Origin of the sequence: Photobacterium gaetbulicola (genome assembly GCF_003025515.1) — a bacterium.
Lineage (GTDB): Bacteria > Pseudomonadota > Gammaproteobacteria > Enterobacterales > Vibrionaceae > Photobacterium > Photobacterium gaetbulicola.
The window spans coordinates 115,344-173,014 of record NZ_PYME01000009.1; the positions used below are offsets into that span (position 1 = coordinate 115,344).

Below are 57,671 nucleotides of genomic sequence, written 5' to 3' on the forward strand. Positions count from 1 at the left end.
GCTGGGTCCGCTGGGCTAACCTGGCGTTCATGCTTTACGTTCTACTTGTTGCTGTCTCTGTCGTGAGCAGCGGCTTCAAACTATCTGTTGGTGAACAAGCTAAAACGCTGTTTGAGTTTGCCTCGCATCCGATTGCTGGCTTGATGATCGGCTTGGTAGCAACATCGCTTATCCAGTCGTCAAGTACAGTAACCTCTATCATTGTCGGCTTGGTAGCTGGTGGCCTGCCGGTTGAGACGGCGATTCCGATGGTCATGGGTGCTAACATGGGGACAACTCTGACCAATACCCTCGTTAGCCTGGGTCATGCCCGTTGTAAAGACGAGTTCCGCCGCGCTTTTGCCAGTGCCACGATTCATGACTTCTTTAACCTGCTAGCGGTTGCAATCTTCCTTCCGCTGGAAATGATGTTCGGTCTGCTGGATAAAATCTCCACCTGGCTGGTATCGCCGATGATGGGCACAGCCAACATGGACATGGGTGGCATGAACTTCATGAAGGTACTGACAGGCCCGGGCGTAAACCTGATCAAGGGCCCACTGGCCGGCTTTGGCACCATGGGTGGCGTGTTCATGATCTTGATTGGTATCGGCCTGATTTTTGTCTCTATCACTGCCATGGGCAAGCTAATGCGTAGCCTGATGGTAGGCCGTGCTCGTGAAATCCTAAAAAGCGCGATTGGCCGCGGTCCAATCCACGGTATCGCTTCAGGTACAGTCGTCACAGTTCTGGTTCAGTCATCATCGACCACAACCAGCCTGATGGTACCGCTGGTAGGTACCGGTGTACTGAAAGTACGTGATGTTTACCCGTTCACGCTAGGCGCTAACATCGGTACCTGTATCACGGCTCTGCTGGCTGCAACCGCAGTATCGGGGGAGTACGCAGTGTTTGCTCTACAAATCGCACTGGTACACCTTGCGTTCAACCTGCTGGCAACAGTCCTAATCTACGGTGTACCGTTCCTACGTGAACTGCCACTGAAAGGGGCCTTCTACCTAGGCGAAATCGGTACTAAGAGCAAAGCCGCAGTTGCTGGTTACATCGCCCTGGTATTCGTGGTAATCCCTGGCTCAATCCTAGCGCTGACCGCATAAGCTAAAAGCCAAAACACTGATCAAAACCCCGCTCCGGCGGGGTTTTTTGTTGGTTGAAAAAGTGGTGCTGTGGTGCTGTGGTGCTGTGGTGCTGTGGTGCTGTGGTGCTGTGGTGCTGTGGTGCTGTGGTGCTGTGGTGCTGTGGTGCTGTGGTGCTGTGCAGGCTTGCTCAGAAGGCTATTTTAGTCAAGCAATCTATCTTCATTTTTGATCGTCAAACGCCCTCCTAATTCGAATAATCTATGTGCAAATCCATAGAGCTATCGAACCACAGTACCGCTACTCTTTACCGCTCTAAGCCCCAAAAAAGCCCCTAAAAGAGGCTTTTAGGGGCAAAAATATGTTTCTGCGGCAATATTTTGTTACCCGCAGCAAGGTTTCTATACAGAAAAAGGGTACTTAATTGGGCCGTGATGCTGGTAGCCCACCACCTCGAAATCATCCATAGTGACCCAGGTTTCCAGATCTTCCAGCGATTTGATCTCTGGGTTGATCTTCAGTTGCGGTGACGGAAACGGCTCGCGCTTGAGTTGGACATCACGCATCAGTTCAAGCTGATCTTCGTAGATGTGGGCATTAACAATCTTGTGGTAAGCCTGACCCGGCTTATGGCCGGTAATCTGGGCCACCAATGCCAGTAGAGCAAAGACCTGGATCTGGTTGAAGTTCAGTCCCAGCGGGACATCACAAGAGCGCTGGTAACTCGTCAAGTGCAGGGTGTCACCGACCAGAGAGAACGTATGGGTATGCATGCACGGACGTAGACAGCCCATATCAAACTCACCAGGGTTGTAAAAAGTCAGGATCTCACCGCGGTCATCAATACCCTTGCTCAGGTTATCGATGATCTTACGCAGTTGGTCTATCGTGCTGCCATCGGGCTTCTGCCAGCTACGCCCCTGTACCCCATAAACGCGGCCCATATCATCCTCGCCCTTGCGGTGCGGGTTGGCTAGCCATGCTGCATTGTCATTGGCGTTCATGTCCCAGGTCTTAGTGCCCAGGGCACGGAAGTCAGCCGCATTGTCATAACCACGGATATAGCCCAGCATTTCGGCAATCGCCGCTTTCCAGAAGCTCTTGCGGGTGGTGATCAGCGGAAACTGGTTGTTGGCAACATCATAGTTCAAGTCGGCATTGATCACGGTCAGGCAACGCTTGCCTGTTCGCTCGTTCTCAACCCACACTCCTTCGTCCACAATGCGCTGGCAAAGCGCGAGGTATTGTTTCATGGTTCCGCTGGCCCTAATTCAAAAATAAAGTGGGCCAATTCTACACGAATTCTTGGTCGGGTATAAAAAAAAGGGCAGCCCCAAGGCTGCCCTGTCATCATCTGGCGAAATTAAGCCGCCTTACCTTTCGGTTGGCACTTGTAGGCCCACAGTATCATCAGAGCACCACCAATGACCATTGGCAATGACAAAATCTGCCCCATACTGATCCAACCGGCAAACAGGCCAAGGTGCGCATCCGGCTCGCGGAAGTACTCAGCAATAAAGCGGAACACCCCGTAGCCAAACAAGAACAGCCCCGATACCGCCCCAGCCGGGCGCGGCTTGCGAATAAAGAGATTAAGAATAATCAGCAGTAAGAAGCCTTCCATGAAGAACTGATATAACTGCGAAGGATGGCGAGGCAAATCCCCACCTGTTGGGAAGATCATGGCCCAAGGCACGTCGGTGACACGCCCCCATAGCTCCCCGTTAATAAAGTTGCCCAAACGCCCTACCGCCAAGCCAAAAGGCACTAGCGGGGCAACAAAGTCGGCGACATTGAAAAAGGTACGGTTATGCTTACGCGCATACCAGAACAAGGCCGCAATCACCCCGAGTAACCCGCCGTGGAACGACATCCCGCCGGTCCAGACCTTGAACAAGTACAGCGGATTATCCAAAAACAGCGGGAAGTTATAGAACAGCACGTAGCCAATACGCCCCCCCAGTACCACGCCGAGGAAGCCAGCAAACAACAAGTCACTGACCTGCTCGCGAGTCCAACCACTGCCCGGCTTGTCCGCCCGGCGGTTGGCCAACCACATGGCAAATACAAACCCCAATAAATACATCATGCCATACCAGCGGATGGCTAACGGCCCGATCTCAATCAACACCGGATCAATATTCGGAAACGTTAAATAACCTTGGCTCATCAATCTTATCTCTATACTTCACAGGCAGTAGGCCTATGATGACTACCCCATAAACATTTTGATACTGATAAACAGTAAAAAAACAGCAAATATTTTCTTTAGCACCGGTGTTGGCAAGTGGCTTACCCACGCGGCACCATAGCGTGTTGTCTGCATTGAGACCAGGACTATCCCGAGTAACGCCGGCAAATAGACATAACCCAAGCTCATCGGTGGCAAAGTCTGCTCACCAACTCCCGCCAGCACAAACCCGCTCATTCCCGCAATCGCAATCAGCGCCCCGGAGAAAGAAGCACAGCCTATTGCCCGTCGCATTTCTACCCCATGCCAATTGAGAAACGGCACAGTCAGCGAACCGCCGCCAATCCCGGCTAGACTGGACACCACGCCAATCATCCCACCCGAGCAAAAAGTTCCCACGCCTCCGGGCAAATCACGCTGGCTGCTAAATCGCATCGACAGCAGCATTTGGGTTGCCAGCAATAACACAATAATGGCAAAAATTTTCGGTAGCAGCGAGGTTGGTACCAGCTCGGCAACAAAACTGCCGCCCAGTCCCCCCAATACCACTCCCGGCGCCAAGCTACGGACAATAGCTAAATCGACATTACCGAGCCGGAAATGGTTGCGTGCCGACGATCCCGATGTCAGCACAATACTGGCAAGGGACGTACCCAAGGCAATATGCATCACCAAGTTAGCTTCGACCCCGGCTTGCGGCAACAGCCAGACCAGCGCTGGCACCACCAGCAACCCGCCACCGATCCCAAGCAAGCCGGCTAAAATACCGACAATGGCACCCAACACCAAACAGCAGGCAAATACCCACAGCTCATTGCCATACAAAACCAACATGTCGGCCATACTACTCACACCAACCCGCTAAGACCACGAAGCTACTTACCCGCACGAATAAATCCGCCCAAGCCGTGGCCGTCAACAAATTCGATCGTATTACGCCTGACCTCATCGGCATAGGTGGCCGACAGGGCGTAATCGGCCAACTGCTTCATGTCATCGACCGAAACGTGGCGCAGCATGTATTTTATCTTGGCAACATTGCGGGTATTCATACTGAGCGACCGGTACCCCATGCCGACCAGCAACAAAGCGCCAATCGGATCACCGGCCAGCTCGCCACACACACTGACCGGTAATTGCAGCTGCTGGCTGACATCAATAATATGCTTGAGCGCATGGATCACCGACGGGTGCAACGCATCATAGACACCGGCAACCCGCGAATTGTTCCGGTCAACCGCCAACAAATACTGGGTCAGGTCGTTGCTTCCGACAGAAATATAATCCACCCGCCCTTTCAGTACCGGTAGCTGGTAGAGAATGGATGGGACTTCGATCATGATCCCAATCCGAGGCCGACGTAATACCCTCCCCTGCTCGGCCGCAGTTTTCGCGACTTCGGTATAGGCTCGCTCAATCAGCGTCAGCGACTCGTCCAGCTCAGCAATGCCGGAGATCATCGGCAGCAGGATATCCATGTTGTCGTGGCCGATACTGGCTTTGAGCATCGCCCGCACCTGGATCAGGAAGATTTCAGGATGATCCAAGGTAAAGCGGATCCCTCGCCAGCCCAAAAACGGGTTATCCTCCTCAATCGCCAAATAGGGCAGCGGTTTATCACCACCGATGTCCAGGGTGCGCATAACCACCGGCTTGCCACTATAGGTTTCGAGGATCGACTGGTATTGCTGGGTCTGCTCTTCTTCCGACGGGAAACTGCGCTGCAACAAGAACGGTACCTCGGTCCGATACAAGCCAACCCCGTCTACACCGCGGTTGACGGCAATACTGGTATCGGCGCTAAGGCCGGCATTGAGAAAAATGTGGATCCGCTCACCATCCAGTGTCGCCGCCGGTTTATCCAACCCGGTTTCAACCACTGCTGCCAATTCCTGCTCTTCCTTCTGCAGGCGCAAGTATTCAGCCAGCACATGCCGGTTCGGGTTGACCAGCAGGTCGCCACGGTAGCCATCGACAATGACCAGGCTGTTGTGGATTTTCTCCGGCACAAAATCGACCCCCATCACCGCGGGGATCCCCAGAGCTCTGGAAAGAATCGCGGCATGGGAGTTGGCCGCACCTTCCTGGGATACGACGGCAGCCAGCTTATCGCGCGGCACGCTGGCCAGCATGGCGGCGGTCAGCTCGCGGGTCAACAGAACAACCGGCTCCTCCCAAGACAGTTCGGAAACCTCTTCATTGGCCAGAAAGAACAGCAACCGCTGGCCTAGCTCACGAATATCCTGCGCCCGCTCCTTGAGGTAGGCGTCCTCCATATTGGCGAAGCGGGCAGAGTAGGTTTCCACCACTTGGCGGATCGCCCACTCGGCCAAATCACCACCGGCAATTTTGTGGAACAGATCCTTTCTCAGCATGGGATCATTGAGCAGGTGGCTGAACAGGTCAAATATGGCCAGCGTTTCCTTGTGCAGCTCACTGTCGAAGCGCTTGCGCAGGCGGCGAAACTCAGCGCTTGCCATTTCGATAGCAATGGTCAAACGCTCTTGTTCCGCTTCGCGATCCAGGCAGGAGGCCGGGGCCACGTGTTCCAGCCGAGGCTGGTTGTCATCCCACCAGGCGCGAGCAACTGCCACCCCGGTGGAGGCTGCAGAGCCTACCAAGTGAAGGCCGTTGTGCTGATCCGGCCACATTCCCTGCGCCTTGGCATGGGCAAGCAACACGGCCAGCTGCGCGGCCAACGTCACCATGAAGGATTCTTCACTCTCGTCGAACTCGCGCTGCTCACGCTGCTGGATCACCAGTACACCAAGGACTTGGCGCTGATGAATAATCGGCGTACCAAAAAAGGAGCTGAAAGACTCTTCCCCGATCCCGGGGAGATGTTTGAAATGGGGATGATGCCGGGCATCGGCAACGTTAATTGGTTCCGCCCTGTCGGCCACCAAGCCAACCAACCCTTGGCCAAAAGGCAAGCCAACATAACGATGGGGCTTTCTCAACCCCTTGGTCGCCATCAAAGTAAAACGCTGGCGCTGCTGATCCGCAATGTAGACCGAACAACACTCGGTCTTCATGGCCTTGCAGGTGCTGATCACCAGTTGTTCGAGGGCATCAAGCAGACTCGGGGCCGCCGCCACCTTCTCAACAATTTCTCTTAGTTGCGTCAGCATAATCCGCCCCGCTCCCTACCAACTGACTTAGCCGCGCTTGCCCCGGCGCTTTTTTCGTTCTTTGCGCTCTTTAAAAGGCATGGCTATGGCAGCAAATTCTTTTAATGCTCTGCGATATACATCTCGCTTGAAAGACACAACCTGCCGCACGGGATACCAATAGCTGACCCAGCGCCAACCATCAAACTCCGGCGTACTGCCACGTTGCATATTCACCTTAGACTCATCGCATTCTAGACTGAGCAGAAACCACTTCTGCTTTTGCCCGATACAAACCGGCTTGGAATCCCAGCGAACCAGCCGCTTGGGTAATTTGTAACGTAGCCAATGGCGGCTAGACGCCACAATCCGTACATCCTTCTTGGTTAGCCCTACTTCCTCGTATAATTCCCGATACATGGCTTGCTCAGGGGTCTCCCCCTCATCAATCCCACCTTGCGGAAACTGCCAGGAATGTTGTCCATATCGTCGAGCCCAGAATACTTGGCCATGGCTATTACAGATCACAATACCCACATTTGGGCGGTACCCATCGCCATCAATCACTGGACGACCTCAATTAAATCTCTATTAATAGTGATTTTTTCACAGACAACCCTATGGGTAAACAAACATTGTTATTTATCCGTCTATTTTCCTAGCTGAGCCTCACAATATGGATAACTTTTCGCTGCTGGATACTTTATAAACATCACAATGAGACATAGACCACATTTATACACGATTTCTGTGGATAGAATTGTGAAGAAGCCGTCAATCCCGTGGGTTAGTGTATCAAACGCAACAACAAAAGGACGGGTCACCACTGCATAAAAACCCAATAAAAACCTTACTAAACATACACTAAAGCATAAAAATCGAGTTACAGCGCCACTTTATAACAAGATCATCCCTGCCACATTTTTAGATCGGTCAAAGATCAACCACCCAGCATTTTATCCACATCAAAAAGCACCAACCACTCAAAAAACCACCATCCAACTGGTCAAATTACCAACCAACCCCTGTATAAATGCACAGATGAGGTATAATAAAGTTTTTTGCCACCCAACCCTGTGGATAACTGGGGAATAGGATCCTCCACCGCGGCTATGGTAGGATCGCCTGCCATACAGAAGGTAAACACCATGCAACCGACCCCGAAGACTGAACAGGAACTTTTGATGCGTGCCAACGCACTGGCCGGGATGACCCTCGGTGAACTGGCGCAAATAGCCAATATCACTGTCCCGCCAGATCTGCGACGTGACAAAGGCTGGGTGGGTCAACTGCTGGAATGGCACCTCGGTGCCAGTGCTGGCAGCAAGCCGGTACCAGACTTCGCGGACCTCGGCATTGAGCTCAAGACCATTCCGGTCGGGTATCACGGCAGGCCATTGGAAACCACCTTCGTTTGTGTGGCTCCGCTGATAGGGCTGCACGGCCTGTGCTGGGAAAACAGTCATATTCGCCACAAGCTGGCCCGGGTGCTGTGGATCCCGGTAGAGGGTGAGCGCGATATTCCCTTGGCCGAACGCCATGTCGGCTCTCCGCTGCTGTGGAGCCCTTCGGCAGAAGAGGAGCAGCAACTAAGGCAAGACTGGGAAGAGCTGATGGATATGATCGTGCTCGGCCAGGTCGAGCAGATCACTGCCCGCCACGGCGAAGTGCTGCAACTGCGTCCGAAAGCCGCCAACAGCAAAGCGCTGACAGAAGCCTACGGTGCCAACGGCCAGCCGATAAAGACCCTGCCGCGAGGCTTTTACCTCAAGACCCACTTCACCGCCGGCTTGCTGGAAAAGTACTTTATTCTGTAAAGCGGCTTACAAGGCGATGGTCATATCTTCCCGGCATTGGCTGAGCTGGCCGTCAGGCGAGAACTCATCATAGGGATCAATCACCCGGAGCGTCACACTGGTGATCCCCAGCGGGCGTAATAACTCCCCTGCCTGTTCGATCGACTGGAACTTAACCATCTCCCCGCTATCGGTCTTGAGCGGCTCGAGGTGGTGCTTGTACTCCACCTCAAGCAGATAATCGGAACATCCAGCATAGCTGGTCAGGATGCATGCCGGAATCGACCCGGTGCCCGCTTTGGTCCAGTGCTTCAATTGTGACAGTTTCATGCCCCCTCCCCAACCTTACCCGACAAAGGTTAACTATTGGCCACAAAGCCGAACCCGGCAAGGTCAAGTGCGAGACAGCTCAATGTGTTGTGGGTCTTCTCACAGTATAGAACTCGCGTTATAGTCGAAGAGAGAACATCTGATGAGTCCAAGGAGGGCTAATGAAATACCACAAGATCCCCCACTCGAGTCTTGAGGTCAGCAAAATCTGCCTCGGGACCATGACCTTCGGTGAACAGAATAACGAGCAAGACGCGCACAGCCAGCTTGACTTGGCTTTTGAACGCGGGATCAACTTCATCGATACTGCCGAGATGTATCCTGTCCCACCAAATAGAGAAACCCAGGGGCTGACAGAAACTTTTATTGGCAACTGGTTGAAAAACAAAGGGGTGAGGGATAAGGTGGTTCTCGCCACTAAAGTCGCTGGCCCGCGTAACCTCCCCTACATCCGGCCGGAGATGGCCCTCGACCGACGCAATATCCACGATGCGGTTGAAGCCAGCCTCAACCGGCTGCAAACCGACTATATCGATCTCTACCAGTTACACTGGCCGCAGCGTGAAACCAACTGCTTCGGCCAACTCAACTACCAATACCAAGAAGATCACTCCGGTGTGACCCTGACCGACTCGCTCGACGCATTAGCCGAACTGGTCCGGGCCGGAAAAATCCGCTATATCGGCTTGTCCAACGAAACCCCATGGGGCGTGATGTCTTTTTTGCGCTTGGCCGAAAAGCACGACCTGCCAAGGGTTGTGACCATCCAGAACCCGTACAACCTACTCAACCGCAGCTTTGAAGTCGGCCTGTCCGAAATCAGCCACCATGAAGGCGTCGAGCTTCTGGCCTACTCACCGCTGGCATTTGGTACCCTGAGCGGCAAGTACCTCAATGGTGCACGCCCGCAAGGCGCTCGCTGTTCCCTGTTCGAGCGCTTCTCGCGTTACTTCAAACCACAAGGGATTGCCGCGACCGAGGCCTATGTCAACCTTGCCCATGAGCACGGATTAGATCCGGCCCAGATGGCACTGGCTTTCGTCAACCAGCGCCCCTTCGTCGCCAGCAATATCATTGGCGCGACGACACTTGAGCAGCTCAATGCCAATATCGATAGTCTGGATATTGAACTGAACACCGAGGTGATGGAGGCGCTGCAAGAGATCGGCATTCAGTATTCCAACCCTTGCCCATAACTCCCTCAAGCCCCTGCGGCAACTCGCAGGCAAAAAAAAGCCCCCGTAATACGGGGGCCGAAAAACATTAGCTCAACCAACTTAGGTAGACACCTTTGTTGATGCCCGGCTACTTTACCTAAGCCTCGCCAAAGGCTCTAGAGCGTATTCGTCGCAAAGCGTTGGTAAATGTTACAAGCCGTGACGGGCTACGGCGGTTGCTAACAGTTCGTCATACTTTCCCCCCGCCAACGCATCGCGGGGGAGGCATCACGTCACAAGTCTTGATTTATATTCCCGCCTCAGGTGTCGTACCTTACGAACCGCTGAAGGGCTCAGTTGATCTTGAGAAATACGGAACTCGTTATCAACCCCGATATCTTTGAGCATATGTGCTGAAAGGGGATAGGGCATGTGTACCTGAATACGGCGGTGTTCCCTTCGCCACTGAGCGTCCTCGCGTTTAACATCAAGCTGAACAAGAAAGACTGCAAGGCGTAAATAGACTGATTGGCGCATAATCGTGCTCTCCATATAAATGATAGATAGTAGGAGGGACACAGATCCTGCCGTTTAGGCTGACAACATAAGTCAATAACTTAACTAGCCGCGACAGAAATCCGCGGCCCATTGACACAGCGGATTGCCGTTAATGATTAGGTTTGATGCTGGTATCACCGCAAGAACAGGTGTGCGACATCATGACAGTAATTGGCATATCAGTTCCTCCGGCAATAAGTTATAAAGATGTGAAATATGGGGTTATTGTAACAAGCGCCGAATACAAAACAACCACTTAGGCAGTAAATGATGACAAAAACAACAATACTCTAACTCTGCCGATGAAAGGCCGACTTTGATGAATTATTCACCAGCATCCGGGCCGATTCCAGTCTATGACACCTTACCTATCCTGCCGAAGGTGTTTGGGTGGGGGGACCAGATCATGCTTGTTAAGTAGGCGGTACATCGTTGCCCTTGAAATACCGAGCTCTCTGGCCGCGGCGGAAATCTGTCCTTTGTTGTTTTCGAGTACCGCCAAGATTGCTCCACGCTCAGAATCAGAGCGGATTTCCTTGAGGCTTTGCTTGTCATCCATCGTTCTCGGCAGATCAAGATGCTCCACGTCGAGTATCTTGTCATCACTCAACAGAATCGCCCGCTTGATATGGCCTATCATCTCCCGAACATTGCCTGGCCACGAATAGTTCATCAGCAACTGGCCCGCTTCCGGTGATAGCTTTTTGACCGGGCTGTTATACTGCCGGGCAAATTTAAGCATGAAAAATTCGGCCAGCAACACGATATCTTCCCCCCGCTCGCGCAGCGTGGGTACCGTGATCCCAAACGCACTGAGCCGATAATACAACTCCTCGCAGAGCAAACCTGACGCCAGCAGTTCATCCTGGGTATAGCGAGTAGACACCATCAAACGGATATCGGCGCTCACTCTCCTACCGGTTTCAGTCGTCAAGCTTTCATCACGCAGGAAACGGACCAAATCCTGTTGCCGGGCTAGGTCAAGGTGGGTGATTTCATCGAGGAACAATACCCCGCCATCCGCCGCTTGCAGACTGCACTTAGGCTGGTTCTCCGCCCCCACATCCACCATCCAGCTTTCGGTCAGCGACTCGCAATTGACACAGACAAAAGCCTCTCTACCACGCGTCGACGCTTGGTGGATAGCCCGGGCAACCAATTCCTTACCCGTCCCTATTTCCCCCTGGACCAAGACTGGGAGCTCCGTCATGGCGATCCGCTTTACATGGTGGCGAAGACTTTTCATTGCAGCCTGCTCACCCTGCAAGCCCGACTGACCGAACACACCAAGTTGCGGCCAGACCCGCCGCTCAAGCTGCAGCATCCCGCGTTGGTGGCCAATCGTATCGAGCAGTTGGGACTCCGGGACGGGATCGGTAAAGTAGTCAATGCAGAAGTTGAGGATAAATTGGCATATCACATCATGGTCCAACTGACGCTCGTGGACCAGCGCCAGCCATCGGACTTGTTTATTACGGTTCACCAAGCCAGCCACCCCTTGTAGGCTGAACTCGTCCCGGGTGAGATCGACCACGCCGATGCAGGGACCCACCTCCAGCAACAGTGATTCGGCGGCACGGAGATCGTAACAGCGATGGCAAGCCCAACCCGCTTGCTCCAGCATTTTTATCCACGCTGGTGCACCGCCCCCCAAGATCACCAAAGTCCCCAATACAGTGCTGCTTCCATTTGCTCTTTTCATCCGCGATACCTCTCGGCCAGTGCATCCATGCAGACGAGGGACTTATACAGACATCGGCTCACCCATGCCCAAACCACGTTATCCCCAACCCACGAACACGATCCAATCAATGCGCAATTAATTTAATAATAAAATTGTAGCTAAATCTGGCGATTGGAAGAAATATTGGACGCAAATAAAAAAAAGCGCCCGGAGGCGCTTTCAATTTTCAACATGTCCAGCTATGTTTCTTAGCTCACAGTGACACGCTCGGACTGCGGTTCGGCATCAGCTTCAACGCTGCCTATTTCATTTTCTGATTTAGCCACAATAGTATTGACTGCAGTATCACCAACCACGTTCGAGCTGGTACAGAACATATCATTGATACGATCAACCGCTGCAACAATCGCAAGCCCTTCTGGCGGCAGACCCAGCTGGTGCAACAATACACCAACCATCACCACACCACCGCCCGGTACCCCACCGGCACCGATAGACAGCAACAGGATGGTCAGGCCGAGGGTAAAGATATCCGCGCTGTTGATTGGCTGGCCAAACGCATTGGCAACAAACAGGGTAGCTAAAGCAATATAGATAGACACACCGGACATATTCATGGTCGCACCAAGAGGCACACCGAAGCCTGCCACAGACTTAGACACACCAATCTTGTCAGTCAGGGTCCGCATGGTCACCGGAATCGTGGCGTTCGAGCTCGCGGTTGATAGCGAGAACAGGATCTGCTCGCGGGTATGGCGCAGGAAAGCACTCGGCTTAATGCCAGTAGTCAGGCCTACCATCATTGGATAGAAGAAGAAAATCCAGAACACCAGCATCGAGACAACCAAGGCAACATAACCGGCTACCGACATCAGGGTATTGGCATCCAAGGTGGCACCCAGTTGGATCATCAGTGCAAATACACCGAATGGTGCCAGGCTCATGACCAGCCCGACCAACTTCATCATGATTTCGTTGGCCATTTTGAACGTCTTGATTGCAGGGCCGCCACGGGTGTCAAGCGCCTGAATGGCCAGGCCAGTCAGGATCGCCATGAAGATGATCTGCAGCATGTCGCCATTGGCAAACGCCTGTACCGGATTGCTCGGTACGATGTTGACGATCAGGGAAAAGATATCCGGCGTTTCGGTCGTGGTCAGCTGCACAGCCTCAGTCACCGTACCGGCCAAGTTAGCCCCCGCACCCGGCTGGATAATCATGCCAATAGTCAGGGCTGCGGTGATCGCGATGATAGTATTAATAATGTAGAGGGCAAAGGTTTTACCACCAAGGCGACCAAATGCGGTAATGTCTTTCAGTTCAACGATGCCGCAAACTATCGACACATACACCAACGGCACGACCAACAATTTGATCAGCGAAACAAACATGCCGCCAGCCCCTTCAGCCAGGCCGAGCACATAAGTATCCATCAAGGTCACGCCGTTGAACAGGTACTGTATTGCCGTACCGATAATCAGGCCGGCAAACAGGCCTGCAAAAATCTTTCCTGATAGCGATTTCTTCATCGTCCATCTCCAGTCTGTTGTGCTTGTAAAAACTCTGTTTACTTGTTGTTCCCGCTGTCCATCGCGAGATTGAGCGTCATTTTACACAGCAACATCAAACTTAAAAGAACAATTTTTACAATTTAGCTACAGTTGAAATACAATGTTAATTACCGCCATTTCACGAAAAATACAAAATAAAACACCAAAACCCATACAAAACGGCAACTTATTTGCACCATCATTAGCAGAAAGTATGGCGGCATATTGGCCGATCTACAGTCTTGTCAATTACGGAAAACGTGTGCTCTGTCACATGCAAAAATTCACTATATGAACATTTTTCCACCGCCTTTATTATCGAAAACCATCAAAAATGGCTTTCCTGAGCCCACTCAGAAAAGCCATTTGGATACTGTTACGGATAGTTTGCCCACCCTAATATAACCGGTTAATCATTCAAGAAGAGAAAGACTGGCAAGTCTCGTCGGTCACAATATTGGAGACAAAACCACCACCACCGGAGAACCAATAACGCACCCCAAGCCCCTGATGAATCTCATGGCCCAATTGCTGGCAGATAAACGGAAACTCTTCCTGTTCAAATTCCTTCTGCCCTAAATTCCATGACCATCTTGGGTTCGGCAGGCGGTATATTATGGTGAGCAAAGAAGTGTCTGAGTCAAAGTGGTAGGTCTGCACGCCACCTCGAAAAGGTGTACTGGGCAGGGTATTGAGCTGATTCAACTCCTGCTTGTAGACATCGGGGAGGCTTCCCTGATAATGACTCTCCGGCGGTACCAACTGAAGCGATGTACACCCCACCAATACACTGCCAGTCATAACCAATGTAGCAATGCGAAATTTCATTACAATCCCTTGTATTTATTAGCTTTTCAATAGTGATTATAAAATGGCCGACCATCCTGTTTTGCAGCTCACTACACAAAAATGCCGCCCCGTCGTTCTCTGCTCAAAAAAAAAGCCACCCGAAGGTGGCTTAGTAGTGCAGTTCACGTCGCTTACGCGTTGTTGTTCTGCGGGCGCATTGCCGGGAACAGAAGTACGTCACGGATCGTGTGAGTATTGGTGAACAGCATCGCCAGGCGGTCGATACCGATACCCTGACCCGCTGTCGGTGGAAGACCGTGCTCCAGTGCGGTAATATAATCCGCATCGTAGAACATCGCCTCGTCGTCACCCGCATCTTTGGCTTCAACCTGAGCCTTGAAGCGCGCATCCTGATCTTCAGCATCGTTTAGCTCGGAGAAGCCGTTTGCGACTTCGCGACCGCCGATGAAGAACTCGAAACGGTCGGTGAAGAACGGGTTGTCGTCGCTACGGCGAGCCAATGGCGAGATATCTGCCGGGTAACCAGTGATGAAGGTTGGCTGGATCAGTTTAGGCTCAGCCGTTTCACCAAAGATCTCCTCAAGCAGCTGGCCGCATGTCCAGAAATCTTCCACTTCAACGTGAACAGACTTGGCAATCGCAACCATAAGCTCACGGTTCTGCAGATCTTCTTCTGTCAGCGCCTGAATTTGCTCGTGATCAGGGTTGTAGTGCTTGATCGCCTCGAACATGCTCATGCGTGCATACTTGCCACCAAACTCAACCATCTCGTCACCGTAAGGCATAGACGTTGAGCCCAGTACGTCCATCGCCACCGTGCTCAGCATCTCTTCGGTCAGATCCATCAGATCTTTGTAGTCCGCGTAAGCCTGGTAGAATTCCATCATGGTGAATTCAGGGTTGTGACGTGGCGATAGGCCTTCGTTACGGAAGTTACGGTTGATTTCGAACACACGATCGAAACCACCAACGACCAAACGCTTCAGGTATAGCTCAGGCGCAACACGCAGGTACATATCAATGTCCAGCGCGTTGTGGCGGGTAATGAACGGACGTGCCGTCGCACCACCAGGGATCACGTGCATCATTGGCGTTTCCACTTCAAGGTAGCCTTTCGACATCATGAAGTTGCGGATAGAAGCCACCAGCTTAGAGCGGATGATGAACGTCTTGCGCGACTCATCGTTGACGATCAGATCAACATAACGCTGGCGGTAGCGCATTTCCTGGTCTGTCAGACCGTGGAATTTCTCCGGCAGAGGACGCAGTGCCTTGGTTAGCAGCACGTACTCTTCCATGTTGACGTAAAGATCGCCTTTGCCTGACTTGTGCAGGGCACCTTTCACACCGATGATGTCACCGATGTCCAAGCCAGCGTATTTCTCTTTCAGCTCTTTCTGAACCGCCTTGTCAGCATAAGCCTGAATACGGCCAGATACATCCTGGATAGCAAGGAAAGGACCACGCTTAGCCATGATACGGCCAGCAATCGCCACAACGTTGCCCGCTTCTTCCAGTTCTTCTTTGCTCAGTTCGCCGTATTTAGCCTGCAGATCTGCCGCTAGGCTATCGCGACGGAAATCATTTGGGTGGCCGTTTGCCTTGCACTGCTCGCGGATTTTATCCAATTTCGCGCGACGTTCAGCAATCAGCTTATTCTCATCTTGTAATTGATCAGTCATGGGTTAACCCTTAAATGTTTTAACCGGAGTCGGTTACAGACCTGATTTCAGGCTGGCTTCAATAAAACGGTCTAAATCGCCGTCAAGTACGGCCTGGGTGTTACGGTTTTCCACCCCGGTACGCAAATCTTTGATTCGGGAGTCATCCAGCACGTAGGAGCGGATCTGACTGCCCCAGCCAATGTCTGACTTGGCATCTTCATTGGCCTGCTTCTCAGCATTTTGCTTCTGCATCTCAAGCTCGAACAGTTTTGCTTTCAACTGTTTCATGGCCTGATCTTTATTCTTGTGCTGAGAGCGGTCGTTCTGACACTGCACCACGGTGTTGGTCGGCACGTGGGTAATACGTACCGCCGATTCGGTGGTGTTAACGTGCTGACCACCGGCACCCGAGGCACGGTACACGTCAATACGCAGATCAGACGGGTTGATCTCGATATCGATATTGTCGTCCACTTCCGGGTAGATAAACGCAGAAGCAAACGACGTATGGCGACGGCCGCCAGAGTCAAACGGCGACTTACGCACCAGGCGGTGAACCCCGGTCTCAGTCCGCAGCCAGCCGTATGCGTATTCACCGCTGATACGGACTGTCGCCGACTTCAGGCCCGCCACATCGCCTTCAGACACTTCGATCACTTCGGTCTTGAAGCCTTTCGCTTCAGCCCAGCGAAGGTACATGCGGAGCATCATTGATGTCCAGTCCTGTGCCTCGGTACCACCCGAACCTGCCTGCAGGTCGATGTAGCAATCCGAACTATCGTGATCGCCAGAGAACATGCGACGGAACTCAAGCTTGGCCAGTTTGCTCTCTAGCTCGGCGAGTTCTGGTTCAATCTCGTCAAATGTCTCTTGGTCTTCTTCTTCTACCGCCAGCTCAAGCAGACCCTCGACGTCTTCTACGCCTTGATCCAGCTGGTCGATAGTGTCAACAACCGCTTCCAGGGATGCACGCTCTTTGCCCAGCGCCTGTGCACGCTCTGGCTCGTTCCATACATCTGGTTGCTCTAACTCTGCATTAACCTCTTCTAGACGCTCTTTCTTGGCATCATAGTCAAAGGTACCCCCTAAGGACATCAGTACGCGCTGATACATCCTCAAGTCGGTTTTTAATAGGATTAATCTCGAACATTGCCACTCTTCATTGCCGAAATGGACATAACCGGAGGATTCTATCGAATTGTAGATAGAATATACAGGGAAAAGGGAAGGGAATCGGTGAATTTATTTTATTAAGCTGATCACAAAAACACCCCCTACCGCTTACCCGCGTTATTGGACTCACCGCCCTGCCATGGGCACACTGGCAGGGCGCTAACGCCAGCCAGCCATCACCCAAGCGGCTGGAGAAACCCCGTCAAAGGGCAGCAATATGCTCCACCAGCAACTGGGCGCTGCGGTTGCCTCGGAACTCGTTAACATCCAGGCGGTAAGCCAATTCAACCTGCTGGACCGACGCATCGGGCCAGCGGCGGACATCGACATTGAACGCAATGGCATCAATCACGCTGCCGCCAGCCAATGGCTCAAGCATCATCTTGAGGTGCTTGCTGCCTACCAGCTTCTGATGCAGCAGACGGAAACGGCCATCAAACATCGGCTCGGGGAACTGTTGCCCCCACGGGCCACCGGCCCGCAGCACTTCTGCGGTCTGCAAGTTCAGCTCCTGCGGCGTCAGCTCGCCGTCGCTGAGCAGCACCCCGCGCAAGGCATCCTCGTCCAGTTCGGCACGCACCGCCTGGTCAAACGCCAGGCTAAAGGCCTCGAGCTTCGCCTCCGGGATAGTCAGCCCCGCCGCCATGGCGTGGCCACCGAACTTGAGGATCATACCCGGATTCTGGGTATCAATTCCGTCGAGTACATCACGCATATGCAGGCCCGGGATTGAACGGCATGACCCCTTGAGCTCGCCATTGCCGGCATCGGCAAAGGCGATCACCGGGCGGTGATACTGCTCTTTGATCCGCGAGGCGAGAATGCCAATAACGCCCTGATGCCAGTCACGCTGGAACAGCGCCAAGCCGTATGGCATATCCTGTTGGTTGAACTTTAGGCGCTCGCAGATCGCCACCGCCTCTTCTTTCATCCCCTGCTCAATTTCCTTGCGTGTCTGGTTGAGGGCATCCAACTCGGTCGCCATTCGGCGTGCCGCCTGGATATTGTCACACAGCAATAGCTCGACCCCGAATGACATGTCATCCAAGCGCCCCGCCGCATTGATCCTCGGTCCGAGGGCAAACCCCAAGTCAGTGGCGACCAGCCGGGCCGGATCACGGTTGGCTACTTCAATCAAGGCGCGGATCCCCGGCCGGCACTTGCCCGCCCGGATACGCTGCAAGCCCTGATGGACCAAAATCCGGTTGTTGCCATCGAGTGCCACCACATCAGCCACGGTACCCAATGCCACCAAATCGAGCAGCTCCGCCAAATTAGGCACAGGTAGCCCCTGTTCGGCAAACCAGTTTTCCTCACGTAGCGCCGCCCGAACGGCCAGCATCAGATAGAAGGCCACCCCCACACCACAAAGGGCCTTGGAGGGAAAATCACACTCATGCAAATTCGGGTTGACGATCGCATCCGCCTCCGGCAGCGTATCCCCCGGCAGGTGGTGATCGGTGACCAGCACCTGGATCCCCCGCTCTTTCGCCGACGCGACGCCCGCGATCGAAGACACCCCGTTATCCACCGTCATGATCAACTCGGCACCGCGCGCGGCGGCCTGCTCGACCACTTCCGGGCTCAAGCCATAACCATCGTCGAAGCGGTTGGGCACCAGGTAGTCAACATTGCGGCTGCCCAGCATCCGCAGGGCCAGTACCGACAGTGCCGAGCTGGTCGCCCCATCGGCATCAAAATCACCCACCACGATGATCCGGCGCTGCTCGGCCAGCGCCTGCTTGAGCAGGGCCACTGCCGGGGCAATACCATACAGCTGGTTATAACCCAGCAAACCGCGCACCCCGCGCTCCAATTGGGCTTCGCTGGTGATACCGCGGGCAGCATATATCCGCTGCAACAGCGGGGGAGTAACATCGGTAAACTGGCTGGTATCGGCTTCTGGACGGCGTTTAATTTCAATCATCGGAACTATCTATCGGCAGGGGGAGGTTAAGGTTACTTGGGTATACCACGCATCAAGCCATTATAGGCTCTGGGCATAAGTGGGCAACAGAAATTCGATACCCAAAAAAAAGCCCCGACCAAGGCCAGGGCTCTTTAGCGATTTAGCTGCGGTTATCCAGCATCTTGCGCAGCATCGGTGCCGGCTGGTAGCCAGGCAGCATGGTACCATCTTCCAAAATCATCGCCGGGGTACCGGAAACGCCCATCGCGACACCCAGTTGGTAATGTTTCTTCACCAATTCAGTTCGCTGCTCGACACCTTCCGGGTTGAAACTGCCTTCTTTGGCCTGATCCATCGCCTTGGCCGGATCTTTGGCTCCCCAGATAGCACTCATTTCGCTGAAGTTGCGCGAGCGCTCACCGCCTCGCGGGAAAGCCAGGTAACGAATCGTAATACCGGCATCGTTGTAAGCCTGCATCTCGTTATGGAGCTTACGACAGTAACCACAGCTGGTATCAGTAAACACAGTCACCACGTATTTTTCGTCCTTGGCCGGATAGACGATCATTTCGTCCTCCATGCCCTGCAGCTTGGCCTTGTTCATTTTGGCCATCTTCTGCTCAGTCAGGTTAACCGGCTCGGCATCCGTGGCCTGATACAAGCTGCCAAGAATAAAATGGCCGCCATCATCGGAGACATAAAAAATACCGCGGTCAGTCACGACCTCGTTAAGCCCTGGCAGCGGAGAAGCACTGATGGTAACCGGCACCAACCCCAGTTTGCTCAACTTACTGGTAATTGCCGCCTCATCGGGCTTAGCTGATGCCGTAAAGGCTGTCATTGCGACTGCGGTTGCAAGTAACGTACGACCCAAAAAGTGCATGTGACTCTTTCCTTTCAAATAATAAATGCGTGCCGGGCTGTAGCGCTCTCCGCCAGCCCCCATCACTACTGGTAGACTTTATACCTAGGTTACTCGGCTATATGACCCCGATAGTGCAAAAAAATTTCATATTCCGCAAAATATCTCAACCTCTTCTAGTATACACCCAAGCAGCACGCGGAGGCAGGATCGCTTTTGCGCTAAGGTGGGTGCCCACGCACTTAAGCGCGTGGATGGTGCGCTTGATGAAGCTGCTTGAGACGCTCAGTCGCAACATGGGTATAGATCTGGGTGGTCGACAAATCGCTGTGGCCAAGCAGCATCTGCACCACCCGCAAATCTGCCCCGTAGTTGAGCAAGTGGGTCGCAAAGGCATGGCGCATCACGTGCGGCGACAAGGTCTCGCCGTCAATGCCCGCCTTGACGGCATAATGCTTGATCCGGTGCCAAAACGTCTGACGAGTCATCTGCTTGGCCCTTTTGCTCGGGAACACCACATCCGAACTTTTCTCGCCCAGCAGCTGTGGACGGCCGCTTTGCAGGAACTGCTCAATCCAATCAATGGCATCTTCCCCCATAGGTACCAGGCGTTCCTTATTACCCTTACCTATAACGCGGACCACACCTTGGCGCAAGCTGACATTTTCCATGGTCAAGCTGACCAACTCGGTAACACGCAAGCCAGTGGCATAGAGCAACTCAAGCATGGCCTTATCCCGCAGCTCGATAGGGTCATTGGGATCAGGGGCCGACAGCAAAGCATCGACCTGCTCTTCGGTAATATCTTTGGGCAGGCGCTTGGGTAGCTTGGGACTCACCAGCATGGCACTGGGATCGTCATCGCGCACCTTTTCCCGGTTCAAATACTGGAACAACCGGCGGATCGCCGATGCCATCCGGGCCCGGGAGGTCTGCTTGTAATCGGCGTCAAACAACCACTGCTGGTAGCGCTGCAGATCGTCGCTCGATACCGTCTCAAGGGTCAGGCTTTGCTCTTCGAGCCAGTTCTCCATCTTTTTCAGATCATTACGGTATGACATCAGGGTGTTTTCAGACAGACCCCGCTCCATCCACATTGCATCGAGAAACCGCTCGATGATCACTTCATCGTTTTCCACTACAACCTCGGTGTCCGTTTCGGGCAATGACTCACTGCCCATAAAAACACATGGATAAATACACAGTAGTCAATGGTAGACGATTTCCCTGCAAATGTAACGACCCAGCCACTCTGGGGCTAGAATTTCTGACTCAATCACTCAGAAATAGTCAAGACCGCCCAAGGTAGGTAGAATCCCCTCATTATTCATTCGTAACTCATTGGACAAGCAGCATGAAGATTGGCTTATTCTACGGCTCAACCACCTGCTATACCGAAATGGCCTCGGAAAAAATCCGCGACTGCATTGGTACCGAACTGGTTGATTTACATAACATCAAAGAAGCAGAACTCACCGAGATGAACCAGTACGACATGCTGATCTTGGGGATCTCTACCTGGGATTTTGGCGAACTGCAAGAAGACTGGGAAGCCGTGTGGGAGCAGCTTGACGGACTGAGCCTGAAAGGCAAAACCGTGGCCCTGTTTGGCCTAGGCGATCAGGAAGGCTATACCGAGTGGTTCCTCGATGCGATGGGCATGCTGCACGACAAATTGCTGCTAACCGGTGCCCAGTTTGTCGGCTACTGGCCTAATGAAGGGTATGAGTTCGAGGCGTCAAAAGCATTGACCGATGACGGCAAACTGTTTGTCGGCCTGGCACTGGACGAAGACAGCCAGTACGAGCTGAGCGACGAACGAATCACCGCCTGGTGCGAGCAAATCCTCACCGAGTACAGTGAAACGCTATAACGCCAGCCGCTATCGCCAAACTCCAGGCGAACACCGAAACGAAAAAGGGATGCCGAGGCATCCCTTTTTGCTACGTACTGTAAAACACGTCCACAGTTAGGCTGTTTGGCCTTCTTGCTGGGCGGCTTTCTGCGCACCGACAAAGTAAGTCACTACCAATGCCGCGAAGGTTGGCATCAGCCACGCCATCCCGTAATCGAACAGTGGCAGTACGCGGAAAGCAGAAACATTGAAACCTGCTACCTTGGCCGCATCAATCATGCTGAACGACAAAGCTACCAGCATCACCACACGGTAGGACAGTGCAGGGTTTGGCAACCAGCGGCGGATAAAGGTCAGGATAACCAGTGCCATCGCAATTGGGTACAGGGCAAACAAAGCCGGTAGGGACAGGACAATCAGCTGGTTCAGACCAACATTGGCCACCACACAGCAAGTCACTGACAGTACCACGGCCCATTTTTCGTATGACCAGCTTGTCAGTGAAGAGAAGTACTCAGAACACGCACTGATCAGGCCAACCACTGTGGTCAAACACGCCAGCAACACAATCAGTGACAGCATCATCTGGCCTGCAGGGCCAAACAGAGCCGCAACGTAAATCGCCAGGATGTCACCACCGTTTGACGCATCGGCTGCGATATTCACACTGGTTGCGCCCAAGTAGAACAGGGAGATGTAAACAAACGCCAGACCCGCAGCGGCGATAAGGCCAGCCATGACCAAGTATTTGCGAGTTGCCTGCTCGTCGCTCACGCCCTTGCTGCGAACGGCATCAACTATCACCATACCAAACAGCAACGCCGCTACCGCATCCAGGGTGTTGTACCCTTCGACAAAACCTTTAAGGAAAGGCATTTCGATATAATCGCCACGCGCGGCCTCAATTGCATCCTGCGGGTTGGCGACAACGCTGACAGCCAGTGCCACCAGAGCAATGAACAAGATTGGAGTCAGGAACTTACCGACCATATCAACCAGATTACCGCGAGAGCGAGACAGGACCATCGCAATGCCAAAAAAGACAATTGAGAAAAGAGTAAGGCTAAGCTGTCCTGCATCGGCAATAAATGGCTTCACACCCATTTCATAGGCCACCAAACCGGCACGCGGAGCGGCGAACGCCGGACCGATGACGATAAAAATCAGCACTGCCAGCAAGGTGGCAACTTTTGACGGCAGATCTTGGGTCATCCCTTTCCAGCCGCCTGCGACAGCAACGGCAATGATGGCGACAAGCGGCAAGGTTACACCGGTTGAAAAGAACCCGAGCATTGCCGGAACGAGGTGATCACCGGCCTGCTGGCCAGCCTGTGGCGGGAATATGATATTACCTGCGCCCAGGAAAAAAGCGAAGGTCATAAAACCCAACGCCATGATATCGGTTAAACTGAGTGACTTTTTCAAACTGCACCTTCCACTCTGATGTTATGTTTGCTGTTTTCGTAACTTTTGTTATTTTTTTGGCCACAAAAAAGGATTACCTGAATGTGACCTTGCTCGCAGCATAATGACGAAAAAGCAGCCAACAAGCAACACCATAGTGAAAAACACCATAATCTTTGGCTGCGCAACTCAAAAACCAGCACGAACAACCAATCCGCCCCACCCAAACAACAGATAAAACCAATAAAAGCCACTTATAAGAAAGATAAAAAACAGAATTAATAACTATGCAACATCTATTCAACAGAAGGTTGCCATTCTGCAATTCGCCACTGGCGGGCTATAATGCCATGGTCAAAAACATAACAAGGTCCAGCAACACCATGGCAAAAGGGTTCACCTTCAAGCAATTCCACGTCAACGACCACGGCTGCGGCATGCCTGTCAGTACCGATGGCGTCATGCTCGGCGCCTGGGCAGCGCTACCCGTATCGGGCCAGATCCTCGATATCGGCACCGGCAGTGGCCTGCTCGCGCTCATAGTCGCGCAGCGCACGGCTGAGCACGGCAATGCCATCACCGCCATAGAAGTCGATGATGGGGCCGCGCAGGCTGCCCGGCGTAATTTTGCGGACTCCCTATGGGCACCGCGCATCGGGCTGGCCCATCAAACTATCCAGGGCTGGGCCAGCCAGCAGCCTGCCGGCAGCGTGGCAGCGATTGTGTGCAACCCTCCCTACTTCAATCACGGCGAGCAGGCCGACTGCCAGGCGCGGGCCACGGCGCGCCATACCGATACCCTGCCGCATCATGAATTACTGGCGGCTATCCGCCACCTGCTGAGTCCCTCGGGGGTTGCTAGCCTGATCCTGCCGGTTTATGAAGGCGAGCAGTTGATCGAATCCGCTCGCGCCCACCAGCTATTCTGCCAACGGGTTTGCGAAGTAAAAACCACGGAGCGTAAAGCCCCTGGCCGGCTGCTGATCGCTTTAACTGCCGGCCCATCAGCGCAACTCAACGAGCAGTTGGTGATCCACCAAAATGGCGAGTACAGCCAAGCATTTGTTGCCCTAACCAAGGCGTTTTACCTGAAAATGTAACGGAACACCTGCATTCGGTTTGGTGATTTGCGGAAGTTTTTGTACTTTTATCGGTGATCGTTGCGGCAATTATCTCTATAATGCCGCCCCTTATGTATTTTGCACGTGCTCTATAGCCTTCCCCGATAAGTGGAAGATACCCTGAGTTCCCAAGGAGAAATGACTGGTGAGAGACTTTTCCGAATTAGAATTAGATAGCGAGCTGCTGCAGGCCATTGAAGATATCGGCTATGATCGCCCAACCGTGATCCAGGCCGAGGCGATCCCGCACGCACTGGATGGCCGAGATGTACTGGCATCCGCTCCTACCGGTACCGGAAAAACCGCAGCATTTCTTCTGCCGATGATCCAGCACCTGCAGGATTTCCCGCGTAAGAAGCCGGGGCCGGCCCGTGTACTGGTACTGACACCAACCCGTGAACTGGCCATCCAGGTCGCCGATCAAGCGCGTGCGCTAGCCAAGCACACCCAGCTGAAAGTATTCACTATTACCGGCGGGATCTCCTACGATGAGCATGCCGAGCTATTGGGTAAAACCCAGGATATCGTGGTGGCTACGCCGGGCCGCTTGATGGAATACATCGAAAGCGAGCGCTTTGACTGCCGTGCCATCGAGTGCCTGATCCTCGATGAAGCTGACCGCATGCTGGACATGGGCTTCGGCAAAGCCGTCGAGCGAATTCACAACGAATGCCGCTGGCGCCGCCAGAGCTTACTGTTCTCAGCCACGCTGGAAGGCAAGGGGGTCCGTGACTTCTCGCGCACCATCCTCAACGAGCCGGTTGAAGTCAATGCCGAGCCGCCACGCCGTGAACGCAAGAAAATCCACCAGTACTACCACCGCTGTGATGACATGACCCACAAGCTGGCATTACTGGAAACTATTCTCAAGAGCGAAGCCGAGCGCACCATTGTTTTCGTCAAAACCCGTGAGCGCCTTGCCACCCTGCGTGATCAGCTGGCAGCGATGCAGATCCCATGCTGCTGGATCCAGGGCGAAATGGCCCAGGCGTCACGCAACAACACCATCCGTCGTTTCCGCGAGGGTGAAGTGAACATCATGCTGGCTACCGACGTCGCCGCCCGCGGTATCGACCTGCCAGACATCAGCCACGTGATCAACTTCGATATGCCACGCACCGCCGATGTCTATCTACACCGTATCGGCCGTACGGCCCGTGCCGGCAAGAAAGGCACCGCAGTGTCTTTGGTTGAAGCCCACGATCAGGCCATGATCGAGCGTGTGAGCCGTTACATGAAAGAAGAAGTGGCTGAGCGCTTCGTCGAAGGCATGCGCCCTAAACACAAAAAGCCGGCCACGGTGAAAAAGAAAAAGAAAAAAGATCCGAAAAAGAAGGCCGCTGCGAAAAAGAAAAAAGCCAAGAAGTAAGGCTTTTGCCGCAGAGAGCAAATAAAAAAACGGGCTGGTAGATACCAGCCCGTTTTTATTCCTAGGAGGAAGCAATAGTTAAACGTTACTGCTCTTCACGCTTGAACACCAGTTCTGTCGCCGTCGATTCAGCCGGGACAAAATAATAGCCCGCGGTATCGAACTGCTTGAGCTGTTCCACTGAATCCACTTGGTGGTCAATGATGTAGCGCGCCATCATGCCACGCGCCTTCTTGGCATAGAAGCTGATGACCTTGTAGGTGCCATTCTTGCAGTCTTTGAACACCGGGGTGATGATCTGCCCCGCGACCTGTTTCGGCTTGACGGCCTTGAAGTATTCGTTTGACGCCAGGTTGATCAGGATCTCATCACCCTGCTCGGCCAGTGCCTGGTTGATCTTGTCGGTAATAATATTCCCCCAAAACTGGTACAAATTGCTACCGCGCGGGTTGGCCAGCTTGGTTCCCATCTCGAGGCGGTAAGGCTGCATCAGATCCAGCGGGCGCAACAGGCCGTACAGGCCAGACAACATTCTCAAGTGCTGCTGGGCATAAGCAAATTGCCTGTCATCCATGGTTTCCGCTGCCAAGCCAGTATAGACATCCCCTTTGAAAGCCAAGATCGCCTGACGGGCGTTATCGGTGGTGAACTCAGGCTGCCACTCGGCAAAGCGGGCTGCATTTAGGCCGGCAATCTTATCGCTCACCTTCATCAGGCTGGCAATCTGCGCCGGTGTCAGCTCGCGGCAAACCTCTATCAGCTCGGCGGAATGATCTGTCAGCTCTGGCTGGGTGAACGACTCGGTCGCCAACGGCGAGTCGTAGTCGAGGGTTTTAGCCGGTGAAACCACAATTAACATGGGCTGCTTCCTTATAATCGTTGATATAGGAATGTTAACAGCCTGACAAAAAAAAACCACGCGCAGTACGCATGGTCTTTTCTATTGCATCTATCGCCAAAATCGATGGTCGACACCGATCAATCAGCGACTCAGTCCTTGTTCGGTTGGTCCCAAATCCCTTCCTCTAACTGGGCATGCAATTCCGGGTAATCCTTGCTGTCAAAAGTCGGCACTTTGCCCTGATCCAGCTGCCGGTTGTAGTCCTTGGCCAGTTTCACCACCGTACCGGACAGCAGCACGATGGCAATCAGGTTAATGATTGCCATCATTCCCATTGACACATCCGCCATGGCCCAGACTGTCGGCAAATCGGCGACCGCACCGAACATCACCATCCCCAGTACCACGATACGGAACACGGCCAGGCCGGCCTTGTGGTTATGCTCAAGGAAAATCAGATTGGTTTCAGCATAAGAATAGTTGGCCACCAGAGACGTAAAGGCAAAGAAGAAGATCGCCACGGCAATGAAAATCGCCCCCCAGCCACCGACCTGGGAGCTCAGTGCGCGCTGGGTCAGCTCGATACCGGTAATTTCGCTATGCGGGACATACTCGCCCGACATCAGAATAATCGCGACAGTCGCTGAACAGATCACTATGGTGTCCATGAACACCCCCAGCATCTGCACATAGCCCTGAGAAGCCGGGTGCGGCGGATACGGCGTCGCCGACGCAGCGGCATTAGGTGCCGATCCCATACCGGCCTCATTAGAGAACAAACCGCGCTTGAGGCCGTTGATCATGCCCTGGGCAATGGTATAGCCCAAGGCGCCTGATGCGGCTTCTTCCAGGCCGAACGCACTGCGGAAAATCAACCCCAGCACCTCAGGCAGCTTATCAATATTGGTGAACATGATGAACAGGGCCAACAGCAGATAGCACAGGGCCATCGCAGGCACCAAGATCTCTGCGGTACGGGCTATAGCACGCAGGCCACCGAAAATAATGGTTCCGGCCATCACCACCAGCACCACACCGACATAAGTAGGGTTCCAGCCAAACGCAACATTCATCGCCTGGGTAATTGAGTTAGCCTGTACCGAGTTGAACACCAAGCCAAAGGCGATGATTAGGAATATAGAGAACACCACGCCCATCCAGCGCATGCCGAGACCCTTCTCCATATAGTAAGCAGGGCCACCACGGTAGTTTCCGTCGTCATCACGGGTCTTGTAGAGCTGGGCCAAGGCACTTTCAGCAAATGCCGTCGCCATTCCCAGCATGGCTATCAACCACATCCAGAAAATCGCCCCCGGGCCACCTAGTGTCAGGGCAACAGCGACACCGGCCATATTACCGGTACCCACCCGGGCAGCCAGGCTGGTACACAACGCCTGGAATGATGAAATACCGGCTTTATCGGATTTGCGGCTGTTTTTCATTACACTGAACATGTGGCCAAAATGGCGAAACTGGATAAAACCCAACCGGTAGGTGAAGAACACGCCAACGCCAATCAGCAAATAAATGAGCACTGAGCCCCATAACAGATCGTTCAAAAAATTAATCTGACTTGACACGTCTACCCCTCTAGAAATCAAAAATTAGCCGAAGCCGACCAGCCAGGCCGCCAACAGAAAATATCGCTATAGCCCACCAGCCAAACTGACGAAAAGCTGTCATTTGGCAAAACAGATACTACAACCTTAGTTTTATTATGTGGCAAAAGACAGCGAAGGACCTTTCGGCTCGGGCCGGCCGCCGTCTGACGCAGTTATTATGTTGGCATGATGTTAACAGAAGGCGTAATAAGAGAGCCACCTACTAACGGGACCTTATAAGGTATAACTGCAGATGGCTGATGATCATGCAAAGATAACCAGCAAAAATCAATATTCTACTGATGAATATTGCTTATCTGGCTCTATGCTGGCGAAATTAAGGGCGATCTTCCACGCTCGCCTTGCCAATTCATTTTCTATTTCCCGCAGTGGCATGGTGCTTTTTTGTACAACCGAATGAATAATGAGATCGCACACACATCAAAAGTTCATGATTGAGTAACATTTGCGAAACACATCAATTTTATTTTGTGGCTGGCTATGATATTTAAATAAGACCGATTGTAAGGAAGAGGTGCTCTATGGACAGCTATGCATTCGATGACATTCTTGCAACTGAAACACCAAGACGTGGTTCCCGGAGCAAGCCTGTAAAACGCAAGTGGCGTGAGATTGAAGCACTGAAAGACAAGCAGAGACTGCGCCGTGAACTGGCTGATATAGACATGTTCAAGGATTTATCAGACGACGATCTTGATTTCTAACCCAACAAGCAATGATCTACTAAAGAGCCGGCATACGCCGGCTCTTTCTTTAATAAGCAATTAGCCCGTATCGCTCGCTAAGCTTGCAGCCGCTCCGCTAGGTGGCGGTACCGCTCATTGACCTGGTCACCAAATAATGGGTCACACTCGCACTCTTCATACTGTTTTGACACCGCCAACCAATCTTCTTGGGTGAAATGGTCACGGATAAGGGGGAGAATGTGCTTTTCTTCAAACTCCAAATGAGCATACTGACGCACGACAAACGCATTGAGCTTTTCAGCAAACACATCCAAAGGGATCACCGCATCCATCAGGATCATATCGACTGTATCGGCAAACTCCTGGGTCAACTTCGCCAGCTCTTCATGCTCTTTCGCCAGACTTTCGACCTCACCGACATGGTCGGCATAATGTGCCTGGTAATAATGATACAGTACATCCTCTTTCGGATGGTGGCAGCACTCGGCATGATTCTGCAGATAATCAACAATATCTTTGATCAAGCCATAGTTAACCTCCTGCCCATTACGTATTGCGGTAAGCTTCTGTTGAAGAATTTTCAACAGCCGGCAGATATAACCATGTTCAGTGTGAATATCATCAAGCATCATTGCATAAACCTCCCAGTCATCTCCATTACTGTAAGTGTATGCAAGGATAGAAAAAACACCTTGATCCTGGTTATCTTACGCGCAGATAGTTTACATTAACCGAACATTTTGACAAAAAAAGCTTAATCATCCAGCAACCAATTAATTTCCGGCTTATTCATCTGAGATAAAAGCCGGTTTGTTTGGGAGAAGTGCTGACAACCGAAGAAGCCTCTATAGGCTGACAACGGAGATGGGTGGGCAGCGCGCAGTACATGGTGACGCTCAGTATGGATTTTCTTTCCTTTCTTCTGGGCATGTGCGCCCCACAGCAAGAAGACGATCCCCTCGCTTTGCTGGTCAATAACCTCAATCAAGCGGTCGGTAAACGTCTCCCAGCCAATTTTTGCATGGGAGTGGGCATTGCCCTGTTCCACCGTCAATACCGTATTGAGCAGCAGTACCCCTTGTTCGGCCCAATGTTGCAGGTTGCCATGGGCAGGCGGAGAAAAGCCGTCAATGTCGGCCGCCAGCTCTTTATACATATTGGCCAGAGACGGCGGGATTTTCACACCATGGCGAACCGAAAAGCTCAGGCCATGTGCCTGATCCGGACCGTGATAAGGATCCTGCCCCAAAATCACCACCTTGACCTGCGAAAGCGGTGTGGCCTGCAAGGCATTAAATACATCTTCCTGCGGGGGATAAATCACTTTGCCAGCCGAGCGCTCGGCAGCAACATACTGTTCCACTTGCTGGAAATACGGTTTCTGGCGCTCCGCATCAATCACATCCTGCCAGCTCAATACCGGGCTCATTCTCTGCTCCTCAATCTTACTATTGGTGCCCATTGTATGGGTTTGGCAGAGAAAACAAAGCCCCCTCGCCGCTCATGCGGCAAGGGGGCCTATCAAAGAAGAAAAAAAGTGCGCAGTACTAGTCCACCTGATAACGAGCCTTAGGGTGCACCGGCGTGCGCCAGTGACCCCGGCCTTGATTATGGCGGTGAGCCTGCGGCAAACGTGAGATCCCATAACTCAACATCATCATTTCAGCATTCATTGTTTTCCCTACCCAGTTGCTAAACCACTGGATAGAGACATGAAAACTTGGTGCCAACATTGAGCCAAACAATAAAAAAACTACATTTCAATAGCTTAAATCAATCCAGCACGGTGCCGCTCCGTTTCCTCCGCCCAACCTTGGTGATGCCTGCCCCATTGTAGGACAACTCTCCCCCAAAACGGCAAAGCCTCGCAGCAGGGAGGCCTATACCGTCTCAGGGATAAACGAACGCAGGGTAGCAATTTCCTGCCGCCAGATATCGGGGTTAATGGTCTCCAGTACCAGTGGGATATTGTCAAAGCGGCTATCTTGCATCACATAACGGAAGCAATCCCAGCCGATTTCCCCTTCCCCTAAGCTGTGGTGGCGGTCGAGGTGGCTGCCCAGGCCGCCTTTCGAGTCATTGAGGTGCATCCCACGCAGGTACTGCATCCCGACAACGAGGTCAAACTCGGCAAAGGTCTTGTCTGTTGCCGTCTCGCTGCGCAAATCATAGCCGGCAGCGAACGCATGGCAGGTATCGATACAGACGCCAACCCGCGATTTGTCCTCGACCTGTTCGATAATACTGGCGAGCTGCTCGAAACGCCAACCAAGGTTGCTGCCCTGTCCGGCCGTATTCTCGATCACCGCCACCACATTCGGCACGGCGGCGTGGGCTAAATTGATTGACTCGGCAATCAGAGCCAGGCATTCGCTTTCGGAGATTTTCTTCAAATGGCTGCCCGGATGGAAGTTCAGCAGGTGCAATCCCAACTGCTCACAGCGAGCCATCTCGTCAATAAAGGCAGTACGCGACTTTTCCAGCTTCTCGCGCTCTGGCGCCCCGAGGTTTATCAGGTATGAATCATGGGGAAGAATCGCATCGGGGGTAAAGCCATACTGTTGGCAGCGGGCCTTGAATGCCTTGATCACATCTTGCTCTAGTGGCTTAGCCACCCATTGGCGCTGGTTCTTGGTGAACAAGGCAAAGGCATTAGCACCGATCTTGTTGGCATTGTCTGGCGAGTTGTGCACACCGCCAGCAGCGGATACGTGCGCACCGATTAATTTCATCTTATTCCTACTTCGATATTCAGCATTTAAAGCACGGATTGTACGTTATTTATCAACGTCAGCGCTTACAGGTTGATCTGGGCCAGTACACGCTTTCCGCGAGGTTAGGTGAACCCCACCCGTCATTTTGATGTAATTTTACTACAAATGATCAGTTCAAATATTTTTTAAATGATAAAATATTAGTTAAACACCAATAAATATGCGGCTTAGTTGACCTAGCTCAATAAAATAGCCCGGTTTAATTTAAGGTTTTTTGTTGTAATTTGATCTAAATCAATACACAATTGGCGCCGACGAGATATATAATACGCAACTCAACAAGAAAATCGAAAAAACCAACGACATTCCGCTAGTGGAGATTGCAAATTATAACTACTAAAAAATATGACTTGTGACGGTTGAAGCCTTTTTGCTCACAGTGCTTCACTTATTCATAAAACCGAAATTCGGTCGTATTTTTCAATAGTCATAATTTTGCAAAATCAGGCTTAAACCTCAGGGGTTAGGTCATAAAAGATAAGTCTTAGAACGGAGAAGAAAGTCATGATCCAAGGTATTCAAATCACTAAATCAGCTAACGATGACCTACTGAACTCAATCTGGCTGCTAGATACCGAAACTAACGAAGCGCGCTGTGTTGCTGCTTCTGCCGGTTTCGAGGCTGACCAGGTGATCCCTGCGGCTGACCTAGGTGAGTACGAGTCTCGCGAAGTTGCTATCGAAGCGCCAGCGAAAATCGAAGGCGGCCAGCACCTAAACGTTAACGTACTTAAGCGTGAAACACTGGAAGATGCAGCTAAGCACCCAGAAAAATACCCACAGCTAACTATCCGTGTATCTGGCTACGCGGTACGCTTCAACTCTCTAACGACAGAGCAGCAGCGCGACGTTATCGCACGTACTTTCACGAACAGCCTGTAATCACAGCGCCTGTTCGTCAAAAAGCGGCACCTTTAGGTGCCGTTTTTTTTTGCCTCACCCCCACCATCGCAGAGACCAGCAACAGATACTGGTTATATTATCATCTAAAATGTGATGGAAATTTAGGTATTAATGTTAACAAAGGTGTACATTCATAGCGTTGCCTACCACCCAGCTTTTCCACGGGCAATGCCACAAAAAATGGAGCAATATAAATAACACTATAATCGGAGCCAGTTCATGAAGTTAATCCTCAAGCTTATCGCGGGTATTTTGATCGGTATCCTCCTTGGTTTTTTTGCCCCCGACGCTATCATTCGCGTCCTGCTGACTATCAAACTCCTCGGTGGCCAGCTCATTGGTTTCACTATCCCTCTTATCATCCTGTTCTATATCACCAGCGGTATTGCCAGCCTGCCGAAAAATTCTGGCTCACTTCTGGGTAAAACCGTGGCCCTGTCCTACGGTTCAACCATTATTGCCGGTAGCCTAGCCTTCATCGTGGCCAGTACCGTCATTGGTACGATGGCCGAGCCTGCCGCCGCTGCAGCTGACAGCGCCGAGAAGCTCACCAGTTTCATAACTCTCGAGGTCCCACCGCTATTTGGCGTGATGACCGCCCTCGCCACGGCTTTCCTGTTTGGCCTCGGGATCAGCATTACCGATAGCAAGCCACTGAAAACCATTGCCGAAGACGGCCGCAGGATCATCGACCTATTGCTTTCCAACATTATTATCCCGCTCCTGCCGTTCTACATTGCTGGTGTCTTTGCCGAAATGGCTGCAGAAGGCACGGTCTTCTCGACCCTGAAAACATTCGGATTGGTATTGGCACTGGCTATCTTCATGCATTGGGTATGGATCACCATCCAGTACACCGTGACAGGGTTGGCACTGGGCCACTCGCCGCTGAAACTGATCAAAAACATGATGCCGGCATACTTCACTGCAATCGGCACCATGTCCTCGGCGGCCACCATTCCGGTGACCCTGCGCCAAACCAAGCAGAACAACGTTGACGAGGCGATTGCCAACTTCACCATCCCGCTGTGTGCCACAATCCACCTATCAGGCTCGACGATCACCCTTGTCACCTGCTCCACAGCGGTCATGGCACTCAGCCAGCATATCGCCATCCCTTCCCTGTTTGAGATGCTGCCGTTTATCATGATGCTCGGCGTCACCATGATTGCCGCCCCAGGGGCACCAGGAGGCGCGGTAATGGCCGCCCTGGGTCTAATGGCCACCATGCTTGGGTTCGGGGAGGCCGAGCTGGCCTTGATGATTGCCCTTTACATGGCCCAAGACAGCTTCGGCACCGCCTGTAATATCACCGGTGACGGGGCAATTTCCCTGTGGGTCAACAAGTTCGCCAAGCAGCCGCAGGCTCAGGCTATCGAGCAAACAGACTCCTAACACGACAGCCGTCGCATCTAAGGCAGGCCGGGGCCTGCCTTTTTTTATTTTACGAGTGGCATATGGACTAAAGGGGGAACGCCACGTCATTCGCTGCGCCTTAATATATGTCAAAAAAAGCATCGATATGCTTGGATTGCATCCAGACAATTAACAATTACACCCCATGTAACACATAAAACTCCTCTTTTTTGGCATCCTTGGCCAACTAGTGGTAAAAACGTCGCCGCTTTGTTACGGACTACTATCCATTTTCCTCAATAGGACTATTGGCGATGAAACTGATTTTAAAACTCATTGCTGGCATTCTGGCCGGTATTCTTTTTGGCCTGTTTGCCCCCGATGTGCTGGTTCAAATCCTTATCACCATGAAGGCTTTGATCAGCCAGCTGATTGGCTTCACCATTCCACTGCTTATTCTCTTTTTTGTGACCAGCGGGATCGCAAACCTACCGAAGAACTCCGGCAAACTGCTGGGGAAAACCGTCGGCCTCAGCTACCTGTCGACCATGGGCGCGGGAGCAATGGCTTATCTCGTCGCTGGACAAGTCCTGCCTTCTATGCTGCACAGCTCGGCAGAAGTCAGTGAAGCAGCGCGCACGCTTGCCCCGCTGATCGACCTCAAGATACCGCCGATTATGGGTGTGATGACCGCGTTGGCGGTAGCCTTTATCTTCGGTTTGGGGATCACGGCCACCAACAGCGAACACCTGCGCAAGTTGAGCGATGAAGGCCGCAACATCATTGAGCTGTTCCTTGCCAAAGTCATGGTGCCATCACTGCCGTTCTATATCGCCGGGGTGTTTGCCGATATGACGGTCAAGGGCACTGTCTTCTCGACACTCAAGACCTTCACCTTGGTACTGGTACTGATCGTTGTCCTGCATTGGTTATGGCTAACCTTCCAGTTCATCAGTACCGGTGCGCTACTTGGCCGCTCTCCGCTCAAGCTGCTGAAAACCATGCTACCCGCCTACGTTACCGCACTGGGTACCATGTCCTCGGCGGCCAGCCTGCCTGTCACCTTGCGCCAAACGCAGGAAAACGGCGTGAAAAAGCCAATCGCCAACTTCGTGGTGCCGCTCTGTGCCAATATCCATATGTCCGGCTCGGCGATCAGTATCACTTCGGTTTGCGTAGCCGTGATCTTGGTAACGGGCAACGCTACCGTCCCGAGCTTCCTCGAGGCCTTGCCGTTTATCGGCATGCTGGGGATCACCATGGTTGCCGCACCGGGCGCGCCTGGCGGGGCGGTCATGGCGGCCGTTGGCCTGCTCGGTTCAATGATGGGTTTTACCGAAGCGATGATCGGCTTGCAAATTGCCCTGCACCTGGCCCAAGATGGTTTCGGTACTGCTTGTAACATCACCGGAGATGGTGCGCTGGCATTGTGGGTTGACAAGTTCGCGGATGACGCCGTTTCGACCGAACCAGAAACCGCGACTGCCGCTGCCAGCAGCGAACAAACCGCCTAAGCCAGCACAGCAGTCACTGGATGCCAAACAAAAAGGGAGCCAACCGGCTCCCTTTTGCATTTGCTTGCAACGCAGACACGTTACTGAACACTACGCAGTACTGCTTTTAGCTGCTCAAAGTCGTTGTCACGCTCAAGCGACAGAAGATCCATCGCATTGTGCTTGGCCAGCGGTGCTGGCAGCTCGATGTCCTTGCCCAAAATCTCATCCACCACTTCTTTGAACTTGGCCGGATGAGCAGTACACAGGAACAGGCCGGTTTCGCCCTCAGCCAGTTGCTCATTCAAGATACGGTAGGCAATCGCGCCGTGCGGCTCGCACAGGTAACCTTCCTGCTCCATCTCACGCAAGGTCTCAGCCGTTTGCTCGTCATTGACCGCGCCGTAGCCCAGCTCACCCAGGCCCCAGCCTTTGAGGCGGCAAAGCTCCTCGATCCGCGGCCAGTTGTTTGGCTGACTGACATCCATCGCATTGGAGATAGTCGGTACCGTTGGCTCAGGAGCCCACTCGCCAGTTCGCAGGTAACGCGGCACGGTATCATTGACATTGGTTGCCGCGATGAAGCGCTTCACCGGCAGGCCGATGGCTTTGGCCAACAAACCGGCGGTCAAATTACCGAAGTTACCGCTCGGTACTGCAATCACCAGCTCCTCACGCTGCGCTTTCGGCAACTGGGCAACCGCTTCGAAGTAGTAACAGATCTGAGCCAGCAAACGGCTGATGTTAATCGAGTTGGCCGAGTTCAGCCCCACCTCCTGGCGCAGCTCTGCATCATCGAAGGCCTGCTTCACCAATGCCTGGCAATCATCAAAGGTGCCGTCTACGGCAACCGTAGAAATATTGCCGCCAAGGGTGCAGAACAGCTTTTCCTGTAGCGGACTGATCTTGCCCTTCGGATAGAGGATCACCACCTTGATGTTGTCCATACCGTAGAAGGCATGGGCTACAGCGGCACCGGTATCACCCGAGGTCGCGGTCAGGATCGTGATGTTGCCGTCACTGTCGGACACCGCCGCCAGTGACTGGGCCATGAAACGGCCGCCGAAGTCCTTGAAGGCCAGCGTTGGGCCATGGAACAGCTCAAGGGCATAGATCCCCTCTTTTACCGGCTTGATCGGTGCATTGAACTGGAAGGCATTGCCGACCATCTGGGAGACGGTTTCCGCGGCAAGCTCCTCGCCGATAAACGCCGACAGAATCGCCGTGCTACGGCTGACAAAGTCTTGCTCCAGCAGTTCATCGACATTGTCGAAAGCCGGAAGCTCGGCAGGGAAAAACAAGCCCTGGTTGCTTCCCAGCCCCTGGCGTACCGCCTGGCCAAACGAAACCTGCTCTTGGTGATCTTTAAGGTTATATAGCTTCATGGTTACAGCTCACTTCCAGTTACTCTTGAGCCCTGCCCGTCCAAACGACAGACATGGACGAATCCTTCTTCATTCTGAACATAATGATCTTGCAACCATCGTGCAATACGTTTTGCGACTTCAAGGTCATCACATACGGTAAACATCGTCGGTCCCGAGCCGGAGATCCCGCTAGCTAACGCCCCAGCTTCCAGCGCATACTGCCGTGCTTTGGCAAATCCTGGCAGCAAACGCTCGCGGTAAGGTTCGGCGACCACATCTTTGATCATTTTTGCCGCCAGCGCGGGTTGGCCCGAATGGCAAGCATGGATAAAGCCGCCCAGGTATCGCCCATGGGCAATCACATCCTGGCGACGGTACTGAGATGGCAGAATAGCGCGGGCTTCTGCGGTCGGGACTTTGATACCCGGATAGGCCATGACCCAATACCAATCATCAAAACATGGCACCGGCTGACTGATGATGCCAAGCTCCTCGACCATAAATTGCAGCCCGCCCAAATAGCACGGGGCCACATTGTCGTAATGCAAACTGCCGGAAATCTCGGCTTCCATCTCTCCCATCAGGGCCAGCAGTTCATTCTCGTCGAGCGGTTGGCCATGAAAGCGGTTCAGCGCATCGAGCGCCGCCACAATCGAGCAGGCACTGGATCCCAGGCCCGATCCTATCGGCATGTTTTTTTCCAGGGTCAGGGCAACCGGTTTTAGCACCGCGCCTTTTTTATCCAGCTCACGGGCAAACACCTGCCAACAGCGGTAGACAATATTCTCTTCCGCCAGCTTCGGCAGTTTATCGACAAACGCCCCGACACAGCTCAGCGAAAACGGCTGTGTCCCTTGCTCGGCCAGTACCCGGTCGCCCAGCAGGGTGCCATCAAGAGGGGACACTGCTGCCCCCAGGACATCAAAACCGACACTGACATTACCAATCGACGCCGGCGCATAAACCACTACACTCATCTTAAACTCCTAATTTCCAGCCCAGCGTACGCATCAGATCTGCAAAGACCCCTGCCGCGGTGACTTCCGTACCTGCACCGTAACCTCGCAGCACCAGTGGAATAGGCTGGTAGTAGCGGCTGTAGAAAGCCAGTGCATTCTCTCCATCCTTGATTTTGAACATAGGGTCATCCGGATTGACCGCTGCTATTTTCACGGCACATTGTCCGTCTTTGATTTCACCAACATAGCGCAAGACCTTGCCCTCGCTGGCCGCGTCTGCAATCAACGTGGCAAAGTAGGCATCCGCCTCAGGTAGGCGAGCCATGAAATCATCAACTGAGCCTTCGGCATCGAAGCCCGGTGGCAGAGCCTGCTCGACCACGACATCTTCCAGCTCAAGTGCCATACCGGCTTCGCGTGCCAGGATCAGCAGTTTGCGGGCAACATCCATCCCCGACAGATCATCACGCGGGTCTGGCTCGGTGAAGCCATTGTTACGGGCAACGGTCGTCGCTTCGCTAAAGCTCATCCCCTCATCCAATTTGCCGAAGATAAAGGACAGCGAACCCGACAGGATGCCCGAGAAACGCTCCAGTTCATCACCGGCCGCCATCAGGTTCTGCAAGTTTTCGATAACCGGCAGGCCAGCACCGACTGTCGTGTCGTACATGAACTTACGGCGCATTGAGCGCGCAGCCTGACGCAGCTGCTGGTAGTAAGCCATGCTGGCAGTATTGGCTTTCTTGTTCGGGGTGATCACGTGGAAGCCTGAAGACAGGAAGTCAACATACTGCTCGGCAATGCCTTGGTCTGACGTACAATCAATGACAATTGGGTTGATCACGTGATTGCGCTTCACCAGCTGGATCATACGTGCAAGGCTCAGAGGCTCTGTAACCTGGCCCATCGCGTCACGCCAGTTCTCCAGCGGCAGGCCATTGCTGTCGAGCAACAGGCCCTTGCTGTTGGCCAAGCCGCATACCCGGATCACGATGCCGTTTTCGGCCAGCTTAGCCTGCTGGCGCTGGATCTGATCGACCAGCTCGCCGCCGACCCCACCGACCCCAATCACGAAGACATCGAGGAAGTGCTGGCTGTTGAACAGGTTCTCGTGACATGCCTTGACCGACTCCGAAATCTTGTCATCCGGGATCACCGCAGAGATCGCCCGCTCTGAAGAGCCCTGGGCGATGGCCACGATATTGACATCCACCTCGGCCAGCGAGGTAAAGAAACGCGAAGCCACCCCGCGGGAAGTGCGCATACCGTCGCCAACCAAGGTCACGATCGCGACGTTATCCATAAATTCAACCGGCTCGAGCAGGCCTTCTTTCAGCTCCAGCTCAAAGTGTTCCCTGAGTGCACGCTGGGCTGCCAGCTTGTCTTCGCTCTCGATACAAAAACTGATGCTGTATTCCGACGAAGACTGGGTGATCAGAACAATCGAGACACCTGCCGATGACATCGCCCCGAAGACACGGGCGGCCATGCCGACCATACCTTTCATTCCCGGACCGGACACATTGACCATGGTCAGATCTTTCAGCGTGGTGATCCCCTTGATATCAAGCTTGTCTTCACCGGTATCCAAACCGATCAGGGAGCCGGCCCCCTGCGGGTTGAAGCTGTTTTTGATCAAGCAAGGAATATGGAACTGGGCGATAGGAGCAATGGTTTTCGGGTGCAGAACCGATGCACCGAAGTAGGACAGCTCCATCGCTTCCTGGTAGCTCAGTGATTTGAGCAGACGGGCATCCGGTACCAAACGAGGGTCACAGCTGTAAACGCCATCAACATCGGTCCAAATCTCACAGCATTCGGCACGCAGACAAGCAGCCAGTACCGCCGCCGAGTAGTCGGAACCATTACGGCCCAATGTTACCAGCTCGCCCTTATCGTTACCGGCAGTGAACCCCGGCATGATATTGACATGATCCTGTGGCAACGGATTCTGGCGGAAATTCTGGGTAGAGGCCTCAATATCCACATGGGCTTCCAGGTAATCACCGTTTGCCAGCAGGTAAGCCACCGGATCGATCAGGCTCGCCTGATGGCCCTTGGCCTGGAGCAGCGACTGCATCATAACGATAGACAGCCTTTCACCCTTGCTGATGATCTTGGCGTAGACATTGTCAGGGCACAAACCCAACAATTTGATACCGTGAACGTATTGCTTCAACTGGCCCAGCGAGCTCGCTAGCTTGGCATCCAAGGCCTCCTGGTCAAAACCCGGCTCCAGCGCTTTTAATCCAGCCAGCAGTTCTTTGAACACCGCTTCCAGATCGGCCAGCTGAACGTCCGCCTCGCCAAACTGGATACTATTTTCGATCACCGAGACCAACTTGTTCGTCACCTTGCCCGGCGCCGACAGCACGACCGAAACCGGCCCTTGTTGGGCATTGTTGGCAATAATATCCGCCGCCCGAGAAAACCTATCCGCATCGGCCAGCGATGAGCCACCAAACTTTAATACTCGCATTCCCTACTCCCACAACTTCCTAAAACGTGCCCCTGGGGACTCTTGGCCACTCCAGGATGAAATATCAGGTTAAAAAAAAGCCCACATCTTTTTGGGATGTGGGCTCTTCTTTGCAATTCTTTCGCGCATCAGCCCACCCCAGCAATCATGGTGCCGGTAATAATAATGGTGGTGGTATTCATGCTGAATGCGTTAAACATAGGTGTCCTAAAGAGATAACCAATATATGTATGCATTTACGTTTACCGTAATCATTTTCCCGAGTCAACTTTATTTTCACCCCCAACTGTCTATTTGACTAGCAAAATGCAGGTAAAACTAGCGATATAGCTATACCATTGAAGCATGACTGGCATCATTTTATTGCAGTTATCTTAAACACCATGCATAGTAAAAGTGATGAATAAATAATCAATGCAGGGTGGTACGCCTGACGGGGTTGCCAAACACCGTGACGTGTAGACAAACAAGAATTAAGAGGGAGTTGTAATGACAGCAGCAATGGAACAACTTGTCGCCCATACGATTCTGCAGGGTTTCGATGCCATGTATGGCCGATTTTTGGATGTCACCGCCGGAGCGCAGGAACGCTTTGAAAGCCAGAACTGGCCAGCGGTCCAGCAAGCACTCAAGACCCGCATCAAGTTCTACGATCACCATGTCGGCCTGGTTACCAGCCAAATTACCATTATGCTGGGCAAGCGCTATGCCAACCATACCTTCCTGATGGCGGTAAAAAATGCCTACAAGGATTTGCTGCTTGATTACCCCCGCTATGATATTGCCGAGAGCTTTTTCAATTCCGTCTACTGCCGGATTTTCGAACACCGCAATATCAAGCGTGACAAATTATTCGTCCATAGTTCTCAAGAAGGCCGGATCCCCATCTACCCGACTAACCTCAGCCGCCTTTACAATACCGGGGCAGGCCTCGACCCCCTGCTGGGCCGGATCCTAGACGATACGCCTTTCAGCCTGGAATGGCAGGATAAACAGCGTGATATCCAACTGCTCAGCGAGCGCATCAGCCACCACCTGAACCAATTTGGCAACCCGCCGCCAGTGATCGAAATGATCCGCGAGCCGTTTTTCCGTAACAAGGCAGCTTATCTGGTCGGGCGCCTGCGTTTTGATGACGACCACCACTTGCCGATCGTACTACCTATTCTGACCACCAGCGAAAACAAGCTGTATGTCGATGCCTGCCTGGTGGATGTCGATGCGGTCAGCATCCTGTTTGGATTCGCCCGCTCCTATTTCATGGTATACGCCCCCGCCCCTGCGGCGCTGGTCCACTTTCTTAGTGAGCTAATGCCGAACAAAACCAAAGCCGAGCTCTACACGGCGATCGGCTGCCAGAAGCATGGTAAAACCGAGCTTTACCGCGAGTTCCTGCACCATATCGAGCATTCTGACGACCAGTTCGTCTTGGCGCCGGGGATAAAAGGCATGGTGATGTCGGTCTTCACCCTGCCGTCCTACGGCTTTGTATTTAAGATCATCAAGGATAAATTTGCTCCCCAAAAAGAGATAAGCCATGCCGTGGTCAAGGAAAAGTACCGGCTGGTAAAAGAGCATGACCGGGTCGGCCGCATGGCCGATACCCAGGAGTACCGCAACTTCAGCTTCGACCGCCACCGCTTCAGTGATGAGCTACTGGAAGAGTTGCTCAAGGTCGCGCCGTCCATCGTCAAGGTCACCGAGAAGCAGATCTTGATCAAGCACCTCTATATCGAGCGGCGGATGATCCCATTCAACCTGTATATTGAGCAGGCCAACGATGAGGATCTACGCCACGCGGTCGACGAATACGGCAAAGCCATCAAACAACTGGCGGCTGCCAATATCTTCCCCGGCGACATGCTGTTCAAGAACTTCGGGGTGACCCGCCACAAGCGAGTCGTGTTCTATGACTACGATGAAATCAGCTACATGACGGAAATGAACTTCCGCCAGATCCCGCCTCCCCGCTACCCAGAAGACGAAATGGCGGCAGAGCCTTGGTACAGCGTCGGGATCAACGATGTCTTTCCCGAAGAGTTCAGAACCTTCCTGCTGATCAACCCAAAAGTACGGCAGCTGTTCAATGAGCTGCACAGTGACCTGTTCGATCCCCACTACTGGCAGCAATTACAGCGGAATATCGAAGAAGGTCAATTCGAGGATGTCTTCCCATACAGCAGTCACCAGCGGTTCACTGTCGGTCAGAGAGTGGGATAGAACGGACAAAATGTCTCAACAATGCAAAAGCTTTGTGTCAATTTTATACTATCTGTCCTAGTATTGTTTTGTTAAGGATACAAACAAAACACAACAAGAAAACAGGGAAGGTGATGAATGCGTACATGGCTAATCACAATTGCCCTGCTGGTAGTGGCGTTACCAACAACTGCAGCAGAAAGCAGACTATTTAGTATACTCGACGATAACTCGTCCTCTGGGTGGTTTATGTCATCCCAGTCCAAGGGGGCCGAACAGTTCGATCTCTGGCAAATCGACAGCGGCTATGCTTACTCAATCTCAGACAACACCGAGCTCTACCTCAGTACTCGCTTGAAAACCGGCAACGAAAAACAATCCGCCAGCCGCGGGCTGTTATCAGGGGTAAAATACAACTTCACGTCGAAACTGAGCTTGCAGAGTGCCGTGACATCAGAAACCCAAAACCAAGACACCGTGATGGGTGTCGAGGTCTCGAGCCAATATGAAGTCACGGAAAGGCTGAATTTGCACGCCACCCTCGACTACGAGGCGCTGGAGCAGATTTACCAGTTCGGGATCGGCTTTCGCTTCTAGCGGCGAATACCCGCAACGGCAAGTGACACCCAAACAACGCCTGGCCATGCCAGGCGTTTTACTGTCTCACTTCCGGAAGCACGGCTAGGCGCTGACCACAGACAAATCGAGGGGGCGCTTACTAAACACGATGCCATTGAGATCGGCGTACAGCATATCGCCGGGATAGACCAGGGTGTGGGCTACCGTGAGCGTAACATTTTCTTCCCCGGTCTGCCGCTTGACCGTCTTCACCGGGCAGGTCGCCAGGGCTTTGACGCCAATATCCAATGTGGCAATGGTGCCGACATCACGCGCCGCACCGTTAATAATGATCCCCTCCCAACCATTTTGAACGGCCAACAGAGCCAACTGATCCCCCAGCAAGGCTTTGCTGCAAGACGCATGGCCGTCGATAAACAGTACCTTACCTTTACCGTCGCGAGCGAGGATGTCACGGACCAAGCTATTATCTTCAAAGCATCGCAAGGTGACCACCTCGCCATAAAATACACTCCGGCCACCATAGTTTTGCATGGTCAGCGGTAACCAACGCACATCCTGTTCAAAGTTATCGCATAAATCTGGGGTCAAATCTTTCATCGCAGGCTCCTTTATTCTCTTTGTGGCCTTTTTTGTCCCGGGCCATTTCCCCCAGCTCCGAGGGGTTAAGTTAAGTGTAGAGAAAGCTCGGCCAATCACCCAATCTTTGTGCTTCGAACCCCTTGAGCAAAACCGGCACTAAAAACAAATTGTTACCCTCCACCCAATAAATCGCATTCTGCTCCCATCGGGCCGCCTCCCGGCATGCGCAGGCCAAAGGCATGGGTACCACAAACCCCAGCTCTTGCCATTGCCCATCCGAAGCACTGCAGCTTATCGGTAACACCCCTTGATATTGTGACTTGAGCACCAACTCCAGCTGATGGTGACGAGATAAGTTCTCTTTATTGCTAAGAACGATGCTTCTGGGATTAAATGCTGTTAGAATTGCAAAGCAAGGGTAAACAGGGTGTTGCTGAAGATTAAAGACAACCGATTGGTAGCTACACCATAGCGATTTTTTTTCACACATAAAAAAGGACACCCTTGGGACGATGCATTTTTTTGTAGCGAATGTTAAACAAAGTGAAGAGTCGTAATACACTTCATACTGTTTGATGTAAATCAATAAAGTGCCCGAAAGCAGCCCGGAAACAATGCACTTATATTGTTAGCGAGCTGTTAAGTGAATACAATCGTCGCCATCCCACGGAAATTGTAGCCAATGCCCCTGAATTTGGGCTTTTTCAGCGAAAATTATCATGACCTGGTGAGCTGAATAAATGGATGGCGTACCAACAGGAAAATGAGCAAATACGACCAAGCACGTATTTCTCCCAAGATTTTGCCTGTATGTGAATTTTTTATATAGAATTTTACTATTCTGTTTTTGACCAGATTCCGTTTTTAGAAATTAGGTACTGCCAATGCAAACCCCTCACATTCTAATTGTAGAAGACGAGCACGTAACACGTAACACCCTGAAAAGCATCTTTGAGGCAGAGGGTTACACGGTTTTTGAAGCCAATGACGGCGCTGAAATGCACCAGATGCTTTCTGAGCACCCTGTTCACCTGGTGATCATGGATATCAACCTGCCAGGTAAAAATGGCCTGCTGCTTGCGCGCGAGCTTCGCGAGCAAGGTGACATGGCACTGATGTTCCTGACTGGCCGCGACAACGAAGTGGATAAGATCCTGGGCTTGGAAATCGGCGCGGATGACTACATCACCAAGCCATTCAACCCTCGTGAGCTGACTATCCGTGCCCGCAACCTGCTTACCCGTGCCATGAACCAAGGCTTGCCAACCGAAGACAAGCGCATGGTCGAGCGTTACGAGTTCAACGGCTGGTCGCTGGAAATCAACAGCCGCTCATTGGTTAGCCCAAGTGGCGATCAGTTCAAGCTGCCGCGCTCTGAGTTCCGTGCCCTGCTTCACTTCTGTGAAAACCCAGGCAAAATTCAAACTCGTGCTGAGCTACTGAAGAAAATGACTGGTCGTGAGCTTAAACCGCATGACCGTACTGTTGACGTAACCATCCGCCGTATCCGCAAGCACTTCGAATCAGTGGCTGATACCCCGGAAATCATCGCGACGATTCACGGTGAAGGTTACCGTTTCTGCGGCGATCTGGAAGAAGAATAATCCTTCTGGAAATCCCCAAAGCAAAAAGGCTCCTCGCGGAGCCTTTTTTGTTTTTAGTGCAATGCACGTGGCGATAGCAACAACCGGTCAGAACACCTGGCTGATCAGCACGTCACGCTGTACCACTATCAGCTCCTGGCCTTGATAAAGCACCGTTACCGCAATATCCGCCTTGCTGCCCGCTGGCCATTCCGGCCCACCGCGCAGGCTGACTTCGAGGCTCATCTCCCCTTCCGAGCGGACGTCGAGATTCTCCTGTCCCAACCATTGCTGATCACCCTGTGCCACCATTACCTGCAAGATTTCGACACCTTGCGGCAGTGGCTTCATATCCCGTGTCAGTAAGCGGATGGAAGCATGCAGTTTGTCGGCCGGCTGGCTACCGTCATCGCCGATCACCGGCATGCTGTTGAGCCACAGCTCACTACCGAGATACACGGCCACATCGGACAGTACCAGCTCCTGCGGCGACTGCCAGATATCTATCTCGGCAGGCAAAGTCACCGGCACGTCTTCGACCGGGGCGGCTTCCTGGACCGCCAGCTCTTCAGCAACCGCCGGATCTTGAGAGGGCGCCTCTTGGTCTTGCGCCCTTTCACCGCAGCCAGCAACCAATACCATTCCGGCTGCTAGCAGCAACGCTTTTGCATCAGTTCCCATCATGCTTTCTCCTGCTGGGCTAGCCAGTCTTTGAGCACCTGTAGATCATTGTGGTAGCCATCTTTAATTTCATCGACCCAATCGTTGATGTTCTCCCACCAGGCCGGCAGTTCCGGTGATTGTGCTTTCTGGGCAACCTGCTGGATATGCTTGAGGCCGATCGAGCCTGCCGCCCCTTTAATTTTATGCGCTTCAAACTTGATACCGTCCTGATCCTTGGCAGTCATGTTGGAATCGAGGATCGCGATGTACTCAGGCATCTTGGCCTCGAACATCGCAATGCTGTCATATACCGGCTTGGTACCCACTATCTCCACATAGGAGGACAGCATTTCCAAGTCCAACAACGTGTTAAACATCTCATCACTCATCCCATTCGGGCGTTCACTCTCAACCACCAGCTCCTCCCCTTCGTCATCCTCCAGCGGGCAAGTCAGCACCAGGCGCTGGATCACTTCCGTGATGGCCTTGACGCTCAGCGGCTTGCTGATGGCGTCATCCATCCCCTTGGCCAAATACTCACTCTTGTCCTTGATGACATTGGCAGTCAGTGCCACCAAGGCCGGTAGGTAGTCAAACCGCTCTCGAAGTTTAGCCGCTACATCGAAGCCGGTCATGTCCGGCAGCTGGATATCCAGCAGGACCAAGTCATAAGCTTCGGGATCAAACATCGCCAAGGCCTCTTCGCCGCGCATCGCCACCGTGACCTCATGGCCCAGGCCCTCCAGCAACGCTTTGGCCACGGTAATGTTGAGCTCGATATCTTCGACCATAAAGATATTGAGGCTGATCTGCGGCAAGGCCGGGAGGGCTTCTTCCTCCTCTACCCGCTCCACCAGCGGTGCCGTAATGGTCACGGTAAACGTACTGCCCTCACCCACTTCCGAACTGACGGTAATATCGCCGCCCATCATCTGGACCAGCTGACGAGAAACCGAGAGGCCAATCCCGGTACCGACCGCATGCAAGTTGTCATCCTCATCCTTAACCTGGTAGTACATGGCAAAAATCTTATCGAGCTCTGTTGCCGGGATCCCTATCCCGCTATCCTCGACTTCGAAAGTAATATGGGCCAGCTGATCATCCACGTCGCTGCTGACCGACATCACCACACCGCCATCCTTGGTAAACTTGGTCGCGTTGCTGATCAGATTCCACAATACCTGGCGCAATCGGGTACCATCGACCTCGATACATTCAGGTAGCTCTGTCAGCCGCTCAAGGTCAAAGCGCAAGCCTTTCTGGCTCGCCATCAAGCCGGAGATATTTTCCATTTCGGAGACAAAGTCATGGAAGTCGAGCGGCTTGGGCATCAATTCCAGGCGACGGCGATCAGATTTGTCCATATCAATAATATCGTTGAAGATGTTGCCCAAAGTAATAGCACTGACATAGATAGTGCGCATGTAGTCGCGCTGCTCTTGATCGAGCTTGGTCTCAAGCAGCATCCGGCTAAGGCCAACGATACCGTTGAGCGGCGTACGCAGCTCGTGGCTGATGGTCGAGATGAAGGCCGTCTTATCGCGGCTGGCCTTTTCCTGGGCATCCTGGTATTGCTTGCGCTCGGTAATATCGCGGCCAAAGCCCATCAGCCCCAGACGGCGACCTTCACGGCTGTAAAAAGGCACCTTGCGCAGCTCGAAGATCGCCTTGCGCCCGTCGGGATACTCCAACCACTGCTCATAGGTCAGCGAGACATTTTTCTGGAACACCTGCTGGTCGGTTTCGGCGATTTTGCTCGCCACCTCCTCGCTATAGACATCCCAAGGCGTCAGGCCAACCAACTGCTTCTCGGTACGGTTGGTCAGCTCTTCCATTGCCCGGTTACAACCAGAAAACTGGCCTTTTTCATTGCGGTAGTAAATCAGATCCGGCGAGGCATCGAGGAAAGACTTGAGCAAAGCGCTTTGCTCGGCCAACTCCAGCTGGGCATTTTCACGCTGATAGACTTCGTTTTCCAAATCCCGCATCGCTTCCTGGCGAGCTTCTTCGGCCTTTTCCCGCTCTTCGATCTCCTGGTTGAGCTGGTTGATGTTCTCATGCAGCTGTTTATTGAGCAGCATGTCGCGCGAACGCATCTCTTCAAGCTTGGTCACCAGTTTCGACAGGCGCTGGCGGGATTCTTCGAGTTGATCCACCACCACGGATAGGAAGTAAACAGCCCAGGGGGTGATCAGCAGGCCAAAGAAGACGGAGCGGACAATATCAATATCTAGCACTTCTCCCTGCAATACCAAGGTGACGCCTATTTGCACCACAACCGCAAGGGCGACCAAAGCCAATGCCAGTAACAAACTAAACTTAACCAGTCCGAGCTTGACCAGCAGATCGACGTAATACTGTGCCAGTACTTTGATTTGTTTCATTCTTGCTTCCTATTCACTACCGCTCCCCCCATCATAAAGGCGAGCAGCCGAGAACCCAAGCAGGCTTTTTCCATTCGCCTGCCATCCTTCACACTTTGCTTGTCCCGGCCTTACCGCCCCACGTTGCCGGGCTACCCGGCCTTTCTTTCTGACATTGTCATGGTACAGTTCCGGCCTGCCGCCTTGGCCCGGTAGAGTGCCACATCGGCCAGCTCCACCAGCTTACCGTAGTCCTGACTAGGCTTGGGGATCAATGTGGCGACCCCCAAGCTCACGGTCAGGGTCGAGGCAATGTCCGAATAACGGTGGGTCAGCCCCTTATCGGCCAAGGCTCGGTGAATTTCCGCGGCGACCACCTGCCCGCCCTCGAGGTCGGTATTGGGCAACAGGAAGGCGAATTCCTCGCCGCCATAGCGGGCGACCTCGTCGGTCTCGCGCTTGACCACGCTGCGTAGCACCTTGGCCACTTCGCGCAAGGCAAGGTCACCCTGCTGGTGGCCATAGTTATCGTTGAACGCCTTGAAGTAGTCGATATCACACAAAATCAGTGTCAGCGGGTGCTGCTCGCGAATATGGCTATACCACATCTTACGCAATTGCTCGTCGAAGCTACGGCGGTTGGCGACCTTGGTCAGGCTGTCGACGAAGCTGAGCTCCTGCAGCTCCATGATGGCATCGGCCAGTTGCTGCTCGGCCATCTTGCGCTCGGTCACGTCACGGGCCATCATCAGCACCCCGGTGGTATCATCGGTCGGATCCCGGTAGGGGGATTTGAGCACCTCGTACCAAATCGGCGTGCCGTCCTCTAAGATGACATAGTCATCGAGCTTTACGCTGATCCCTTGCTGGATAACCTGCTGGTCTGTCTGCCTAAAGAGCTCTAGCTTGTCCGGATCAAGTACATCGGCAGAAGATTTCCCCAACAAGGCTTGCTGGGTATAACCGAGCGAGCGGGCAAACGGCTCGTTACACCCCACATACACCCCGTGTTCATTATATAGGGCAATCGGATCCCGGCTGGCACTGAGAATGGTATCGAGCAGCGTATTACGCTGAGCCAGCTCCTGCTCGGTCACTTCCCGCTTTTCTATTTCGCTTTTGAGCACTTCCTGCATTTCGTGCCAGTCGGTTACGTCATGGCTGATGCTCAGCGTACCGATCGCCTCACCGGTATCGCCGATCAACAAGTTGCAATTGGTCTCCATCAAACGGCTCGAACCGTCAGGCGCCGTGGTCCAGGTATGGGCCGCGCTGTTGCCCAGAGACCCAATATCCTGCTCTCCGGCAATGCCCTCTTCAATCCGGCCTCGCCAGAAGCGGTCAAACGCCTTGTTGGTCCCGATCAACTTACCGGACTTGTCCTGGAAATACACCAGCTCGGACAGGGAGTTGAGTACCTGCTGGAAAATCCGTTGCTCTTTCTCCAACTTTACCTGTTCGCCATGGCTGGCACGCGGCGGGTCCATAAACAGCAGCCAGCACGATTGCCACTGACAACGTATCGATAACCCCGAGACCACCAACGGGATCACCTTGCCGTTATTTTGGGGCAAGGCCTCATCGACATCTTTGAACGTTTTCAGGCCGGCAAATGGCCGCAAAAAATCACACAGCATCTTGCTGCTGAGCCCGTCGGGATAGAGGTAGCGCTCATTGAGCTTGCGCACGCCAAGTAGCTGGCGGCAGGCTTTGTTGCCATATACCAGGTGGCCATCCTTCTTGCGAACAATTGCCACGGCAATAGGCATGACGGTGAGCTGATGATGGAGACGGCGAAAGGAGCCAACGTCGAGATGATGAAGCAGAACACTCAGCAGCCCCCCGCCAATTGCAAGCAGGAGGATCAGGAGCGAAAGCAGCAGTGCCGGGGTGCCAACGTGGAACCACTGGGAGGCCGTCGAAGCCAAGGTGGCCGGGGCGAAGAGCACGGCTCCCAAGAAGACCAAACAACGAGCCCCTCCCCGCAGCAGGAGCTCCCCGTAACGGGCCAGTAAGGTGAGCAATGTAAGCAATAATGGACTACAAAAGCGTTCCTGACAGGAAGTATGCATTGATATTAGTAATTGACGTCATTTTACTCGTAATCTAACACACTTACCGACGCATCTGCTAATGCCCGTCCGGTTGTTCGACTGCAAGTTTTAACTCTATCTAGGCACCGGCGGGGTATATTCAAACGGCGTGCCCAGTGCCGCGCCCTGACCACCGTATTGATCCAGGTTACGACCAATTTCGGTCATCGCCAACCAGCGGTTTTCACACCACTCAGGGGCTAGCAGGGTCGGCTTGCGGGCACTGGCCGATACCCTGTGGAAGACGACCTCAGGTGGCGTCAGGCGGATCACCTCCGCCGCAATGCCGGTGTAATCCTCAAGGCTAAGCTCAGCCAGGCGGCCCGCTTTCCACGACAGGCCCATGATACTGCCCTCAACAATATGCAGCGGGTGCAGCTTGATGCCATCGACACCGGCCTCCACCACCTGGCGCACAGTCTCGAGATTGTCCTCACGGGTATCGCCCGGCAGGCCGACGATCAGGTGGGCGCACACTTTCAGGCCAAGTGCCCTCGCCCGCTTGGCAATCGCCGCATAACAGGCAAAATCATGACCGCGGTTAATGCGCTTGAGGGTTTTGTCATTGGCGGTCTGCAGGCCGAGCTCCAACCAAATTTCATAGCCTTGCTCACGGTAGCCCGCGAGAAGCTCTAACACCTCGTCCGGCACACAGTCAGGCCGGGTACCGACACAAAGACCGACGATATCGGCCGCCTCCAAAGCCTCCTCATACATCGCTTTGAGGGTCTGCACTTCGGCATAGGTACTGGTATAGGCCTGGAAATAGGCAAGATAACGCTTAGCACGGTTAACCTCCCCGGCACGCTGCGCCAACTGCTCGGTAATCGGCTTGTGCTGGGCCTGCTCATCGGCAAAAGAGGCAACATTGCAAAATGTGCAGCCGCCACGGCCAATGGTACCGTCACGATTCGGGCAGCTAAAGCCACCATGCAACGTCAGTTTGTGCACTTTCTCTCCGTAGCGGCGCTGTAGGTCCTGGCCAAATGTATTCACGAGCTCATGCAGCTGCATCTTGTCACCTAGTCATTCAAGGGGTCGAAAAAAGCGGCACAGGTTAGCACCCTTGGCACCGTCAAAAGTTGTGCGAAAACAAAAAAGGCGTTTTTTTCACCATTTATAGGCCGATAAGAGGAATGAAAATTAGCAACAACATCATTTTGTAATACTTTGGTCTAATCCCCTGCCACTTCCCGCCCCCAAAACCAGGTCTAAGCGCCCTGCTATGCACCCAGACCGTTATTATCGAATAGATAAGCACACAGATAAGCAATTAATTCATTGTTGTGCGGGGATGTTATTAGGATGGGATATTTTTTGTTGGTAATTAATCAATCAAAATTGTAGGATAGTTACAGCTGTGTGCAATTTATGAACAACAAAAGTAACTAAACCTAGCAAATATTTAGTGGTTTATGTTGCTACCCCTCAAAACTGCAGCGCTTTTGCATACCAGAGCACAGGTGCTACAGAATGAAGTTTGCTATTGATTGACTACATCATCCCACAGCAAACCCATCCGAAAAGGCCGGACAGGAGTCCCTCCAAGGCCCGGCAGGATGTATAACCAAAATTAGGGATAACTCAGGTGCCAGGATTGGTACCTGTTGAAACTGGAAGGAAGTATCTATGACAGATCAAGAGCTGAATGCTCAGGGACTTTATGTGCCTGAAATGGAGCACGATGCCTGTGGTATCGGCTTTGTGGCCCACCTGAAGAACCGTAAATCCCACGAAATTGTCACCCAAGCCCTTGATATGCTAGCTCGGATGGAACACCGTGGCGGCCAGGGCTGTGACCCGTGCAGTGGTGACGGTGCCGGTATCTTGCTGCAGAAACCCCATGAGTTCCTGCTGGAGGAGACCGTCAAGCAAGGCATCCGCCTGCCGTCTTTCGACCAATACGGTGTGGGTGTGGTGCTTTTCCCCAAAGACGAGTACAAACGCCAGCAGTGCCGTGACATTCTCGAGCGCAATGCCAAGCGACTTGACCTAGAAGTCATTGGCTACCGGGTGCTGCCGGTCGACAACTCAATGATTGGCGATGATCCGCTAAGTACCGAGCCCCAGTTCGAGCACGTCTTTATTACCGGCGGTACCAGCATGGAACCGGCTGAACTCGAGCGTAAGCTCTATGTTCTGCGTAACTACACGGTCCGAGTCTGCCTGGAAAGCATCTCCAACATCGGTGATGACTTCTATATTAACTCTCTGTCATACAAGACATTGGTGTACAAGGGTCAGCTAACCACTGAACAGGTACCTCAATACTTCCTTGATCTACAGAACCCATCAATGGTGACGGCACTGGCGCTGGTTCACTCCCGCTTCTCGACCAACACCTTCCCGAAATGGCGCTTGGCCCAGCCTTTCCGTTACATCGCCCACAACGGTGAAATCAACACCGTGCGCGGTAACCTTAACTGGATGAAGGCCCGTGAAGCGATTCTTGAGTCTGAACTGTTCAGCCAACAAGAAATCGATATGCTGCTGCCTATCTGCCAAGAAGGCAGCTCGGATTCATCCAACTTCGATATGGCGTTGGAGCTACTGGTGCTGTCAGGCCGAAGCCTGCCGCATGCACTGATGATGCTGATCCCTGAAGCTTGGCAAGAAAACAAGAACATGGATCCAAAGCGCCGTGCGTTCTACCAGTACCACGCCAACGTCATGGAGCCGTGGGACGGCCCGGCCTCCGTCTGTTTCACCGACGGTGTCCAGGTTGGTGCGACGCTTGACCGTAACGGCCTGCGCCCATCGCGCTACACCGTGACCAAGGATGACTTCCTGGTCATGGCTTCGGAATCCGGTGTGGTTGAAATCGAACCGGAGAACGTCCAGTTCCGTGGCCGCCTGCAGCCTGGCCGTATCTTTGTTGCCGACCTTGAACAAGGCCGCATTATCTCTGACGAAGAAGTCAAAGACACGATTGCCTCAGCCCAGCCTTATGAGCAGTGGGTCAAGGACAACCTGCTGACATTGAAGAGCCTGCCTGAAGCGGACAACATGCACCACCAGCCAACGCCTGAGCGTCTGCTGCACCATCAGCAAGCCTTCGGCATGAGCTCGGAAGAAGTCAACGACATCATTGTGCCGCTGGCGAAAACAGGTTACGAGCCGCTCAGCGCCATGGGTGCCGACTGGCCGCTGGCTGTGCTGTCGCACCAGTCACAGCACCTGTCGAACTACTTCAAGCAGCTGTTTGCCCAGGTCACCAACCCGCCGATCGACCCGATCCGCGAGCGTATGGTTATGTCACTCAATACCTACCTGGGTAAAGACCACAACCTGCTGACCGAAACCCCTGAGCACTGCCGGAAGGTTGAAATCGAATCTCCGGTGCTGAGCAACGCCGAGCTGGAAAAACTGCGGGCCATCGATAACGAACACCTGCAGGCCAAGACGCTGGATATCGTGTTCCGCGCCAGCGGCGAAGACGGCAAGCTAGAACGAGCGCTGAAGCGTATCTGCCAGTACTCAGAAGATGCGGTTATCGACGGCTACTCGATCATTATCCTTACCGACCGTGCGGTAAACTCCAACCATGCCGCTATCCCAGCAATGCTGGCCGTCGGTGCGGTTCACCACCACCTGATCCGCAAAGGTCTGCGTGCCAAGTGTGACATCGTGGTAGAAACCGGTGATGCTCGTGAAACCCACCACTTTGCAACGCTGGTTGGCTACGGTGCCAATGCGGTTAACCCATACCTAGTGACCGAAACCATTGTTGACCTGCAGCGTAAGCGCAAGCTGGATCCGGAAGTGCCGACCGAAGAGTTGTTCAACAACTACCGCAAGGGTGTGAACGGCGGCCTGCTGAAGATCTTCTCCAAGATGGGGATCTCAACCCTGCAGTCTTACCACGGCGCCCAGATCTTCGAAGCCCTTGGTATCAGCAAGTCAGTGGTCGATAAGTACTTCACCGGTACGGTTTCCCGTATCCAGGGCCTAACTATCGATGACATTGCCAAGGAAGTATTGATCCGTCACCGCCTGGGTTACCCAACCCGCGAAGTACCAATTCAGATGCTGGATGTCGGTGGTGTCTACCAGTGGAAACAGCGTGGTGAGAAGCACCTGTTCAACCCGGAAACGATTTCACTGCTGCAGCAATCCACCCGCAACAAGGATTTTGCCCAGTTTAAAGAGTATGCCAACGCCGTTGATGCCCAGGGCGATAACGCAGCAACCCTGCGTAGCCAGCTAGAGTTCATAAAGAACCCTGCAGGCTCTATCCCACTGGCAGAAGTTGAGCCAATCGAGAGCATCCTCAAGCGCTTTGCGACCGGTGCAATGAGTTTTGGCTCTATCTCGTACGAAGCTCACTCGACGCTTGCTGTAGCCATGAACCGCATCGGCGCTAAATCCAACTCCGGTGAAGGTGGTGAAGACCCGGCCCGATTCGAAAAGAAAGACAACGGCGACTGGGAACGCTCTGCGATCAAGCAGGTGGCCTCTGGCCGCTTCGGTGTGACCTCTTACTACCTGACCAACTCTGATGAAATTCAGATCAAGATGGCACAGGGTGCTAAGCCGGGTGAAGGTGGTCAGCTACCGGGTGATAAGGTCGATGACTGGATCGGTGCAACCCGTCACTCAACGCCGGGCGTCGGTTTGATTTCACCACCGCCACACCACGATATTTACTCTATCGAGGATTTGGCACAGCTGATCTACGATCTGAAGAACGCCAACCGCGCCGGCCGCGTCAACGTCAAACTGGTCTCGGAAGCCGGTGTCGGTACGATTGCCTCGGGCGTAGCCAAGGCAAAAGCGGATGTTGTGCTTATCGCGGGCTTCGATGGCGGTACCGGTGCATCACCAATGTCATCTATCCGTCACACCGGTCTACCGTGGGAACTTGGCCTGGCCGAAACCCACCAGACCCTGCTGAAAAACGGCCTGCGTAACCGTATCGTGGTCCAGACTGACGGTCAGATGAAGACCCCGCGCGACCTTGCCGTGGCAACCCTGCTGGGTGCTGAAGAGTGGGGCGTAGCAACCGCAGCCTTGGTGGTTGAAGGGTGTATCATGATGCGTAAGTGTCACAAGAACACCTGCCCGGTGGGTATCGCCACCCAGAACAAGACCCTGCGTGAGCGTTTCGACGGCCGCGTAGAAGATGTTGTGACCTTCTTCCAGTACATGGCTGAAGGCCTGCGTGAAATCATGGCCGAGCTTGGCTTCCGCAGTGTCGACGAGATGGTTGGCCAGTCACACAAACTGAAAATCCGTGACAACATCGGCCACTGGAAGTACAAGAACTTGGATCTAAGCCCGGTGCTGTTCATCGAGCCTGCCCGTGATGAGGACGGCGTCTACAACCAGCGTGAACAGAACCACAACCTCGAAGAGGTGCTGGATCGCAAGCTGATTGAAGCGGCTGCCCCGGCCCTGTACGAAGGCAAGCAGGTGGATGCTGAGTTTGACATCATCAACACCGACCGCAGTGCCGGTACCATGCTGTCGAACGAAATCTCCAAGATTTACAAGGACAAGGGCTTGCCTCAGCCTATGAACGTCAAGTTCAAGGGTTCTGCCGGACAGAGTTTCGGTGCCTTCCTGGCCAAGAACGTCAAGTTCGAAGTCGAAGGCGATGCCAACGACTACTGGGGCAAGGGCCTGTCTGGCGGTACCTTGGTGCTCTACCCGGACGCCAAGTCTGACATCGTCCCGGAAGACAACATCGTCGTGGGTAACGTCTGTTTCTACGGTGCGACGTCGGGTGAGTCATACATCCGTGGTATGGCGGGCGAGCGCTTCTGTGTCCGTAACTCAGGTGCCAAGGTGGTCGTTGAAGGTGTTGGTGACCACGGTTGTGAATACATGACTGGCGGTGTAGCGGTCATTCTTGGTCAAACAGGCCGTAACTTCGCAGCCGGTATGAGTGGCGGTGTAGCATATGTCTGGGATCAGTTCGAAGACTTTGACACCAAGCTCAACCCTGAGCTGGTCGACCTCGACCCAATCGAGCAGGAAGACAAAGATCTGCTGCACGATATGCTGACCAAGCACGTAGAGCTTACTGGCAGTACGGTTGCAGAAACCTTCCTGTCTAACTTCGAGGCCAACCTCGAGAAGATGGTGAAAGTGATGCCAAGGGATTACAAGGCAGTACTAGAGAAGCGCAAGGCAGAAGCACAAAACAAGGAAGAGTTGGAGGCCGTCAATGGGTAAGCCTACTGGATTTTTAGAGTTTGGCCGTGAGCTGCCAAAGAAGCTGGATCCGAGCGTCCGTATCCAGGACAACAAGGAGTTTGTTCTCAACGAGGAGTTCGGTGACAAAATCAACACGCAGGCTTCGCGCTGCATGGACTGTGGCGTACCGTTTTGCCACAACTCCTGCCCGATCGGCAACATCATCCCGGAATTCAATGACGCGGTGTACCGCGACAGCTGGGAAGAAGCGTGGAATATCCTGAGTTCGACCAACAACTTCCCGGAATTTACCGGGCGTGTCTGCCCGGCCCCTTGTGAAAGTGGCTGTGTCCTGGGGATCAACCAAGACCCAATCACGATTTGTAATATCGAGAAGACCATTGTCGAAACGGCATACCGTGAAGGGTACGCCAAACCGAAGACCCCGCGTTCGCGAACCGGCAAAACGGTCGCTATCATCGGCTCGGGCCCTGCGGGCCTGGCAGCAGCCGAGCAACTCAACAGTGCCGGCCACTGTGTGACGGTGTTCGAGCGTGATGAGAAAGTCGGAGGCCTACTGCGTTTCGGGATCCCAGATTTCAAACTGGGCATGGACATTATCGATCGCAAGATCAACCTGATGGCCGATGCCGGGATCAAATTCGAGGTGAACGCCCATGTCGGTGTCAACGTCAACGCCCAGCAGCTACGCCAGGACTTTGATGTGGTCTTGCTGACCGGGGGGTCCACAGTACCGCGCGATCTGCCGATCCCGGGCCGTGAGCTCAAGGGCGTGCATTTCGCCATGGAATTCCTGGCCCAGAACAACCGCCGAGCCAACGACATGGATCTGAAAACCGAAGAAATCCATGCCAAAGGCAAGCATGTGGTGGTGATCGGTGGTGGTGATACCGGCTCTGACTGTGTCGGCACCTCCAACCGCCACGGCGCTGAAAGTATTACCCAAGTTGAGATCATGCCGATCCCGCCAGAGAGGCGCCCGGCCAACCAGCCATGGCCTTCTTACCCGATGATCATGAAGACCTCGACCTCCCATGAGGAAGGGTGCGAGCGTCACTGGAATATCCTGACCAAGGAGTTCATCGGTGATGAAGCGGGTAACGTCAAAGCGCTGCGTATTGCCGATATCCAGTGGGAAGAAGCAAAAGCCGGTGAGCGCCCAGGCTTTACTGAAGTGGCAGGCTCGGAGCGGATCATCCCGTGTGATATGGCGTTCCTCGCAATGGGCTTCCTCCACCCAGAGCCAACTGGCGTGCTGGCCCAGCTAGATATCAAGCTCGACGAACGTGGCAACGTGGCAACCCAAGGGTTTGCCACTAACCAGCAAGGCGTGTTTGCTGCTGGCGATATG

The 57,671-nt window shown here is 53.3% G+C and carries 46 protein-coding genes and 1 other annotated feature (2 of these 47 cut by a window edge); of the genes, 16 read left to right on the plus strand and 30 right to left on the minus strand.

The window, feature by feature from the left end:
• Positions 1-1,097: the 3' portion of a Na/Pi symporter gene (locus C9J03_RS10075; RefSeq protein ID WP_039469605.1), read on the plus strand. Its footprint begins 49 nt before the window's first position; only the last 1,097 of its 1,146 coding nucleotides appear in the window; its start codon lies off the left edge, out of view; it ends in the stop codon at positions 1,095-1,097.
• Between the two features lie 380 nt (positions 1,098-1,477).
• On the opposite strand, the gene C9J03_RS10080 is transcribed toward C9J03_RS10075, so the two are convergent.
• The 5 genes from C9J03_RS10080 to rppH all read right to left on the minus strand — a co-directional run bounded on the left by C9J03_RS10080 (position 1,478) and on the right by rppH (position 6,944).
• The gene (locus C9J03_RS10080) at positions 1,478-2,329 is read right to left on the minus strand and encodes a thymidylate synthase (protein WP_044624191.1); all 852 of its coding nucleotides are present in this window, start codon (positions 2,327-2,329) and stop codon (positions 1,478-1,480) included.
• A gap of 110 nt (positions 2,330-2,439) precedes the next feature.
• The gene (gene lgt / locus C9J03_RS10085) at positions 2,440-3,246 is read right to left on the minus strand and encodes a prolipoprotein diacylglyceryl transferase (RefSeq protein WP_044624192.1); all 807 of its coding nucleotides are present in this window, start codon (positions 3,244-3,246) and stop codon (positions 2,440-2,442) included.
• A 42-nt stretch (positions 3,247-3,288) separates the two neighbouring features.
• Positions 3,289-4,101, minus strand: a complete 813-nt coding sequence (locus tag C9J03_RS10090; RefSeq protein ID WP_044624623.1) for a sulfite exporter TauE/SafE family protein — start codon at positions 4,099-4,101, stop codon at positions 3,289-3,291.
• A gap of 41 nt (positions 4,102-4,142) precedes the next feature.
• Positions 4,143-6,398 (minus strand): phosphoenolpyruvate--protein phosphotransferase, encoded by a 2,256-nt coding sequence (gene ptsP / locus C9J03_RS10095; RefSeq protein WP_044624193.1) that lies wholly within the window; start codon positions 6,396-6,398, stop codon positions 4,143-4,145.
• A 27-nt stretch (positions 6,399-6,425) separates the two neighbouring features.
• Positions 6,426-6,944 carry an RNA pyrophosphohydrolase gene (rppH, locus tag C9J03_RS10100; RefSeq protein ID WP_039465987.1) on the minus strand — a complete coding sequence of 173 codons (519 nt, stop codon included), beginning with the start codon at positions 6,942-6,944 and terminating at the stop codon, positions 6,426-6,428.
• Positions 6,945-7,525: 581 nt separating this feature from the next.
• Here rppH and mutH point away from each other — a divergent pair.
• Positions 7,526-8,194 (plus strand): DNA mismatch repair endonuclease MutH, encoded by a 669-nt coding sequence (gene mutH / locus C9J03_RS10105; RefSeq protein ID WP_044624194.1) that lies wholly within the window; start codon positions 7,526-7,528, stop codon positions 8,192-8,194.
• Positions 8,195-8,200: 6 nt separating this feature from the next.
• Here the strand turns inward: mutH and C9J03_RS10110 are convergent, their stop codons facing one another.
• Positions 8,201-8,503, minus strand: a complete 303-nt coding sequence (locus C9J03_RS10110) for a DUF6482 family protein (RefSeq protein WP_039465984.1) — start codon at positions 8,501-8,503, stop codon at positions 8,201-8,203.
• Between the two features lie 161 nt (positions 8,504-8,664).
• Between C9J03_RS10110 and C9J03_RS10115 the strand changes: the two genes are divergently transcribed.
• The gene (locus tag C9J03_RS10115) at positions 8,665-9,699 is read left to right on the plus strand and encodes an NADP(H)-dependent aldo-keto reductase (protein WP_044624195.1); all 1,035 of its coding nucleotides are present in this window, start codon (positions 8,665-8,667) and stop codon (positions 9,697-9,699) included.
• A 249-nt stretch (positions 9,700-9,948) separates the two neighbouring features.
• On the opposite strand, the gene C9J03_RS10120 is transcribed toward C9J03_RS10115, so the two are convergent.
• From C9J03_RS10120 to xerD, 9 genes are all read right to left on the minus strand, one after another.
• A complete protein-coding gene (locus C9J03_RS10120; RefSeq protein WP_044624196.1) occupies positions 9,949-10,197 on the minus strand; it encodes a hypothetical protein in 249 nt (82 codons plus the stop codon).
• 385 nt (positions 10,198-10,582) lie between these two features.
• Positions 10,583-11,920 carry a sigma-54-dependent transcriptional regulator gene (locus C9J03_RS10125; RefSeq protein ID WP_044624197.1) on the minus strand — a complete coding sequence of 446 codons (1,338 nt, stop codon included), beginning with the start codon at positions 11,918-11,920 and terminating at the stop codon, positions 10,583-10,585.
• 230 nt (positions 11,921-12,150) lie between these two features.
• Complete coding sequence (locus C9J03_RS10130) at positions 12,151-13,431, minus strand: dicarboxylate/amino acid:cation symporter (RefSeq protein ID WP_044624198.1); 1,281 nt, start codon at positions 13,429-13,431, stop codon at positions 12,151-12,153.
• A 438-nt stretch (positions 13,432-13,869) separates the two neighbouring features.
• Positions 13,870-14,280: a hypothetical protein gene (locus C9J03_RS10135; RefSeq protein ID WP_044624199.1), complete on the minus strand. Its 411-nt coding sequence runs from the start codon at positions 14,278-14,280 to the stop codon at positions 13,870-13,872.
• A 152-nt stretch (positions 14,281-14,432) separates the two neighbouring features.
• Complete coding sequence (lysS, locus tag C9J03_RS10140; protein WP_044624200.1) at positions 14,433-15,944, minus strand: lysine--tRNA ligase; 1,512 nt, start codon at positions 15,942-15,944, stop codon at positions 14,433-14,435.
• A gap of 33 nt (positions 15,945-15,977) precedes the next feature.
• Positions 15,978-17,076, minus strand: a protein-coding gene (gene prfB / locus C9J03_RS10145; RefSeq protein WP_107291697.1) for a peptide chain release factor 2 whose coding sequence is annotated in 2 segments (ribosomal slippage) — positions 15,978-17,000 and positions 17,002-17,076 — 1,098 coding nt in all. Because the reading frame shifts where the segments join, the coding sequence is not laid out codon by codon here.
• Positions 17,077-17,301: 225 nt separating this feature from the next.
• Entirely contained in the window at positions 17,302-19,026 is a 1,725-nt protein-coding gene (gene recJ, locus C9J03_RS10150) for a single-stranded-DNA-specific exonuclease RecJ (protein WP_044624201.1), read from the minus strand.
• A gap of 142 nt (positions 19,027-19,168) precedes the next feature.
• On the minus strand, positions 19,169-19,891 hold the full coding sequence (gene dsbC / locus C9J03_RS10155) for a bifunctional protein-disulfide isomerase/oxidoreductase DsbC (protein WP_044624202.1): 723 nt from the start codon (positions 19,889-19,891) through the stop codon (positions 19,169-19,171).
• Positions 19,892-20,112: 221 nt separating this feature from the next.
• Entirely contained in the window at positions 20,113-21,009 is an 897-nt protein-coding gene (gene xerD, locus C9J03_RS10160) for a site-specific tyrosine recombinase XerD (protein ID WP_044624624.1), read from the minus strand.
• A 215-nt stretch (positions 21,010-21,224) separates the two neighbouring features.
• On the opposite strand from xerD, the gene fldB reads away from it, so the two are divergent.
• A complete protein-coding gene (gene fldB, locus C9J03_RS10165; RefSeq protein ID WP_044624203.1) occupies positions 21,225-21,743 on the plus strand; it encodes a flavodoxin FldB in 519 nt (172 codons plus the stop codon).
• A 96-nt stretch (positions 21,744-21,839) separates the two neighbouring features.
• Here the strand turns inward: fldB and brnQ are convergent, their stop codons facing one another.
• On the minus strand, positions 21,840-23,150 hold the full coding sequence (gene brnQ, locus C9J03_RS10170) for a branched-chain amino acid transport system II carrier protein (protein ID WP_044624204.1): 1,311 nt from the start codon (positions 23,148-23,150) through the stop codon (positions 21,840-21,842).
• Between the two features lie 362 nt (positions 23,151-23,512).
• On the opposite strand from brnQ, the gene C9J03_RS10175 reads away from it, so the two are divergent.
• Entirely contained in the window at positions 23,513-24,229 is a 717-nt protein-coding gene (locus C9J03_RS10175; RefSeq protein ID WP_044624205.1) for a tRNA1(Val) (adenine(37)-N6)-methyltransferase, read from the plus strand.
• Positions 24,230-24,395: 166 nt separating this feature from the next.
• Positions 24,396-25,619, plus strand: a complete 1,224-nt coding sequence (srmB, locus tag C9J03_RS10180) for an ATP-dependent RNA helicase SrmB (protein WP_039467092.1) — start codon at positions 24,396-24,398, stop codon at positions 25,617-25,619.
• A gap of 85 nt (positions 25,620-25,704) precedes the next feature.
• On the opposite strand, the gene yaaA is transcribed toward srmB, so the two are convergent.
• Complete coding sequence (gene yaaA, locus C9J03_RS10185) at positions 25,705-26,478, minus strand: peroxide stress protein YaaA (RefSeq protein ID WP_044624206.1); 774 nt, start codon at positions 26,476-26,478, stop codon at positions 25,705-25,707.
• A gap of 131 nt (positions 26,479-26,609) precedes the next feature.
• A complete protein-coding gene (locus C9J03_RS10190) occupies positions 26,610-28,040 on the minus strand; it encodes an alanine/glycine:cation symporter family protein (RefSeq protein WP_044624207.1) in 1,431 nt (476 codons plus the stop codon).
• 274 nt (positions 28,041-28,314) lie between these two features.
• On the opposite strand from C9J03_RS10190, the gene C9J03_RS26680 reads away from it, so the two are divergent.
• A complete protein-coding gene (locus tag C9J03_RS26680; protein WP_156149953.1) occupies positions 28,315-28,482 on the plus strand; it encodes a hypothetical protein in 168 nt (55 codons plus the stop codon).
• Positions 28,483-28,603: 121 nt separating this feature from the next.
• A complete protein-coding gene (locus C9J03_RS10195; protein ID WP_044624208.1) occupies positions 28,604-28,786 on the plus strand; it encodes a DUF3545 family protein in 183 nt (60 codons plus the stop codon).
• Positions 28,787-28,863: 77 nt separating this feature from the next.
• Here the strand turns inward: C9J03_RS10195 and C9J03_RS10200 are convergent, their stop codons facing one another.
• The 3 genes from C9J03_RS10200 to nfo form a co-directional block, all read right to left on the minus strand.
• Positions 28,864-29,400, minus strand: a complete 537-nt coding sequence (locus C9J03_RS10200) for a hemerythrin domain-containing protein (protein WP_044624209.1) — start codon at positions 29,398-29,400, stop codon at positions 28,864-28,866.
• A 122-nt stretch (positions 29,401-29,522) separates the two neighbouring features.
• Entirely contained in the window at positions 29,523-30,197 is a 675-nt protein-coding gene (gene ung / locus C9J03_RS10205; RefSeq protein WP_044624210.1) for a uracil-DNA glycosylase, read from the minus strand.
• A gap of 451 nt (positions 30,198-30,648) precedes the next feature.
• Complete coding sequence (gene nfo / locus C9J03_RS10210; protein WP_044624211.1) at positions 30,649-31,500, minus strand: deoxyribonuclease IV; 852 nt, start codon at positions 31,498-31,500, stop codon at positions 30,649-30,651.
• 546 nt (positions 31,501-32,046) lie between these two features.
• Between nfo and grcA the strand changes: the two genes are divergently transcribed.
• The 3 genes from grcA (at position 32,047) to C9J03_RS10225 (ending at position 35,315) form a co-directional block, all read left to right on the plus strand.
• Positions 32,047-32,424 (plus strand): autonomous glycyl radical cofactor GrcA, encoded by a 378-nt coding sequence (grcA, locus tag C9J03_RS10215; RefSeq protein WP_039467110.1) that lies wholly within the window; start codon positions 32,047-32,049, stop codon positions 32,422-32,424.
• A gap of 240 nt (positions 32,425-32,664) precedes the next feature.
• The gene (locus C9J03_RS10220) at positions 32,665-33,840 is read left to right on the plus strand and encodes a dicarboxylate/amino acid:cation symporter (protein WP_044624212.1); all 1,176 of its coding nucleotides are present in this window, start codon (positions 32,665-32,667) and stop codon (positions 33,838-33,840) included.
• A 275-nt stretch (positions 33,841-34,115) separates the two neighbouring features.
• Positions 34,116-35,315 (plus strand): dicarboxylate/amino acid:cation symporter, encoded by a 1,200-nt coding sequence (locus C9J03_RS10225; RefSeq protein ID WP_039467115.1) that lies wholly within the window; start codon positions 34,116-34,118, stop codon positions 35,313-35,315.
• Positions 35,316-35,395: 80 nt separating this feature from the next.
• On the opposite strand, the gene thrC is transcribed toward C9J03_RS10225, so the two are convergent.
• Genes thrC through thrA form a run of 3 tightly spaced genes read right to left on the minus strand, consistent with a single transcriptional unit; the run spans position 35,396 to position 40,099 of the window.
• Positions 35,396-36,679 carry a threonine synthase gene (thrC, locus tag C9J03_RS10230; protein WP_044624213.1) on the minus strand — a complete coding sequence of 428 codons (1,284 nt, stop codon included), beginning with the start codon at positions 36,677-36,679 and terminating at the stop codon, positions 35,396-35,398.
• Positions 36,680-36,681: 2 nt separating this feature from the next.
• Positions 36,682-37,638 (minus strand): homoserine kinase, encoded by a 957-nt coding sequence (thrB, locus tag C9J03_RS10235; protein ID WP_044624214.1) that lies wholly within the window; start codon positions 37,636-37,638, stop codon positions 36,682-36,684.
• A gap of 1 nt (position 37,639) precedes the next feature.
• On the minus strand, positions 37,640-40,099 hold the full coding sequence (gene thrA / locus C9J03_RS10240; RefSeq protein ID WP_044624215.1) for a bifunctional aspartate kinase/homoserine dehydrogenase I: 2,460 nt from the start codon (positions 40,097-40,099) through the stop codon (positions 37,640-37,642).
• A gap of 70 nt (positions 40,100-40,169) precedes the next feature.
• Positions 40,170-40,289: a sequence feature (Thr leader region), on the minus strand.
• A 299-nt stretch (positions 40,290-40,588) separates the two neighbouring features.
• On the opposite strand from thrA, the gene aceK reads away from it, so the two are divergent.
• On the plus strand, positions 40,589-42,319 hold the full coding sequence (gene aceK / locus C9J03_RS10245) for a bifunctional isocitrate dehydrogenase kinase/phosphatase (RefSeq protein ID WP_044624216.1): 1,731 nt from the start codon (positions 40,589-40,591) through the stop codon (positions 42,317-42,319).
• Positions 42,320-42,436: 117 nt separating this feature from the next.
• Positions 42,437-42,895 carry a hypothetical protein gene (locus C9J03_RS10250; protein ID WP_039467131.1) on the plus strand — a complete coding sequence of 153 codons (459 nt, stop codon included), beginning with the start codon at positions 42,437-42,439 and terminating at the stop codon, positions 42,893-42,895.
• Between the two features lie 84 nt (positions 42,896-42,979).
• Here C9J03_RS10250 and C9J03_RS10255 read toward each other — a convergent pair whose 3' ends face one another.
• Complete coding sequence (locus tag C9J03_RS10255; protein ID WP_039467135.1) at positions 42,980-43,477, minus strand: putative 4-hydroxy-4-methyl-2-oxoglutarate aldolase; 498 nt, start codon at positions 43,475-43,477, stop codon at positions 42,980-42,982.
• A 70-nt stretch (positions 43,478-43,547) separates the two neighbouring features.
• Positions 43,548-43,949, minus strand: coding sequence for a DUF3293 domain-containing protein (locus C9J03_RS10260; RefSeq protein ID WP_039467140.1), 402 nt, complete (start codon positions 43,947-43,949; stop codon positions 43,548-43,550).
• A gap of 394 nt (positions 43,950-44,343) precedes the next feature.
• Between C9J03_RS10260 and arcA the strand changes: the two genes are divergently transcribed.
• Positions 44,344-45,063 carry a two-component system response regulator ArcA gene (arcA, locus tag C9J03_RS10265; RefSeq protein WP_039467143.1) on the plus strand — a complete coding sequence of 240 codons (720 nt, stop codon included), beginning with the start codon at positions 44,344-44,346 and terminating at the stop codon, positions 45,061-45,063.
• An 87-nt stretch (positions 45,064-45,150) separates the two neighbouring features.
• On the opposite strand, the gene C9J03_RS10270 is transcribed toward arcA, so the two are convergent.
• The 4 genes from C9J03_RS10270 to mnmL form a co-directional block, all read right to left on the minus strand.
• Complete coding sequence (locus C9J03_RS10270) at positions 45,151-45,726, minus strand: hypothetical protein (RefSeq protein WP_044624217.1); 576 nt, start codon at positions 45,724-45,726, stop codon at positions 45,151-45,153.
• Complete coding sequence (gene arcB / locus C9J03_RS10275; protein WP_044624218.1) at positions 45,723-48,089, minus strand: aerobic respiration two-component sensor histidine kinase ArcB; 2,367 nt, start codon at positions 48,087-48,089, stop codon at positions 45,723-45,725. The genes C9J03_RS10270 and arcB overlap by 4 nt, the downstream gene beginning before the upstream one ends.
• Before the next feature lie 131 nt (positions 48,090-48,220).
• A complete protein-coding gene (locus tag C9J03_RS10280) occupies positions 48,221-50,092 on the minus strand; it encodes a GGDEF domain-containing protein (protein ID WP_476704037.1) in 1,872 nt (623 codons plus the stop codon).
• A gap of 144 nt (positions 50,093-50,236) precedes the next feature.
• On the minus strand, positions 50,237-51,175 hold the full coding sequence (mnmL, locus tag C9J03_RS10285; RefSeq protein ID WP_044624219.1) for a tRNA modification radical SAM protein MnmL/YtqA: 939 nt from the start codon (positions 51,173-51,175) through the stop codon (positions 50,237-50,239).
• A 615-nt stretch (positions 51,176-51,790) separates the two neighbouring features.
• Here mnmL and gltB point away from each other — a divergent pair.
• Both gltB and C9J03_RS10295 read left to right on the plus strand, forming a co-directional pair.
• A complete protein-coding gene (gene gltB / locus C9J03_RS10290) occupies positions 51,791-56,338 on the plus strand; it encodes a glutamate synthase large subunit (RefSeq protein WP_044624220.1) in 4,548 nt (1,515 codons plus the stop codon).
• Positions 56,331-57,671 carry the 5' portion of a glutamate synthase subunit beta gene (locus tag C9J03_RS10295; RefSeq protein ID WP_044624221.1) on the plus strand. Its footprint extends 132 nt past the window's final position, so the window shows 1,341 of its 1,473 coding nt (coding positions 1-1,341); its start codon is at positions 56,331-56,333; its stop codon lies beyond the right edge, outside the window. Before gltB ends, C9J03_RS10295 begins: the two co-directional genes overlap by 8 nt.

Coding starts and splice junctions, on each gene's coding strand:
- mutH (WP_044624194.1), top strand. CDS start 7,526: ATGCAACCGACCCCGAAGACTGAACAGGAACTTTTGATGCGTGCCAAC.
- nfo (WP_044624211.1), bottom strand. CDS start 31,500: ATGAAATTAATCGGTGCGCACGTATCCGCTGCTGGCGGTGTGCACAAC.
- ung (WP_044624210.1), bottom strand. CDS start 30,197: ATGAGCCCGGTATTGAGCTGGCAGGATGTGATTGATGCGGAGCGCCAG.
- C9J03_RS26680 (WP_156149953.1), top strand. CDS start 28,315: ATGGCTGATGATCATGCAAAGATAACCAGCAAAAATCAATATTCTACT.
- C9J03_RS10125 (WP_044624197.1), bottom strand. CDS start 11,920: ATGAAAAGAGCAAATGGAAGCAGCACTGTATTGGGGACTTTGGTGATC.
- arcB (WP_044624218.1), bottom strand. CDS start 48,089: ATGAAACAAATCAAAGTACTGGCACAGTATTACGTCGATCTGCTGGTC.
- C9J03_RS10090 (WP_044624623.1), bottom strand. CDS start 4,101: ATGTTGGTTTTGTATGGCAATGAGCTGTGGGTATTTGCCTGCTGTTTG.
- lgt (WP_044624192.1), bottom strand. CDS start 3,246: ATGAGCCAAGGTTATTTAACGTTTCCGAATATTGATCCGGTGTTGATT.
- C9J03_RS10250 (WP_039467131.1), top strand. CDS start 42,437: ATGCGTACATGGCTAATCACAATTGCCCTGCTGGTAGTGGCGTTACCA.
- grcA (WP_039467110.1), top strand. CDS start 32,047: ATGATCCAAGGTATTCAAATCACTAAATCAGCTAACGATGACCTACTG.
- recJ (WP_044624201.1), bottom strand. CDS start 19,026: ATGATTGAAATTAAACGCCGTCCAGAAGCCGATACCAGCCAGTTTACC.
- thrC (WP_044624213.1), bottom strand. CDS start 36,679: ATGAAGCTATATAACCTTAAAGATCACCAAGAGCAGGTTTCGTTTGGC.
- yaaA (WP_044624206.1), bottom strand. CDS start 26,478: ATGTTAATTGTGGTTTCACCGGCTAAAACCCTCGACTACGACTCGCCG.
- fldB (WP_044624203.1), top strand. CDS start 21,225: ATGAAGATTGGCTTATTCTACGGCTCAACCACCTGCTATACCGAAATG.
- C9J03_RS10175 (WP_044624205.1), top strand. CDS start 23,513: ATGGCAAAAGGGTTCACCTTCAAGCAATTCCACGTCAACGACCACGGC.
- gltB (WP_044624220.1), top strand. CDS start 51,791: ATGACAGATCAAGAGCTGAATGCTCAGGGACTTTATGTGCCTGAAATG.
- C9J03_RS10115 (WP_044624195.1), top strand. CDS start 8,665: ATGAAATACCACAAGATCCCCCACTCGAGTCTTGAGGTCAGCAAAATC.
- C9J03_RS10130 (WP_044624198.1), bottom strand. CDS start 13,431: ATGAAGAAATCGCTATCAGGAAAGATTTTTGCAGGCCTGTTTGCCGGC.
- C9J03_RS10225 (WP_039467115.1), top strand. CDS start 34,116: ATGAAACTGATTTTAAAACTCATTGCTGGCATTCTGGCCGGTATTCTT.
- C9J03_RS10270 (WP_044624217.1), bottom strand. CDS start 45,726: ATGATGGGAACTGATGCAAAAGCGTTGCTGCTAGCAGCCGGAATGGTA.
- thrB (WP_044624214.1), bottom strand. CDS start 37,638: ATGAGTGTAGTGGTTTATGCGCCGGCGTCGATTGGTAATGTCAGTGTC.
- ptsP (WP_044624193.1), bottom strand. CDS start 6,398: ATGCTGACGCAACTAAGAGAAATTGTTGAGAAGGTGGCGGCGGCCCCG.
- C9J03_RS10195 (WP_044624208.1), top strand. CDS start 28,604: ATGGACAGCTATGCATTCGATGACATTCTTGCAACTGAAACACCAAGA.
- arcA (WP_039467143.1), top strand. CDS start 44,344: ATGCAAACCCCTCACATTCTAATTGTAGAAGACGAGCACGTAACACGT.
- aceK (WP_044624216.1), top strand. CDS start 40,589: ATGACAGCAGCAATGGAACAACTTGTCGCCCATACGATTCTGCAGGGT.
- C9J03_RS10120 (WP_044624196.1), bottom strand. CDS start 10,197: ATGCGCCAATCAGTCTATTTACGCCTTGCAGTCTTTCTTGTTCAGCTT.
- C9J03_RS10220 (WP_044624212.1), top strand. CDS start 32,665: ATGAAGTTAATCCTCAAGCTTATCGCGGGTATTTTGATCGGTATCCTC.
- thrA (WP_044624215.1), bottom strand. CDS start 40,099: ATGCGAGTATTAAAGTTTGGTGGCTCATCGCTGGCCGATGCGGATAGG.
- mnmL (WP_044624219.1), bottom strand. CDS start 51,175: ATGCAGCTGCATGAGCTCGTGAATACATTTGGCCAGGACCTACAGCGC.
- C9J03_RS10200 (WP_044624209.1), bottom strand. CDS start 29,400: ATGATGCTTGATGATATTCACACTGAACATGGTTATATCTGCCGGCTG.
- lysS (WP_044624200.1), bottom strand. CDS start 15,944: ATGACTGATCAATTACAAGATGAGAATAAGCTGATTGCTGAACGTCGC.
- C9J03_RS10260 (WP_039467140.1), bottom strand. CDS start 43,949: ATGTGTGAAAAAAAATCGCTATGGTGTAGCTACCAATCGGTTGTCTTT.
- C9J03_RS10255 (WP_039467135.1), bottom strand. CDS start 43,477: ATGAAAGATTTGACCCCAGATTTATGCGATAACTTTGAACAGGATGTG.
- C9J03_RS10110 (WP_039465984.1), bottom strand. CDS start 8,503: ATGAAACTGTCACAATTGAAGCACTGGACCAAAGCGGGCACCGGGTCG.
- dsbC (WP_044624202.1), bottom strand. CDS start 19,891: ATGCACTTTTTGGGTCGTACGTTACTTGCAACCGCAGTCGCAATGACA.
- C9J03_RS10135 (WP_044624199.1), bottom strand. CDS start 14,280: ATGAAATTTCGCATTGCTACATTGGTTATGACTGGCAGTGTATTGGTG.
- C9J03_RS10080 (WP_044624191.1), bottom strand. CDS start 2,329: ATGAAACAATACCTCGCGCTTTGCCAGCGCATTGTGGACGAAGGAGTG.